The organism is Streptomyces sp. NPDC054813 (assembly GCF_053611365.1).
The window spans coordinates 150,969-196,670 of sequence record NZ_JBSHAF010000002.1 but is presented as its reverse complement, the minus strand read 5'-3'; the positions used below and the strand labels follow the sequence as shown (position 1 = coordinate 196,670).

The 45,702-nt window shown below is 71.6% G+C and carries 44 protein-coding genes, 1 tRNA gene and 2 pseudogenes (1 of these 47 cut by a window edge); 27 read left to right on the top strand and 20 right to left on the bottom strand.

Going from position 1 to position 45,702, the window contains the following annotated elements; all coding sequences use genetic code 11:
- Positions 1–426: 426 nt before the first annotated feature.
- The 7 genes and pseudogenes from ACWGJB_RS04270 (at position 427) to ACWGJB_RS04240 (ending at position 7,325) form a co-directional block, all read left to right on the top strand.
- Complete coding sequence (locus tag ACWGJB_RS04270; protein ID WP_360489590.1) at positions 427–1,221, top strand: MIP/aquaporin family protein; 795 nt, start codon at positions 427–429, stop codon at positions 1,219–1,221.
- Between the two features lie 81 nt (positions 1,222–1,302).
- A complete protein-coding gene (glpK, locus tag ACWGJB_RS04265) occupies positions 1,303–2,841 on the top strand; it encodes a glycerol kinase GlpK (RefSeq protein WP_453378742.1) in 1,539 nt (512 codons plus the stop codon).
- A 53-nt stretch (positions 2,842–2,894) separates the two neighbouring features.
- Positions 2,895–4,511 (top strand): FAD-dependent oxidoreductase, encoded by a 1,617-nt coding sequence (locus ACWGJB_RS04260; protein ID WP_453378741.1) that lies wholly within the window; start codon positions 2,895–2,897, stop codon positions 4,509–4,511.
- A 188-nt stretch (positions 4,512–4,699) separates the two neighbouring features.
- Complete coding sequence (locus ACWGJB_RS04255) at positions 4,700–4,984, top strand: hypothetical protein (protein ID WP_453378740.1); 285 nt, start codon at positions 4,700–4,702, stop codon at positions 4,982–4,984.
- 115 nt (positions 4,985–5,099) lie between these two features.
- Positions 5,100–5,246: pseudogene (locus ACWGJB_RS04250) on the top strand (purine-nucleoside phosphorylase); the annotation flags it as partial.
- A gap of 200 nt (positions 5,247–5,446) precedes the next feature.
- Positions 5,447–6,118 (top strand): FadR/GntR family transcriptional regulator, encoded by a 672-nt coding sequence (locus ACWGJB_RS04245; RefSeq protein ID WP_351700228.1) that lies wholly within the window; start codon positions 5,447–5,449, stop codon positions 6,116–6,118.
- A gap of 163 nt (positions 6,119–6,281) precedes the next feature.
- Positions 6,282–7,325, top strand: coding sequence for a PAC2 family protein (locus tag ACWGJB_RS04240; protein ID WP_453378739.1), 1,044 nt, complete (start codon positions 6,282–6,284; stop codon positions 7,323–7,325).
- Between the two features lie 401 nt (positions 7,326–7,726).
- Here ACWGJB_RS04240 and mshC read toward each other — a convergent pair whose 3' ends face one another.
- The 4 genes from mshC to ACWGJB_RS04220 all read right to left on the bottom strand — a co-directional run bounded on the left by mshC (position 7,727) and on the right by ACWGJB_RS04220 (position 11,225).
- Complete coding sequence (mshC, locus tag ACWGJB_RS04235) at positions 7,727–8,956, bottom strand: cysteine--1-D-myo-inosityl 2-amino-2-deoxy-alpha-D-glucopyranoside ligase (RefSeq protein ID WP_453378738.1); 1,230 nt, start codon at positions 8,954–8,956, stop codon at positions 7,727–7,729.
- Positions 8,957–9,059: 103 nt separating this feature from the next.
- On the bottom strand, positions 9,060–9,875 hold the full coding sequence (locus tag ACWGJB_RS04230; RefSeq protein WP_453378737.1) for an SCO1664 family protein: 816 nt from the start codon (positions 9,873–9,875) through the stop codon (positions 9,060–9,062).
- The gene (locus ACWGJB_RS04225; protein ID WP_360489597.1) at positions 9,839–10,429 is read right to left on the bottom strand and encodes a DUF3090 domain-containing protein; all 591 of its coding nucleotides are present in this window, start codon (positions 10,427–10,429) and stop codon (positions 9,839–9,841) included. Before ACWGJB_RS04225 ends, ACWGJB_RS04230 begins: the two co-directional genes overlap by 37 nt.
- A 109-nt stretch (positions 10,430–10,538) precedes the next feature.
- Complete coding sequence (locus ACWGJB_RS04220; RefSeq protein ID WP_453378736.1) at positions 10,539–11,225, bottom strand: histidine phosphatase family protein; 687 nt, start codon at positions 11,223–11,225, stop codon at positions 10,539–10,541.
- A 173-nt stretch (positions 11,226–11,398) separates the two neighbouring features.
- Between ACWGJB_RS04220 and corA the strand changes: the two genes are divergently transcribed.
- Positions 11,399–12,403 carry a magnesium/cobalt transporter CorA gene (gene corA, locus ACWGJB_RS04215; protein ID WP_453378735.1) on the top strand — a complete coding sequence of 335 codons (1,005 nt, stop codon included), beginning with the start codon at positions 11,399–11,401 and terminating at the stop codon, positions 12,401–12,403.
- A 31-nt stretch (positions 12,404–12,434) separates the two neighbouring features.
- Here the strand turns inward: corA and ACWGJB_RS04210 are convergent, their stop codons facing one another.
- Together ACWGJB_RS04210 and ACWGJB_RS04205 are read right to left on the bottom strand one after the other, a co-directional pair.
- Positions 12,435–13,223 (bottom strand): ferritin-like domain-containing protein, encoded by a 789-nt coding sequence (locus tag ACWGJB_RS04210; RefSeq protein ID WP_453378734.1) that lies wholly within the window; start codon positions 13,221–13,223, stop codon positions 12,435–12,437.
- A gap of 229 nt (positions 13,224–13,452) precedes the next feature.
- Positions 13,453–14,508 (bottom strand): LLM class F420-dependent oxidoreductase, encoded by a 1,056-nt coding sequence (locus ACWGJB_RS04205; protein ID WP_360489601.1) that lies wholly within the window; start codon positions 14,506–14,508, stop codon positions 13,453–13,455.
- A 219-nt stretch (positions 14,509–14,727) separates the two neighbouring features.
- On the opposite strand from ACWGJB_RS04205, the gene ACWGJB_RS04200 reads away from it, so the two are divergent.
- Together ACWGJB_RS04200 and ACWGJB_RS04195 are read left to right on the top strand one after the other, a co-directional pair.
- Complete coding sequence (locus ACWGJB_RS04200) at positions 14,728–15,711, top strand: aldo/keto reductase (RefSeq protein ID WP_453378733.1); 984 nt, start codon at positions 14,728–14,730, stop codon at positions 15,709–15,711.
- Positions 15,708–17,978 (top strand): helix-hairpin-helix domain-containing protein, encoded by a 2,271-nt coding sequence (locus ACWGJB_RS04195; protein ID WP_453378732.1) that lies wholly within the window; start codon positions 15,708–15,710, stop codon positions 17,976–17,978. Before ACWGJB_RS04200 ends, ACWGJB_RS04195 begins: the two co-directional genes overlap by 4 nt.
- Before the next feature lie 99 nt (positions 17,979–18,077).
- On the opposite strand, the gene ACWGJB_RS04190 is transcribed toward ACWGJB_RS04195, so the two are convergent.
- On the bottom strand, positions 18,078–18,806 hold the full coding sequence (locus tag ACWGJB_RS04190; protein WP_453378731.1) for a hypothetical protein: 729 nt from the start codon (positions 18,804–18,806) through the stop codon (positions 18,078–18,080).
- Between the two features lie 47 nt (positions 18,807–18,853).
- Here ACWGJB_RS04190 and ACWGJB_RS04185 point away from each other — a divergent pair, with 47 nt between their 5' ends.
- Complete coding sequence (locus ACWGJB_RS04185) at positions 18,854–19,042, top strand: DUF5703 family protein (protein ID WP_007380901.1); 189 nt, start codon at positions 18,854–18,856, stop codon at positions 19,040–19,042.
- 101 nt (positions 19,043–19,143) lie between these two features.
- Here the strand turns inward: ACWGJB_RS04185 and ACWGJB_RS04180 are convergent, their stop codons facing one another.
- From ACWGJB_RS04180 to ACWGJB_RS04170, 3 genes are all read right to left on the bottom strand, one after another.
- Positions 19,144–20,103 (bottom strand): chaplin, encoded by a 960-nt coding sequence (locus ACWGJB_RS04180; protein ID WP_453378730.1) that lies wholly within the window; start codon positions 20,101–20,103, stop codon positions 19,144–19,146.
- 135 nt (positions 20,104–20,238) lie between these two features.
- On the bottom strand, positions 20,239–20,472 hold the full coding sequence (gene chpH, locus ACWGJB_RS04175; protein ID WP_046732802.1) for a chaplin ChpH: 234 nt from the start codon (positions 20,470–20,472) through the stop codon (positions 20,239–20,241).
- 196 nt (positions 20,473–20,668) lie between these two features.
- Positions 20,669–21,994, bottom strand: a complete 1,326-nt coding sequence (locus ACWGJB_RS04170) for a M20/M25/M40 family metallo-hydrolase (protein WP_453378729.1) — start codon at positions 21,992–21,994, stop codon at positions 20,669–20,671.
- Between the two features lie 198 nt (positions 21,995–22,192).
- Here ACWGJB_RS04170 and ACWGJB_RS04165 point away from each other — a divergent pair.
- Positions 22,193–22,280, top strand: a tRNA-Leu gene (locus ACWGJB_RS04165).
- A 54-nt stretch (positions 22,281–22,334) separates the two neighbouring features.
- Here ACWGJB_RS04165 and ACWGJB_RS04160 read toward each other — a convergent pair.
- Positions 22,335–22,571, bottom strand: a complete 237-nt coding sequence (locus tag ACWGJB_RS04160) for a DUF397 domain-containing protein (RefSeq protein ID WP_450758750.1) — start codon at positions 22,569–22,571, stop codon at positions 22,335–22,337.
- A gap of 3 nt (positions 22,572–22,574) precedes the next feature.
- Positions 22,575–23,441 (bottom strand): helix-turn-helix domain-containing protein, encoded by an 867-nt coding sequence (locus tag ACWGJB_RS04155; protein WP_453378728.1) that lies wholly within the window; start codon positions 23,439–23,441, stop codon positions 22,575–22,577.
- A gap of 241 nt (positions 23,442–23,682) precedes the next feature.
- Between ACWGJB_RS04155 and ACWGJB_RS04150 the strand changes: the two genes are divergently transcribed.
- From ACWGJB_RS04150 to ACWGJB_RS04135, 4 genes are all read left to right on the top strand, one after another.
- Entirely contained in the window at positions 23,683–24,126 is a 444-nt protein-coding gene (locus tag ACWGJB_RS04150; protein ID WP_453378727.1) for an ATP-binding protein, read from the top strand.
- A 377-nt stretch (positions 24,127–24,503) separates the two neighbouring features.
- Positions 24,504–28,373 (top strand): Pls/PosA family non-ribosomal peptide synthetase, encoded by a 3,870-nt coding sequence (locus ACWGJB_RS04145; protein WP_453378726.1) that lies wholly within the window; start codon positions 24,504–24,506, stop codon positions 28,371–28,373.
- 77 nt (positions 28,374–28,450) lie between these two features.
- Positions 28,451–29,824 (top strand): M1 family metallopeptidase, encoded by a 1,374-nt coding sequence (locus ACWGJB_RS04140; protein WP_453378725.1) that lies wholly within the window; start codon positions 28,451–28,453, stop codon positions 29,822–29,824.
- Between the two features lie 12 nt (positions 29,825–29,836).
- Positions 29,837–30,235, top strand: a complete 399-nt coding sequence (locus tag ACWGJB_RS04135) for a YchJ family protein (RefSeq protein WP_453378724.1) — start codon at positions 29,837–29,839, stop codon at positions 30,233–30,235.
- A gap of 6 nt (positions 30,236–30,241) precedes the next feature.
- On the opposite strand, the gene ACWGJB_RS04130 is transcribed toward ACWGJB_RS04135, so the two are convergent.
- Positions 30,242–30,943, bottom strand: a complete 702-nt coding sequence (locus ACWGJB_RS04130; RefSeq protein WP_453378723.1) for a FadR/GntR family transcriptional regulator — start codon at positions 30,941–30,943, stop codon at positions 30,242–30,244.
- Positions 30,944–31,092: 149 nt separating this feature from the next.
- Here ACWGJB_RS04130 and ACWGJB_RS04125 point away from each other — a divergent pair, with 149 nt between their 5' ends.
- The 4 genes from ACWGJB_RS04125 to ACWGJB_RS04110 are packed head-to-tail and all read left to right on the top strand — an operon-like array spanning position 31,093 to position 34,847.
- Complete coding sequence (locus ACWGJB_RS04125) at positions 31,093–31,614, top strand: gluconokinase (protein WP_453378722.1); 522 nt, start codon at positions 31,093–31,095, stop codon at positions 31,612–31,614.
- A 35-nt stretch (positions 31,615–31,649) separates the two neighbouring features.
- Positions 31,650–33,047, top strand: a complete 1,398-nt coding sequence (locus ACWGJB_RS04120; RefSeq protein WP_453378721.1) for a GntT/GntP/DsdX family permease — start codon at positions 31,650–31,652, stop codon at positions 33,045–33,047.
- A 19-nt stretch (positions 33,048–33,066) separates the two neighbouring features.
- Positions 33,067–33,825: an SDR family oxidoreductase gene (locus tag ACWGJB_RS04115; protein WP_453378720.1), complete on the top strand. Its 759-nt coding sequence runs from the start codon at positions 33,067–33,069 to the stop codon at positions 33,823–33,825.
- Positions 33,826–33,839: 14 nt separating this feature from the next.
- Positions 33,840–34,847, top strand: coding sequence for an L-idonate 5-dehydrogenase (locus tag ACWGJB_RS04110; RefSeq protein WP_453378719.1), 1,008 nt, complete (start codon positions 33,840–33,842; stop codon positions 34,845–34,847).
- Between the two features lie 15 nt (positions 34,848–34,862).
- Here the strand turns inward: ACWGJB_RS04110 and ACWGJB_RS04105 are convergent, their stop codons facing one another.
- The 3 genes from ACWGJB_RS04105 to ACWGJB_RS04095 all read right to left on the bottom strand — a co-directional run bounded on the left by ACWGJB_RS04105 (position 34,863) and on the right by ACWGJB_RS04095 (position 37,251).
- On the bottom strand, positions 34,863–35,486 hold the full coding sequence (locus ACWGJB_RS04105; RefSeq protein WP_453378718.1) for a cytochrome b/b6 domain-containing protein: 624 nt from the start codon (positions 35,484–35,486) through the stop codon (positions 34,863–34,865).
- A complete protein-coding gene (locus ACWGJB_RS04100; protein WP_453378717.1) occupies positions 35,470–36,192 on the bottom strand; it encodes a molybdopterin-dependent oxidoreductase in 723 nt (240 codons plus the stop codon). Before ACWGJB_RS04100 ends, ACWGJB_RS04105 begins: the two co-directional genes overlap by 17 nt.
- Before the next feature lie 90 nt (positions 36,193–36,282).
- Positions 36,283–37,251 (bottom strand): hypothetical protein, encoded by a 969-nt coding sequence (locus ACWGJB_RS04095; RefSeq protein ID WP_453378716.1) that lies wholly within the window; start codon positions 37,249–37,251, stop codon positions 36,283–36,285.
- Positions 37,252–37,643: 392 nt separating this feature from the next.
- Between ACWGJB_RS04095 and ACWGJB_RS04090 the strand changes: the two genes are divergently transcribed.
- From ACWGJB_RS04090 to ACWGJB_RS04075, 4 genes are all read left to right on the top strand, one after another.
- Positions 37,644–38,537, top strand: coding sequence for a DMT family transporter (locus tag ACWGJB_RS04090; protein ID WP_453378715.1), 894 nt, complete (start codon positions 37,644–37,646; stop codon positions 38,535–38,537).
- A gap of 33 nt (positions 38,538–38,570) precedes the next feature.
- Positions 38,571–39,080: an NUDIX hydrolase gene (locus ACWGJB_RS04085; RefSeq protein WP_453378714.1), complete on the top strand. Its 510-nt coding sequence runs from the start codon at positions 38,571–38,573 to the stop codon at positions 39,078–39,080.
- Between the two features lie 205 nt (positions 39,081–39,285).
- Entirely contained in the window at positions 39,286–39,678 is a 393-nt protein-coding gene (locus tag ACWGJB_RS04080; RefSeq protein ID WP_453378713.1) for a YidH family protein, read from the top strand.
- Positions 39,675–39,989: a DUF202 domain-containing protein gene (locus ACWGJB_RS04075; RefSeq protein WP_453378712.1), complete on the top strand. Its 315-nt coding sequence runs from the start codon at positions 39,675–39,677 to the stop codon at positions 39,987–39,989. The genes ACWGJB_RS04080 and ACWGJB_RS04075 overlap by 4 nt, the downstream gene beginning before the upstream one ends.
- Here ACWGJB_RS04075 and ACWGJB_RS04070 read toward each other — a convergent pair.
- Positions 39,986–40,954, bottom strand: coding sequence for an NADP-dependent oxidoreductase (locus ACWGJB_RS04070; protein WP_453378711.1), 969 nt, complete (start codon positions 40,952–40,954; stop codon positions 39,986–39,988). The two genes, ACWGJB_RS04075 and ACWGJB_RS04070, sit on opposite strands and share 4 nt — an antisense overlap.
- Before the next feature lie 128 nt (positions 40,955–41,082).
- Between ACWGJB_RS04070 and ACWGJB_RS04065 the strand changes: the two genes are divergently transcribed.
- The 3 genes from ACWGJB_RS04065 (at position 41,083) to ACWGJB_RS04055 (ending at position 43,793) form a co-directional block, all read left to right on the top strand.
- Positions 41,083–41,379 carry a hypothetical protein gene (locus tag ACWGJB_RS04065; RefSeq protein WP_453378710.1) on the top strand — a complete coding sequence of 99 codons (297 nt, stop codon included), beginning with the start codon at positions 41,083–41,085 and terminating at the stop codon, positions 41,377–41,379.
- A 170-nt stretch (positions 41,380–41,549) separates the two neighbouring features.
- A complete protein-coding gene (locus tag ACWGJB_RS04060; RefSeq protein ID WP_453378709.1) occupies positions 41,550–42,572 on the top strand; it encodes a phosphotransferase family protein in 1,023 nt (340 codons plus the stop codon).
- A gap of 6 nt (positions 42,573–42,578) precedes the next feature.
- Positions 42,579–43,793: an acyl-CoA dehydrogenase family protein gene (locus ACWGJB_RS04055; protein ID WP_453378708.1), complete on the top strand. Its 1,215-nt coding sequence runs from the start codon at positions 42,579–42,581 to the stop codon at positions 43,791–43,793.
- A gap of 64 nt (positions 43,794–43,857) precedes the next feature.
- Here ACWGJB_RS04055 and ACWGJB_RS04050 read toward each other — a convergent pair whose 3' ends face one another.
- The 3 genes and pseudogenes from ACWGJB_RS04050 to ACWGJB_RS04040 form a co-directional block, all read right to left on the bottom strand.
- Positions 43,858–44,571: a methyltransferase domain-containing protein gene (locus tag ACWGJB_RS04050; RefSeq protein WP_453378707.1), complete on the bottom strand. Its 714-nt coding sequence runs from the start codon at positions 44,569–44,571 to the stop codon at positions 43,858–43,860.
- Positions 44,572–44,699: 128 nt separating this feature from the next.
- Positions 44,700–45,396, bottom strand: a pseudogene (locus ACWGJB_RS04045) (type 1 glutamine amidotransferase domain-containing protein).
- Between the two features lie 109 nt (positions 45,397–45,505).
- Positions 45,506–45,702 carry the end of a TetR/AcrR family transcriptional regulator gene (locus tag ACWGJB_RS04040; protein WP_453378706.1) on the bottom strand. 397 nt of this gene lie beyond the right edge of the window, so 197 of the gene's 594 nt are visible here — the last part of the coding sequence; its start codon lies beyond the right edge, outside the window — the gene reads right to left on this strand; its stop codon occupies positions 45,506–45,508.

Here is a 45,702-nt window from a genome sequence, read left to right as displayed (position 1 = left end):
GGCGGCCGCGGGCGGGGTGCGGCGCCTCGGGCGGGGTGTCTATCCCCCCCCCCCCCACACCCCCCCCCCCGGGCGGCGGCCCGGGGCGGGCGCCCCCGCGCCTCAGCCGTACCCTGATGTGGACAAAACAGAACAAAAGTGGAGTTCAGCGGGGCTACCGCGACACATCCGACCCACGATCCCGACAAAGATCGATAACCCACAGCAATCAATAACGATCGCACTTTCGATAACAGAACTCTTGACGCACACGTAACGCCGGGGCGAGACTCCCGTCCATCGGTCGGCATTGTCGAACACCTACCGGCAATACGCGCTAGAGTGTGACAACGCCAAAGGCCGAATTCGCTCTCACCCACGAGGGCGCCAACACCCCGACGGGACTCGGGGTTCGGCTTCCCTGGACGAAGGACAAAGGAGTCGCGGGTGTCCAGCTCCGACATCTTCATCGGCGAGACCATCGGTACCGCCGTACTCATCCTGCTCGGCGGCGGCGTGTGCGCCGCCGTCACGCTCAAGGCCTCCAAGGCCCGTAACGCCGGCTGGCTCGCCATCGCCTTCGGTTGGGGCTTCGCCGTCATGACGGCGGTCTACATCTCCGGACCGCTGTCCGGCGCCCACCTCAACCCGGCCGTCACAGTCGCCCTCGCGATCAAGAACGACGACTGGAGCAACGTTCCGGTCTACTTCGCCGGCCAGCTGCTCGGCGCGCTGATCGGCGCGACCCTGGTGTGGGTCGCCTACTACGGCCAGTTCCACGCCCACCTCACCGACAAGGAGATCGTCGGCGGTCCGGGCGCGCAGGCCACCAAGGTCAAGGCCGTCGAGGCGGAGGAGACGGGCGCCGGCCCGGTCCTCGGCATCTTCTCCACCGGCCCCGAGATCCGGAACGTGGTGCAGAACCTCGCCACGGAGATCATCGGCACCATCGTGCTGATCCTGGCGGTCCTCACGCAGGGCCTCAACGACAAGGGCAACGGCCTCGGTGTGCTGGGCGGCCTGATCACCGCGCTGGTGGTCGTCTCCATCGGTCTCTCGCTCGGCGGCCCGACGGGCTACGCCATCAACCCGGCCCGTGACCTCGGTCCGCGTATCGTGCACGCGCTGCTCCCCCTGCCCAACAAGGGCGGTTCCGACTGGAGCTACGCCTGGATCCCGGTGGTCGGTCCGCTGATCGGCGGAGCGATAGCCGCGGGCATCTACAACGTCGCTTTTGCTTAGAGGCAGACCTCCGCTACCGGCAGAACTCCGCTGAAGCAGCAGACGTACCGCCACACACCACGGATCTTCGAGGAGCACACAGTGACCGACGCCCACACCGCAGGCCCGTTCATCGCCGCGATCGACCAGGGCACGACCTCCAGCCGCTGCATCGTCTTCGACAAGGACGGCCGTATCGTCTCGGTCGACCAGAAGGAACACGAGCAGATCTTCCCCAAGCCGGGCTGGGTCGAACACAACGCCAACGAGATCTGGACCAACGTCCAGGAAGTCGTCGCCGGGGCCATCCAGAAGGCCGGCATCACCCGCGACGACATCAAGGCCATCGGCATCACCAACCAGCGCGAGACCACCGTGCTGTGGGACAAGAACACCGGTGAGCCCGTCTACAACGCCATCGTCTGGCAGGACACCCGCACCGACGCCCTCTGCCGGGAACTCGGCCGCAACGTCGGTCAGGACCGCTTCCGCCGCGAGACCGGCCTCCCGCTGGCCTCCTACTTCGCCGGCCCCAAGGCCCGCTGGCTGCTCGACAACGTCGACGGCCTCAAGGAGCGCGCCGAGGCGGGCGACATCCTCTTCGGCACCATGGACACCTGGGTCATCTGGAACCTGACCGGCGGTGTCAACGGCGGCAAGCACGTCACCGACGTCACCAACGCCTCCCGCACCCTTCTCATGAACCTGCACACCATGCAGTGGGACGACAAGATCGCGGAGTCCATCGGCGTCCCGCTCCAGATCCTCCCCGAGATCCGCTCCTCCGCCGAGGTCTACGGCGAGGTCACCGGCGGCAAGCTGGGGGACCTGCTCGGCGGCATCCCGGTCGCGTCCGCGCTCGGCGACCAGCAGGCGGCCCTGTTCGGCCAGACCTGCTTCGCCGAGGGCGAGGTCAAGTCGACCTACGGCACCGGCACCTTCATGGTGATGAACACCGGTGAAAAGATCATCAACTCGTACGCGGGCCTGCTGACCACGGTCGGCTACAAGATCGGCGACCAGCCGACGGTGTACGCGCTGGAGGGCTCGATCGCCGTCACCGGCTCGCTGGTGCAGTGGATGCGCGACCAGATGGGCCTGATCTCCACCGCCGCCGAGATCGAGACGCTCGCGCTCTCGGTCGAGGACAACGGCGGCGCCTACTTCGTGCCGGCCTTCTCCGGTCTGTTCGCCCCGCACTGGCGCTCCGACGCCCGCGGTGTGATCGCCGGCCTGACCCGGTACGTCACCAAGGCGCACCTGGCCCGCGCCGTCCTGGAGGCCACCGCCTGGCAGACCCGCGAGATCGCCGACGCCATGGTGAAGGACTCCGGCGACGAGCTGGTGGCCCTCAAGGTCGACGGTGGCATGACCGCCAACAACCTGCTGATGCAGCAGCTCGCCGACGTCCTCGACGCACCGGTGGTGCGCCCGATGGTCGCCGAGACCACCTGCCTCGGCGCCGCCTACGCCGCCGGCCTCGCCGTCGGCTTCTGGTCCAGCACCGACGAACTGCGCGCCAACTGGCGCCGGGCCGCCGAGTGGACCCCCCGCATGGACGCGGAGACCCGCGACCGTGAGTACAAGAACTGGCTCAAGGCCGTCGACCGGACCATGGGCTGGATCGACGACGAGAGCTGACGAGAGCGCGCACGCTCTCACGATCGAGCTCTGACGAGGAGTAAGAACCCGACATGACCAGTCAGTCCGCCCTGCAGTCCGTGCCTGCCCTGGGAACACACCCGGCCTCCGGCTCGCTTCCGAGCCGTGCCGAGACCAGGGAGCAGCTTTCCAAGGCGTCGTACGACCTTCTCGTGATCGGCGGCGGCATCCTGGGCATCTCCACCGCCTGGCACGCCGCGCAGTCCGGCCTCAGGGTGGCCCTGGTCGACGCCGGCGACTTCGCCGGTGCCACCTCCTCCGCCTCCTCCAAGCTCCTCCACGGCGGTCTGCGCTACCTGCAGACCGGCGCGGTGAAGCTGGTGGCGGAGAACCACTTCGAACGCCGTGCGGTCTCCCGCCAGGTGGCTCCCCACCTGGCGAACCCGCTCACGTTCTACCTCCCCGTGTACAAGGGCGGTCCGCACGGTGCGGCGAAGCTCGGAGCGGGCGTGTTCGCCTACTCCGCGCTCTCCGCGTTCGGTGACGGCGTCGGCCACCTCCTCTCCCCCTCGCGGGCGCAGCGGGACGTGCCGGAGCTGCGCACCGAGAACCTCAAGGCCGTGGCCGTGTACGGCGACGACCAGATGAACGACGCGCGCATGGCGCTGATGACGGTCCGCGCGGCCGTCGAGGCGGGCGCGGTAGTCCTCAACCACGCCCAGGTCAGCGGCCTGCGCTTCACCAAGGGCCGGGTGACCGGCGCCGACCTGAAGGACGCGGTCTCCGGCGAGGAGTTCGGCGTCAACGCCCGTCTGGTGCTCAACGCGACCGGCCCCTGGGTCGACCACCTGCGCCGGATGGAGGACCCGAACGCGGCCCCGTCCATCCGCCTGTCGAAGGGCGCGCACCTGGTCCTGAAGCGGACGGCCCCGTGGAAGGCCGCCCTCGCGACGCCCATCGACAAGTACCGGATCACCTTCGCCCTCCCCTGGGAGGACATGCTGCTGCTCGGCACCACCGACGAGGAGTACGAGGGCGACCCGGCGGACGTCTCCGTCACCGAGAAGGACATAGCCCAGATCCTGGACGAGGCCGCGTTCTCCGTCCGGGACCAGCAGCTCCAGCGCGATCTGATCACCTACGCCTTCGCGGGCCTGCGGGTGCTGCCGGGCGGTCCCGGCAGCACCGCCAAGGCCAAGCGGGAGACCGTGGTGACCGAGGGCAGGGGCGGCATGCTGTCCGTCGCGGGCGGCAAGTGGACCACTTTCCGGCACATCGGCCGTACGGTGATGGAGAAGCTGGAGGCGCTGCCGGGGCACCCGCTGGGCGACGACTTCGAACCGATCTCCTCGCTGCCGAAGAAGCTGCCGCTGCCCGGTGTCGCCAACCCCCGCGCGGTCGCCCACCGCCTGCTGGTGGACAACCCGGCTCCGGGCCCGCGCATGGCCGCCGACACGGCCAAGCACCTGGCCACCCACTACGGTTCGCTGGCGTTCGACATCGCCCGCCTCGCCAACGAGGACCGGCAGCTCGCCGAGCGCGTCCACCCGGACGCCCCGGAGATCTGGGCACAGGTCGTCTGGGCCCGCGACCACGAGTGGGCCGAGACCACGGACGACGTGCTGCGCCGCCGTACCACCCTGACGATCCGCGGCCTGGCCACGGACGACGTCAAGGCCAAGGTCCAGGACCTGCTCGACAAGAAGTGAGCCGGAAGTGAGCCGCCGAGAGGCGGACGAGACACGGGCGGTGCGCCGGGTCCCCTGACCGGTCCGGCGGCCGCCGGGCTCCCGGCCCCGCCGTACCGGGGCCGGGCCGGCGAGGGGGCGGCTCCTCTCCCCTAGGGAGCCGCCCCTTTCGCGCGCCCGTTGTCAGTGCCGGGTGCTTCCATGGGCGCATGAACATCGAACGGGCGGATCCGGCCGAACCGGCGGCTTCGCGTGAGGCGTTCGGCATGGACGCCGATGGCGCGTCGGCGCTCGGCTGGGGGTGCACGCGTTCGAGGCGGAACACGGGGTGGTGCTGCCGGAGCCGTACCGCACGTTCGCGGCGCATACCGCTGGTCACCGGTGAGGGCGCGATGCCGTTCGGCGCGGAGTTCGGGTTCGCCGCGGCCGCGCCCGGCTTCACCGTCCGGGTGCGGCACCGGGCGGCTGGCAGGGAGCGGTTCGACGCGGAGTGAGCCCGCCGCCCGGACGAGCGATGCCCCGCGCTTCAGGGGCTCCCCCGCCGGCACGCGGTTCCCGGGGCGTACGCGACACTCCTGATGTTCCGTTCGTTCTTGCTGGAGTCGCCGTATGACGCAGGACCTGCTGCCCATCACCCGGATACCGCGCTCGGGGCTGCCGGCCCACGCGATCGTGGTCGGGGACCCGGCGCGGGCGGCGGCGGTGGCCGCGCTGCTCGACGGCGCCGAGGAGGTGTCGTACCACGGCCACCGGCGGGAACAACCCGCACCGGGAGGTCGTCGCGGCCGGTGTCGAACGCGGCGCGGTGGTGTCCCTGGAGGCGCTGCGGCTGCTGGCGGCGGAGAGCGGAGCGCTCACCGGTCCCGGCCGGTGCCCGGCACCACGGTCCGCCCCGGCCTGACCAGGTCGCATAATGTGACTGAGACATCGGATGTCTCAGCCACAAGGAGGCCGGTATGGCAGTCACCGATGAGGCGATCGAGAAGATCAAGGACATGATCGTCTCCGGTGCGCTGCGCCCCGGTGACCGGTTGCCGAAGGAGAGCGAACTCGCCGCCGAACTCGGCCTGTCCCGTAATTCGTTGCGGGAGGCGGTGCGCGCCCTGTCGCTGATCCGGATCCTGGACGTACGGCAGGGCGACGGCACCTACGTCACCAGCCTGGACCCGCAACTGCTCCTGGAGGCGATGAGCTTCGTCGTCGACTTCCACCGCGACGACACGGTCCTGGAGTTCCTCGCGGTGCGCCGGATCCTGGAGCCGGCCGCCACCGCGATGGCCGCCTCCCGGATCAGCGAGCAGCAACTGGACGCGCTGGCCGCCCAGTTGGACGCCCTGGGCGCCGCGCCCTCGGTGGAGGAGCTGGTCGCCTGTGACCTGGAGTTCCACCGGGGCATCGTGCAGAGCTCCGGGAACTCGGTGCTCTGCTCGCTCCTTGACGGGCTGTCCGGGCCGACCACCCGGGCCCGGATCTGGCGCGGGCTGACCCAGGAGGACGCGGTCGCCCGGACCCTGCGCGAGCACCGCGCGATCCTGGCCGCGCTGCGCGACCGGGACGCGGAGGCGGCCCGGTCCTGGGCGACCGTGCACATCGCGAGCGTGGAGCAGTGGCTGCGCAGCAGTCTGTGAAGCGCTTACTACCCGTGAGCGGTTCCACGCCGGATCGGGGTGTTCGAGGGGGGTGAACGGGGCAGTGATCCGTTCACTCCCCCGTGCAAGGGGGCTGCGGGCGCCCCCGCCGGACGCCGTAAGGTTGGGGCGTACGCGAGGGTACGTCGGAAGGAGGCGCTGGGTGATCGAGCTGGAGGGGGTTCCCGAGCTGATCGACCCAGTCATGGTGGCCGCGTTCGAAGGCTGGAACGATGCCGGCGACGCCGCCTCCACCGCGGTCGCGCATCTGGAGCGGGAATGGAAGGGCGAGGTGTTCGCGGCCCTTGACGCGGAGGACTACTACGACTTCCAGGTCAACCGTCCCACGGTGTGGATGGACGCCGGCGTGCGCAAGATCACGTGGCCGACGACACGGCTGTCGGTGGTCCGGGTCGGCGGCGACAAGCCGCGCGATCTGGTGCTGGTGAGGGGCATCGAGCCGTCCATGCGCTGGCGCTCGTTCTGCAACGAGCTGCTCGGCTTCGCCCACGAACTGGGCGTGGAGCTGGTGGTCGTCCTGGGCGCCCTGCTGGGCGACACCCCGCACACGCGTCCGGTGCCGGTCAGCGGAGTCACCTCCGACCCGGACCTGGCCCAGCGGATGGACCTGGAGGAGACCAAGTACGAGGGTCCTACGGGCATCGTCGGCGTCCTCCAGGAGGCCTGCACGCACGCGGGCGTCCCGGCGGTCTCGCTCTGGGCGGCCGTCCCGCACTACGTCTCCCAGCCGCCCAACCCGAAGGCCACGCTGGCGCTGCTGAACCGCCTGGAGGACCTGCTCGACCTGCGGATCCCGCTGGGCGAGCTGCCCGAGGACGCGCGCGCCTGGCAGGTGGGCGTGGACCAGCTGGCCGCCGAGGACACCGAGGTCGCGGAGTACGTGCAGACGCTGGAGGAGGCCCGGGACACCGCCGAGCTGCCGGAGGCGTCGGGCGAGGCGATCGCCCGTGAGTTCGAGCGCTATCTGCGGCGCCGGGACGTGAATCCGCCGCCCGGCGGCCACGCCACGGCGGACGGCACCGACAGTGCCTCCTACCTGCGGGACAACCCCAGCGGCAAGACCCGGCCGCCGAGGCCGCCCAAGCCCGACACGCCCGGGAACACGGGGAATTCCGCGGACGCCGACGAGACCGCGGACTCCGGCGGGGACCCCGGCCCGGACGGCGAGGACACCTCCGAGGACTGATCGAGGGCGGTACGCGGTGCGCGTACCGCCCCTTTTCATGGCGTGTCTCAAGGTCCGCGGGCCTCAGGCGTCGACCGCGGTGACGGGGTACGCCGTGCCGGCCGACCCCGGCCTGGACATGGCGCCGTCGGCGAGGGAGCCGAGGTAGACGTAGGGGGCGGCGCCGATGGTGATGACCTCGGGTTGCCCGTCGTCCGGGAGAGGGAGCGAGACGGGCCGGGGTCACGCCTGTGTGGGTTCCTACGGCCAGGGCGCCGAGCGTTGCCGATGCCGAGTAGTCGGCGTCGGCTCAAGGGGTGGGCCACGGGGGCCGGGTGCGCGTCGGGTTGTTCCTGCGGGTGCGTCGTGGCTGAGCGCGCAGTTCCCCGCGCCCCTGACGGGGCGCGGGGATTGGCGTTTCCTTACAGGGCTACGCCGAGCAGGGCGTCCACCGCGCGCGACACGACCCCGGGCGCGCCCGTGTCCGTGCCGCCCTCGGTCTGCTGGAGTGCGGCCCAGCGGTCCACGGCCGCCAGTGCCGCCGGGGCGTCCAGGTCGTTGCTCAGGGCCTCGCGGATCTCCTCCACCAAGGCCTCGGCCGGCGGGCCGTCCGGGCGGGAGACCGCTGCTCGCCAGCGGTCGAGCCGGGTCACCGCGTCCGCCAGGACCTGGTCGGTCCACTCCCAGTCGGCGCGGTAGTGGTGGGAGAGCAGGGCGAGACGGATGGCTGCCGGGTCGACGCCGTCGCGGCGCAGCTGGGAGACGAAGACCAGGTTGCCCTTGGACTTGGACATCTTCTCTCCGTCGAGGCCGACCATGCCGGCGTGGACGTATGCCTTGGCCATCGGGAACTCGCCGGTGAGCACCTGGGCGTGCGACGCGCCCATCTCGTGGTGCGGGAAGGCGAGGTCGGAGCCGCCGCCCTGGACGTCGAAGGTCATGCCGAGGTGGTCGAGGGCGATGGCCACGCACTCGATGTGCCAGCCCGGGCGGCCGTGGCCGAGGGAGCCGCCGTCCCAGCTGGGTTCGCCCTCGCGGGCGGCCATCCACAGCATCGGGTCGAGGGGGTTCTTCTTGCCGGGGCGGTCGGGGTCGCCGCCGCGCTCGGCGGACAGCAGCCGCATGGCGGCGGCGTCGAGGCCCGAGACCTTGCCGAAGTTGGGGTCGGACTCGACGGAGAAGTAGATGTCGCCGTCGAGTTCGTAGGCGGCGCCGAGATCGCGCAGCCGCTCGACCAGCGGCACGATGCCGGGTATCGCCTCGACCGCGCCTATGTAGTGCTGCGGGGGCAGCATCCGCAGGGCGGTCATGTCCTCGCGGAAGAGGGTGGTCTCCTGCTCGGCGAGGGCGACCCAGTCGACGCCGTCGCGCTCGGCGCGCTCCAGGAGCGGGTCGTCGACGTCCGTGACGTTCTGGACGTAGTGCACCTGCCGCTTGGTGTCGAGCCACACGCGCTGGACCAGGTCGAACGCGTTGTAGGTCGCCGCGTGCCCCATGTGGGTCGCGTCGTACGGGGTGATGCCGCAGACATAGATACGGGCGACGGGACCGGGGTCGAGGGTGACCGGACCGCCGGTCGCGGTGTCGTGGATCCTCAGGTCGCGGCCCTGACCAGGCAGGGCGGGGACCTCGGAAGCGGGCCAGGCATGCATGTACATGAGCGTAACCGGACCCGAGTTCGGTATACGAACCGGACCAGGCCAGATGGCCGGGAAGGCGCTCTTGATCTTGCGTCCGCGATGTGCTGCGGACCGGTCACACGGGCGGCCAGGGGATGGCCGGCCACTCTCCGCTCGGTTCCGGGTGCTTTCCGGTGGTGAGCAGCGCGTCGACACGCGCGCGCGTGGCGTCGAGTTCGGCCGCGGTGATCAGCTCGGCCAGCCGGCCCCCCAGCGCCCCGCCGAGGGCCTCACGCAGCCCCTTGAGGGCCTCCACGGCCTCACCGGTGAGCGGCTCCCCCGCCCAGCCCCACAGCAGGGTGCGCAGCTTGTTCTCGGTGTTGAAGGTCACGCCGTGGTCGATGCCGTAGAGCCGTCCGTCAGTGGTGGGCAGCAGATGGCCGCCCTTGCGGTCGGCGTTGTTGATCACGGCGTCGAGGACGGCGAGCCGGCGCAGCCGTTCGTCGTCGGCGTGCACCAGCAGCGCGGTCTTGCCCTCGCCGACCTCGGCGAACCCGATCGCCTTCCAGCCCGGCTCCGGCTCCTCGGCGTCGACCAGGGCGAGCAGATCGGCGCTCTCGGGGTCGACGTCGATCCAGAGCTGGCACATGCCCTCGCCGTAGGGCCCATCGCGCAGCACGGTGGGCGGGACGAGGTCCCAGCCGGTGGCCGCGGCGACCTCGTAGGCGGCGACCTCGCGCTGGGCGAGGGTGCCGTCGGGGAAGTCCCACAGCGGGCGTTCCCCGGCGACCGGCTTGTAGACGCAGGACGCTTCCTCGCCGTCGTACGCGACCGTGCAGAACAGGGCCGCGTTGGAGGCGTCGCGGATGCGTCCGCGCACCTTCAGCTCACCCTGGGCGAGCAGTTCGGCGGCGGTCACGCTCCGCGGCGGTATCCGTTCTGGCGCGGACATACGTGTCCTTCCGGGTCGAGCGGGAGGCTGCACAGCGGGCACGGCGGCCGCCCGGCGTTGACGACGTCCAGGGCACGCTTGGCGAAGGCCCTGGCCTGCGCGCCGGTCAGCCGGACCCGCAGCATCGGGGGTCCGTTCTCCTCGTCCTGGAGGAGCCGCTCCTCGGCCTCGGCGAGGTCCTCCTCGGAGTCGGCGTCCAGTTCCACGAGCGCCTGCGCCTCGACGATCATGCGCTCTTCCTCGCCGTCCCAGGCGAGCGCCATGGTGCCGACGCGGAACTCCTCCTCGACGGGGGTGTCCAGCGGGGCGCTGTCGGCGATCTCGTTGGGTGCGACGGCGGGGACGGCCGCGTTGCCGCCGCTGCGCCGGACGACCTCGTCGAGGAGTTCGTCCATGCGTTCGGCGAGCGCGGCGACCTGGGTCTTCTCCAGGGCCACGCTGGTCGTCCGGGGGCCGGCCGTGGCCTGGAGGAAGAACGTACGGCGTCCGGGCAGTCCGACCGTGCCCGCGACGAAGCGGTCCGGCGGATCGTAGAGGAACACCTGACGGGACACGTCCTGTCTCCATGGGAATCGAGAGTGCGTGGGCTCGGAAGGGCGACTGACCGTGCGGGTTGGCCGGTCGGCGACTACGTGGATCGCTTCACCCTACTGCGGCTGACGATCACGGCGCGCCGGCACCGCCACCGACCGGGGCGTCTTCCCCGGGAGGTTCCTCGCGGGGGGCAAGGGAGGCGAAATCCCCGGTGTCCCCGAGACGAACGAGAAACGGCCGCAGCCGGGTGTAACGGATCGCGGTGATGGAACACGGTTCGACGGAGATCCGCTGGAAGAGGTCGAGATGCAGACCGAGCGCGTCCGCGACGAGCGACTTGATGATGTCGCCGTGCGAGCACATCAGGTAGACGGCGTCGGCGCCGTGGTCGCGCTCCACGCGCGCGTTCCACTCACGTACCGCCTCGGCGGCGCGGGTCTGCATGGCCCGCATGGACTCCCCGCCCGGGAAGGCGGCCGCCGACGGGTGCGCCTGCACGACCTCCATCAGCGGCTCGTCCGTGAGCTCGGCGAGCTTGCGGCCGGACCAGTCGCCGTAGTGGGCCTCCCCGATCCGCTCGTCGGTGTGGGCGGTGAGGCCGGGACGGGCGTCCAGCAGCGGGCGGATCGTCTCCTGGCAGCGCTGCAGGGGGCTGGCGACGACCTCCGAGATCGGCAGCCCGGCGAGCCGGCCGGGCAGCGCGGCGGCCTGGGCGGCGCCGCGCTCGTCGAGGGCGACCCCGGGCGTCCAGCCGGCGAGCAGCCCGGAGGTGTTGGCGGTGGACCGTCCGTGCCTTACGAGGATCAGCGTGGGCATGGGGCCCAGGGTAGGCGTTTGCCCGCCCAAGGGGTGCGCCGGTGTCGAGGGGCCGAATGCGGCCGCCGCTCCGGGTCTGCGCGCGTGCGGTCCCTCGACACCGCCCGGGGCGGCCCGGGGGAGAAAAACGTCACGGAATGCGGTGCGGGCCGGGCGACGGGAGAATACTCTCCGTGATCGTCGACTGTGCCATCTACCGGGACGGGCAGCGGACGGAGACCCCCCAGGACTTCTCCGACGCCCTCGCGGAGGCACGCACGCGTGGCGACAGTTTTCTCTGGATCGGCCTGTACGAGCCGACGGAGCACGAGTTCGACCTGGTCACCGACGAGTTCGGGTTGCATCCGCTGGCCGTCGAGGACGCCCTGACCGCCCACCAGCGCCCCAAGCTGGAGGTGTACGACGACTCGCTGTTCGTCGTCCTGAAGCCGGTGACGTACGAACCGAAGAGCGACACGGTGACCTCCGGCGAGCTGATGATCTTCATCGGGGACTCCTTCGTGGTGACTGTGCGCCACGGGACGCCCTCGCCGCTCGGGGACATCCGGCGGCACCTGGAGGAGCAGCACGAGCTGCTCAAGCACGGGCCGACGGGGGTGCTGTACTCGATCGCCGACGCGGTCGTCGACAACTACCTGGAGGTCGCGACCGAGCTGCAGACCGACTTGGAGGAGCTGGAGACCGAGGTGTTCTCGCCGAGCAGTGGCGGCTCCCGGCACACCGCGTCGCGGATCTACACCTTCAAGCGGCAGATCCTGGAGTTCCGCCGGGCCACCGTGCCGCTGGCCGTGCCCATGACCAAGCTGGCGGGAGTGGGCCCCTACGGCAGCGGCACGACGGTGCCCTTCTTGCGTGAGGACGCCCGCCCGTTCTTCCGGGACGTCAACGACCACCTGTTGCGGGTGAACGAGGGCGTGGAGGCCCTGGACCGGCTGGTGTCGGACGTCCTCAGCGCCCATCTCGCGCAGATGAGCGTGCGGCAGAACGACGACATGCGGAAGATCTCCGCGTGGGCGGCCATGGCGGCGGTCCCCACGCTGATCGCGGGGATCTACGGCATGAACTTCGACCACATGCCCGAGCTGCACTGGTTCTGGGGGTACCCGGCGGTGATCCTGGTCATGGCCTCCCTGGAGCTGGTGCTGTACCGGCTGTTCAAGCGCCGCGGCTGGATGTGAGGCGCGCGGCGGCCGGGCACCTCGCTCCTGCTCAGGCGAACTCGGGGGCGGAGGAGGCCGGGCCGCCCAGGGCGTTCCTGCGCTCCGGCATCCGCAGCGAGACCATCCGGTGCCAGCCGGCGGCGCGCTCGTAGGCGTAGACGGCGTGGACGCCGAACGCGAGGAGCGCGGACCTGCCCTTCGGCCAGCCGAGGATGCGGCCCATGCGGGCCATGACGGCGAGGCTGACGTCCCGGTGGATCCGGATCTCGGCGAGCGCGCACGCGCGCAGCATGCGCTGGATCGCGCGGCCGTGCCCGGCGGCGGCGTACCGCAGCAGTTCCTCGTGGCAGTAGGCGAGGTGGTTGTCCTCGTCGTCGGAGATCATCCGCACCGCGCGGCCGAGGTCCGGGTGGTCGGCGAAGTGCCTGCGCAGCAGCTCCATCTGCTCCGAGGCGCGCTGCTCGGTGACCCGGCTGTGGGCGAGGTAGGTGACGATGTCCTGCACGGTGAGCGGCCGGTCGGCCCGGAGCCTGTCGTGGGCGAGCCCGATGCCGTGCCGCTCCAGGAGCATCGTGTAGTCGGTGTCGGGCGGGACCGGGACGGGGGTGAGCCCGCGCTTCTTCATGAGGGAGTTGAAGATTCGCCCGTGCTTGTCCTCGTCGGCGCCGTGGCGGGTGATCTTGGGGGCGAGGTCGCGTTCGCTCTTCGGTACCAGTGCGGCGATCCGCGCGTTCTCCCAGCCGCCCTGCGACTCCCCGCTGGCCGCGATGGAACAGAAGAGCCGGAAGGACTCGTCGTTGTCGAGGATCTCCAGAAACAGGCTCTTGGCCGAAAGCATCGTGGGCACCCCTCCGGAGAACTCACCAGACCCGCAGAGAACGAGTCAAATGCCGCGTCCGGACGGCTGCAACAGCTGTGCGGACGAACTCGGCCGATAGGCGGAGCACCGGGGTCACACCCGGGGCGTAACCGGGCGGGCGCGGGCGCGTTGTTCTGCGTGACGGCCGTGGCGGGGAAGACCCCCCGAGCCCCCACCACGGCCGCGGACTTCTCTCTCGCCGGGGCGCTTACGCGAGTCCGGCACGCTCCAGGGCCTCGGCGCCGGCCCGCAGCGAGGCGAGCCGCTCGTCCAGGGCGAACCCGGCGGGCGCGAGCGACAGCGTGGTGACCCCGGCGGCCGCGTAGGCCTTCATCCGGTCCGCGATCCGGTCCACGGAACCGAGCAGCGTGGTCTGGTCGATCAGCTCCTGCGGAACGGCGGCAGCGGCCCCGTTCTTGTCCCCGGACAGGTACTTGTCCTGGATCTCGGCGGCCTCCTGCTCGTACCCCATGCGCTGGGCGAGCTGGTTGTAGAAGTTCTGCTTGCGGCTGCCCATGCCGCCGACGTACAGCGCGGTGTACGGCCGGAAGGTGTCGGCGAGCGTGGCCACGTCCTTGTCCTCGCCGACAGCGAGCGGCAGCGTCGGGCAGATGTCGAACCCGTCGAGGCTCTGGCCTGCCTTCTCCCGCCCCGCGCGCAGGTACTTGACGGCCGTCTCCTCCAGGTGGTCGGCGGAGGGGAAGATCAGCAGCGCACCGTCGGCGATCTCGCCGGTCTGCTCCAGGTTCTTCGGCCCGATGGCGGCGATGTAGACCGGGATGTGCTCGCGCTCCGGGTGCACGGTCAGCTTGATCGGCTTGCCGGGCCCGCCCGGCAGCGGCAGCGTCCAGTGCTCGCCCTCGTACGACAGCCGCTCGCGGCTCATCGCCCTTCGCACGATCTCCACGTACTCGCGGGTGCGGGAGAGCGGCTTGTCGAACTTGACGCCGTACCAGCCCTCGGAGACCTGCGGCCCGGAGACGCCGAGGCCGAGCCGGAAGCGGCCCTTGGAGAGCGAGTCGAGCGTCGCGGCGGTCATCGCGGTCATCGCGGGCTGCCGGGCCGGGATCTGGAAGATGGCCGAGCCGACGTCGATGCGCTCGGTCTGGGCGGCGACCCAGCTGAGTACGGTGGCGGCGTCGGAGCCGTAGGCCTCGGCGGCCCAGCAGACGGCGTACCCGAGCCGCTCGGCCTCCTGCGCCACGGCCAGATTGTCCCCGTCCATCCCGGCACCCCAGTAGCCGAGGTTGATCCCGAGCTTCATGGCCGATCCCCTTACCGATCAGTAACGTCGCTGTTGCGGAGACCTTAGCGCGACGGCGCCCCGGCGGCGCGCGAGGAACCGCGCGACCCACCCGCGCCGGCCCGTGGTCCAGCCACCGCCCGACCCCCGCGGCGAACCGGCCACCGACCTCCCGCTCCGGTGAAATCGGTTATCCACAGGCAACCCAACGCACCAGCTCTGGCCAGTAATCTCGCGGGCATGGAGCAGAGGCATCTCGGCCGTACCGGCCTGCGCGTGTCCCGCATCGGGCTCGGCACCCTCACCTGGGGCCGGGACGTCGACGAGCACGACGCCGCGGACATGCTGAAGGCGTTCTGGGAGGCCGGCGGAACCCTCGTCGACACCGCGGACGTGTACGGCGACGGAGAGGCCGAGTATCTGCTCGGGCAACTCATGGAAGGGCTGGTGCCGCGCCGGGACCTGGTCATCTCGACGAAGGCGGGCAGCGTCCCCGACCCCGACCGCCGTTTCAACGGCTCCCGCGGCCATCTGCTCGCCGCGCTCGACGCCTCCCTGGCCCGCCTCGGTACCGACTACGTCGACGTCTGGCACGTGCACGCCTACGACCCGGACACCCCGCTGGAGGAGACCCTCCAGGCCCTCGACCTGGCCGTGAGCAGCGGCCGCGCCCGGTACGCCGGGGTCTCCAACTTCTGCGGCTGGCAGATCGCGAAGGCGGCGACCTGGCAGCTCGCGGCGCCGGGTACCCGCACCCGGCTGGCCAGCACCCAGCTGGAGTACTCGCTGCTCCAGCGGGGCGTGGAGCGCGAGGTGCTGCCGGCCGCCCTCGACCTCGGCATCGGCCTGCTGCCGTCCTCCCCGCTGGGCCGGGGCGTACTGACCGCGAAGTACCGCCACTCCACTCCTCCGGACTCCAGAGGCGCCTCGGAGCATCTGGCGCCGTTCGTCGCGCCGTATCTCGACGACACCGCGACCCGGATCGTGGACGCGGTGCAGACGGCGGCGGACGGGCTCGCCGTGACACCGCTCCAGGTGGCGCTCGCCTGGGTGCGGGACCGGCCGGGCGTGGCCGCGCCGATCGTCGGCGCGCGCAACGCGCAGCAGCTCACGGGGGCATTGTCAGTGGAGGCGCTTAGTCTTCCTGACGAGATCTGCCGGGCGCTCGACGACGTGTCGGCGCCCGTGCACCGCTATCCCGATCACGACTGGAGCACGCTGTGAGCACGGAGCCGGGGCTGGGCGCCACGCCCGAGGCCGACGAGGGCACGACGTCCGGGGGCACGACGGAGGCCGACGACCTCGCCACCACCACCGCCGCGGCAGGCGACACGGCAAGCGACCCGCAACCCGGCGACTCCCGCGCGACCGGCCCGGGCGACACGGGCGACGGCAGAGACCGGGCCGAGGACGGCATCGCGGGCGCGGGCGGTGGCCCGGAGGGCGGCGCGGAGGTCGGGGACGGCGGCTCGGCGGGTGCCGCGCGGTTGTCCGAGGCCGAGGCCGAGCTGGCCGCCCAGCGGGTCGAGCGGGAGCGGATCGAGCGGCGGAAGGCCGAGAAGGCAGGGCCGGTCGAGGCCGGGGCAAAGCTCAGTGGCACGGCGGCCGACCTGCTCGCGGCGATCCGGGCGGTGGAGAGCGGCGAGAAGCCCACGGCCACCGTGTTCGCCGCCCCGGAGCCCGCCCCGCGGCGGGCGTCCGTACCGGAGCCGGTCCACCGGCCCCAGCCCGCACCTGTCGCCGCCGCGCCCGCGGCACCCGCCGCGCCCGCCGTGGAGACGGTCGCGGTGGTACGGGCGGTGCTGGCCGAGGGCGGTGCGCCCGAGTCGCTCGCCCCCCAGGTCGCCGCCGCCCTGGGTGAGGGCGCGGACACGCTGCTGCGGGAGGACCCCTGGCAGCTGCTCCGGGTCACCGGCGTACGGCCGGACCACGCGGACGGGTTCGCGCGGGCGCTGCTGGGCGCGGAGTGCGGTCCGGACGACGAGCGGCGCGGCCGGGCGGTGACCGGCTGGCTCCTGGAGCAGGCCGCCCTGGCCGGGCACACCGCGCTGGAGATGCCGGCGCTCACCGCCGCGCTGGCCCAGCGGGCGGTGCCCGACCCGGAGGCGGCCGTGCAGGACGCGCTCGCCGAGGGAGACGCGCTGGTCTTCCAGGACCTGCTGGATCCGGGAGCCCCCGAGCCCGAGGACGACGAGGAGGAGCGGCCGGTCCGGGTCCTGGTCGGTCTGGAGCGGTACGCGCTGGCCGAGGAGAGCCTCGCCGACGGACTGGCCCGGCTGGTCAACTCGCTGTCCAAGGACGCCTCGCAGCCCTGGGAGGCGGCCGCCGCGGCAACCTCCGGCGGTGCGGCCGAGCTGGCGGCGGCAGTCGCCGGACACGGCCTGGTGCTGCACACGGGCGGCGAGGCGGCCCGCGCCGAACCGGCGGCCCTGCTGACCGCCGCCCGGAGCGCCGGACTGCGCGCCTTCGCCGCCGTCCACACCCCGGAGGGACAGCGCCGCCTGGCCGCCCTGCCGACGGACGGCGAGGCGGCCGTCGCCACGGTCGCCGGTCTGCTCTCCGGCACCGAGGGGCCGGGCCGGGACGCGGAGGGTGCCCTGGACCTCGACCTGCTGATCGTGCTGGACGCACCCCAGCTGGACGTGGAGGGCGCTGCGATGCTCGTGGAGGCGCTGCCCGACGGGGCCCGGCTGGTGCTCAGCGGGGATCCGGCGGTGCTGTGGTCGGCGGGCCCCGGGCGGGTCTTCGCCGACCTGCTGGCGGCCCGGGTGTGCCCGCAGATCGCCTCGCGCACGCCCGACCCCGGTCCGCTCGGCGAACTGGTCTCCGGGATCGGTGCAGGTGAGCTCAGCCAGGTCGAGGCGCCCGGCAAGGAGATCGTGATCGTGCCGGTGCGGGACGCGGGCGAGGCCGTGCACCGGACGGTGCAGCTGGTCGCCGACTCCGTCCCGCGCGCCATCGGCGTCCCCGCCGAGCAGACCGTGGTGATCACCCCGGGCCATGGCGGCGCGGCCGGCACCCGTGCCCTCAACGCCGCCCTCAAGGAACGGCTCAACCCGGGCCCCGGCCGCTTCGGCGGCTTCGACCCGGGTGACCGGATCGCCTACTCCCCCGTCCCGGGCCGTACGGTCCCGGGCCAGGTGGTGAACGCCGACGCCGACGGGCTGCATCTGTCGTGCGCGGGCGCGCTCGTGGTCGTCCCGAAGGAGCAGGTGGAGCAGGCCGTACGGCACGGCTGGGCGCTGACCGCCCACCAGGCGGTCGGCGGCCGCTGGCCGGCGGCGGTCGTGGTGCTCCCCGGCGACGCGGCCCAGTCACTCAGCCGCCCCTGGGTGTACACGGCGTTCAGCCGGGCGGAGCGGCATCTGTCGGTGGTCCACGGCGTGGACCAGGCCCTGCCGAAGGCGGTGGCCGAGACCCTGCCGAAGCCCCGGACGACCCGCCTTCCGCTCCTGCTCAAGACACAGGTACCGCCGACGGCCGGGGCCTGACCCGGCTCCGCCTAGCTGCTCCGCTGTCTCCCTGTTTCCGCTGACCGGCGGTGCCGAACCGGCCGTAAGGCCCGCAAGCACCGCCGGGCGGCCGGAGGGTCAGCGCTCGGCGTCCAGCGGCTCCAAGTCCTCGTCCTCGTCGAGGTCGAGGTCGTCCAGCTCGTCCGCGTCCTCGCTGCGCACCGTGTCAGCGCCGTCCTCGTGGTCCTCGTGGTCCTCGTCGTCGAACACCGCGCTGACGTCGAACCGGCACACGACCCGCTGCGGATCGACCCCTTCGAACGGGGCCTCCAGCCACTCACCGGGCTCGGCCGGCTCGTCCGCCGCGGTCACCCACAGCGTGGAGTCGCCTTCCTCCAGGCCGAACTCCTTGTGCCGGGAGGCGATCTCGTCCGGCTCGAACTCGCCGAACAGGATCCCCAACGCCCCGTGGATCGTGCCGGCGGCGTCCTGGTCGGCGCCGGGGCCGTCGTCGTACTCTGCCGCCTCGACCCGCTGGGCCTGCGCCAGCAGCCGCTGAGGTTCCGCCACGGCGTAGTCGCGGCGGATCAGCACGCTGATCGCGTTCGGTTCCTCGGGCCCCGCGTACGGTGGCAGCGAGTCCTCGGTACCGGGGATCTCGAAGGGGGTGACCTCGTCATAGCGGTCGTAGAGCAGCTCGTCGTAGACCTCGGCGGCCGCGGCCAGCTGGTTGAACGCCTCGTAGACAGCCGGGTCGTCCTCCCCCGACCTGCGTTCGACCGCGGCCAGATGGCGGTCGAGCGCGGTCTTGACCGCCTCGGCGGCGGCGCGTACCTCGGCAGCGGTGGGCTGCGCAGCATCAGACATAGTGCAGACGCTATCCGTACCGGGCACCAGCCCGCACAATAGATGCGATGCCGGAATACGAATTTGTCGACGTGTATGTGCCTCGCGGGGTGTCCCGCAAGGACGCGACGCGTCTACTGACGGACCATGCCGAGTACGGACACTGGGAGTTGGACCGACTGAGCCTCATGCGCGACGGCAGCCGCAGGGTGCGGTTGCGCCGGCGGATCATCCGCCAGGTGCGTGCCACATGGTGAGACTCTCCGAATGACGGAAGGGGCCCCGCATCGACGGGGCCCGCTCCGTTCCACGCACCGCTGCCGGTGCGCCCCCGCTGGGGAGCGTCACCGCCCGTGCACTACGCCGAGGCGCGCGCCTTGCGGTACAGCACCGCGCCCGCGAGCAGCGCGCCGGCACCCGCCGGAAGCGCGAGGCCCAGCGGGAGATCACTGCCGGTGTGCGCGAGCTGCGCGGTGGCCGGGCCGGGCTGGGTCACCGACAGGCTGCCCAGCGGCTCGACGAGGCTGGAGCCGTGGTTACCGGTCGTGACGGTCCGTCCCCCGGAGTGACCGGGCGGCGTACCGGTGTGCTGCCCCGGGTTGCCCGGGTGTCCTGGGGTTCCGGGCTGCCCCGGAGTCCCGGGGTGTCCCGGCTGGCCCGGAGTCCCGGGGTGTCCCGGGTTGCCGCCGTGGCCACCGTGCCCCGGAGGCGTCCCGTGTCCGTGCCCTCCGTGCCCCGGAGGTGTGCCGTGCCCGTGCTCTCCGTGACCTCCGTGCCCCCCGTGTCCGGGCGGCTGCGTGCAGTGATCGCCACCGGAACCACCGGAATGTCCGGAACTCCCCCCGTTGGCGCACTCGTCGCCCACGGCGGTGTTGCCGATCCCGATGACGTTGACGCTGTTCCCGCACACGTTGACCGGAACGTCGATCGGCACCTGCACGGTGTTGCCCGAACCGACCCCGGGCGAGCCCCCGGTGTGTCCCCTGGCGTGCGAGCCGCCGTGGCTTCCGTGCCCACCACCGTGCCCCGCGTCTCCCCCATACCCGCCGTGGCCCGTGGAAGCACCGCCCCCACCGCCGTGGTTGGCACACTTGTTGCCCATCGACGGGTTGAGTGCGCCGACGACGTTCACGGTGTTGCCGCAGACGTTCACCGGCACGTGCACCGGCGCCTGCACCGTGTTGCCGGACAGCACTCCGGGTGAGTTGGTGGCGGAGCCGACGGCCCCCGAGTCGGCGTGGGCGTAGCCGCCCGCCGCGGCGATCACGCCGGTCGCCGCGGCCACTGTCATAAGGCCCTTACGGGTGCCCTGTCGCATTTCTGAATTCCCCCCTGCCTCGGATCCTGACCTTTGCATTTCTCGCGGAAAGAGCCCGCGGAAAAACCGGTCGGCCCCGGAGCGCGTGGCGCGCGCTCCGGGGCCGACGGAAAGACGCCCCTCAGGGAGCCGGCGTCACTTGTTGATGCAGGTGTTGCCGAAGGCGGGGTTCAGCAGCCCGATCACCGAGATCGTGTTGCCGCAGACGTTCACCGGGACGTGCACGGGAACCTGGATCACGTTGCCGGAGATGACACCCGGGGAACCCACGGCAGCGCCCTGAGCACCCGAATCGGCGACGGCCAGGCCCGCACCCGCGAGAACCAGACCACCAGTGGCAGCCGCAGCAGCGACGACCTTCTTGAGCATTATTCCTCCTTGTTGGCAATGCGGTCCCAAGTAGCGGATCGCATTAGATGTAACGAGGAGGAAGTAATGGAGCTACGAGCTTATCGTCGCATTCACTCTTCTCAGTCGATCTCGCACAGCCGCCCGATTACCTGAAGCCAGGACTTCACGACGCGTACCGCTTCACGACGCGTACCGCTTCACGACGCGTACCGCTTCACGACGCGTCGATGAACCGGTCCAGCACCCGCACGCCGAACTGCAGACCGTCCACCGGCACCCGCTCGTCCACGCCGTGGAACATGCCCGCGAAGTCCAGCTCCGGCGGCAGCTTCAGCGGTGCGAAGCCGAAGCCGCGGATGCCGAGGTCGTCGAAGGACTTGGCGTCGGTGCCGCCGGAGAGCATGTAGGGGATCGCCCTGGCGGTCGGGTCCTCGGCCAGCAGCGAGGACTGCATGGCCTCCACCAGCGCCCCGTCGAAGGAGGTCTCCAGCGCCTTGTCGGAGTGCACGTCCGCGCGGACCACGTGCGGGCCGAGGATGCGGTCGAGGTCGGCGAGAAACTCCTCCTCGTGGCCGGGCAGGAAACGGCCGTCCACGTGCGCGGTGGCCTCGCCGGGGATGACGTTGACCTTGTAACCGGCGTTCAGCTGGGTCGGGTTGGCGGTGTTGCTGAGCGTCGCGCCGATCAGCTTGGCGATGCCGCCGAGCCGGGCCAGCGTCGACTCCATGTCCTCCGGGTCCAGTTCGGTGCCGAGCGCATCACCCAGCTCGTCGAGGAAGGCCCGGGTGGTCTTGGTGACCCGTACCGGGAACTTGTGCCGGCCGAGCCGGGCGACGGCCTCGGACAGCTCGGTGATCGCGTTGTCGCGGTGGATCATCGAGCCGTGCCCGGCGGTACCGGCCACCTTCAGCTTCATCCAGTGCATGCCCTTCTCGGCCGTCTGGATCAGGTAGAGCCGGCGCTGCTCGTTCACCGTGAAGGAGAAGCCGCCGACCTCGCTGATCGCCTCGGTGACGCCCTCGAAGAGGTCCGGGTGGCGGTCGACGAGGTGCCGGGCGCCCCAGGTGCCGCCGGCCTCCTCGTCGGCGAGGAAGGCGAGCACGATGTCCCGGGGCGGCTTCCGGCCGCTGCGCAGCCGGTCGCGTACGACCGCCAGGGTCATCGCGTCCATGTCCTTCATGTCGACCGCGCCGCGGCCCCACACGCACCCGTCCGCGATCTCGCCGGAGAACGGGTGGTGGGTCCAGTCGTCGGCGTTGGCCGGTACGACGTCGAGGTGGCCGTGGATCAGCAGGGCGGGCCGGGTCGGGTCCGCGCCCTCGATGCGGGCCACCGTGGAGGCGCGGCCCGGGTGCGACTCGAAGATCTTCGACTCAAGGCCGACCTCGGCGAGCTTCTCGGCCACCCACTCGGCGGCCTTGCGCTCGCCGGGCCCGGAGTGGTCGCCGTAGTTGCTGGTGTCGAAGCGGATCAGCTCGCGGCAGAGGTCCACGACCTCGTCCTCACCGGTGACGCTCCTGGCCGTGTCCGTCTCGCTCACGCTGCTTCCTTCCGCTGTCACTACCGGCCGGTCCCTGTCATCCTCTCTCCCTTACCGCCCGAGCCCAAGACCGGTCCCGGTCCGTCACACGCCGTTCACGCCCGCCCGTACCCGGAACGGGGTGTGATCGGCCACCTCGGAAAGCCTGGTAATGTTTCCTTCGTCGCCGCGAGGGAGACCCCGCGCGACAGACACCTTGTCCGGGTGGCGGAATGGCAGACGCGCTAGCTTGAGGTGCTAGTGCCCTTTATCGGGCGTGGGGGTTCAAGTCCCCCCTCGGACACCACGAAGAAACCCCTGCTGAGCAGGGGTTTCTTGGTTTTCGGGGGAGGTGCGGGGGTCAGCCGAGGCGGCCTATTCGGCCGTTCCCGAGGTTTCCGTGGGGCACGGCCGAGGTGAACGCGGAGAGCGCCGCCCGGCCCAGCAGCAGCGCGGGCCCGCAGGGTCGCTTGCTGTCGCGGACGGCCACCGTCGCCTCGTCGACGATCCCGCATTCCACGCAGTCGGACTGTGATGCGGACGCCGAGGACTTCCACCAGGTCACCGGCAGAGTCGACGCGTCGTCAACGTGCTTCATTCGCTATTCGTTCTTCCTTATCTGGGTGATCAGTTCCACCGACGCCTCGACGGACTCGGCGGCAGACGTGAGGCGTTGCCACGCGGCCCGGTGCGTGGAGACCCGATCACGTTCCTCGATGTACAGGGCGGAGGTCAGCCCTTCCTGGTGGACGACGTCCAGGTCCGTGTGCGGACCGAAGCCCAGGATGCTGAAGGTGCCGGTCAGCCCGGCGTGGAGGGGGGCGTCCGAGCGCAACACCTGGATGTTGATGTTCGGACGCCGCCCCATCGTAAGCAGGCGCCCCAACTGCTCGTACATCAGGGCGGGATCCTCGGTGGTGCAGCGCAGGGCCTGTTCGGAGATGATCGCCCAGAGCGCCAGCGGGTCGCTGTCGCGGGTGAGCACGGCCTGACGTGCCAGCCGTACCTCGACCAGCGCGTCGACCCGTGCCTCGACCGCCTCGGACATGGCGGTCGCCCGGATGATCTCGCGGGCGTACTCGGCGGTCTGGAGCAGTCCGGGGACCATCCCCAACTGCCAGGTGGAGACCGTCTCTGCCTCGGCCTCCAGACTGATCAGGTCCTCGTACACCGGTGTGAGGACACCCCGGTACGAGTGCCACCAGTCGCGTCGGCCTGCGTCCTTGGTGAGTGTGATCAGGGCCGCGCGCAGTTCGTCGCTCACGTCGCGGCCGAGTGCGGTGTACAGATCGAGCAGCGCCTGGATGTCCGCTGCCTTGGGGGCGGTCTTGCCGGTCTCCATCCGGGACAGCTTCGAGGAGACGAACGCGCCTTCGGAGTGCTCCGCGACCTCGTCGAGGGTGAGTTCGCCGCGCAGTTCGCGCAACTTCGCACCGAGTCGTCGCCGGCGCACCGTGGGCGTGCTCACGGATTCCCCCTTCTGTCCGGTGAACTGCCCGACAGTCTGCCGTGCCGCCCCAACCCTCGCCACCGGCTGGCGGCTTGTGCCGCAAGTCTCCCGCAGAGGTGCGCAATTTTTCACATCTCGCGGGACGTATTGCGATCGACTGTGCTGTGAAGGCACCATGAATCCGGGAAATACGAAAGTGACCGCACTCGCATGGCGAACCACCGTGCCTGCGTTGGGACATGCCCGTGAGGGGATCTACATGATCGAACGCCAGCGGAGCACCACGACCGAAACCCGTGCACTGCAAGTCGCCCCGCCGCCGATCCTGTTACTGGCGAGCGAGCCCCAGTCGGCCAGGGCGGCACGGATGTTCGTGAGCGACTTCATCATCCATCACACCCCGGACGCCTCCCGTGACCACATCGAGGCCGTCGCGCTGGTCACCTGCGAACTGGTCACCAACTCCCTGCGTTACGAGACCGACCCGGACGACCCGGTCAGACTCCTCATCGACACCGACGGCTCCCGGACCCGGGTCGAGGTGCACGATCCCCTGAACCACCATCCCCGGCTGCGTCCCATCTCCGTCGAACGCGACCGCGGGCGCGGTCTGCTGATCCTGGACGCACTGTGCTCGGGCCGCTGGGGCGTGGGCAATCTGCCCTGGGGCAAGTCCATCTGGGCCGAGGTCACCGCCGCCTGATCCGCACTCCCCCCACGACGACGGCCGGTTCCGTGGCGTACTCCCCTCCCTGCCACGGCACCGGCCGTCGCCGCGCGCGCCCTCAGGCCCGCGGAGTCGGCCCGTCCCACGCCGCGTTGACGCTTCTTACACTGCGTTGGCCGGCCTCACGCTGTGTGTCCCATCTCTCGTCACACACGGAGAAGGCCTGGTCAGAGGTGCCTTAAAATTCAAGTGACTGCCCCGAACGGCGGCTTCCGAGTGGCCACAAGATGATCGGGAGCCTAGCGTCGTACTAATATTTCCGGCTTGTTACCCAGCCGGAGCCGGACAACCCCAGGCAGACCTGGGGACCCGCCGGCGCCCCGGATGTTCCGGGAACGAGACGCGAGGACCGGATGGCAGCGATTGACGAGAGCAGTGCTCTCGGCCTGCTCGACGAAGAGATCCGCGAGGAGTTCGGGGACACGGCACGCTTCTCGGCGGGAGCGGCGGCCTCGCCGCGCACGCTCGTGGACGTGTTCGAAGCAACGGTACGGACCCACCCCGACGAGCCCGCACTGGACGACGGCACCGCCCAGCTCACCTACCGCGCCCTCGCGGTCGAGGTCGAGCGGCTGCGGCGACGGCTCCACGAGGCCGGGGTCGGGCTCGGCGACCGCGTGGGCGTACGAGTGCCGTCCGGGACCAACGACCTGTACATCGCCGTGCTCGGCGTGCTCGCGGCCGGTGCCGCCTATGTCCCCGTGGACGCCGAGGATCCCGACGAGCGGGCCGCACTGGTGTTCGGGGAGGCGGAGGCCGCGGCCGTCCTCGGTGCCGGGCTGGTGATCGACGTACGGAACCCCGAGGCGCACAGCTCCGCCCGGCGGCCCGGCGTCGAGCACGACGCCTGGATCATCTTCACCTCCGGTTCCACCGGCAAGCCCAAGGGCGTCGCCGTCACCCACCGCAACGCCGCCGCCTTCGTGGACGCCGAGTCCGCGCTGTTCCTGACCGAGGACCCGATCGGCCCGGGCGACCGGGTCATGGCGGGCCTCTCGGTGGCCTTCGACGCCTCCTGCGAGGAGATGTGGCTGGCCTGGCGCTACGGGGCCTGCCTGGTGCCCGTGCCCCGCTCCCAGGTCCGCAGCGGCGCCGACCTCGGCCCCTGGCTGGTCGAGCAGGAGATCACCGTCGTCTCGACCGTGCCGACCCTGGCCGCGCTCTGGGAGCCTGAGACCCTCAACGACGTCCGCCTGCTGATCTTCGGCGGCGAGGCCTGCCCGCCCGAGCTGGCGCAGCGGCTGGTCACCGAGGGCCGCGAGGTCTGGAACACCTACGGGCCCACCGAGGCCACCGTCGTGGCCTGTGCGGCCCTGATGAGCGGCGAGGAGCCGATCCGCATCGGGCTGCCGCTGAACGGCTGGGAGCTCGCCGTCGTCGACGACGCGGGCGAGCCCGTGGCGATGGGCGAGAGCGGCCAGCTGGTGATCGGCGGGGTCGGTCTGGCCCGCTACCTCGACGCCGAGAAGGACGCGGAGAAGTACGCGCCGCTTCCGTCGCTGGGCTGGGACCGGGCGTACCGCAGCGGTGACCTGGTGCGCGCCGACCGTGAGGGACTGGTGTTCCTCGGGCGCGCGGACGAGCAGATCAAGCTCGGCGGCCGCCGTATCGAGCTGGGCGAGGTCGACGCGGCCCTCCAGGCGCTCCCGGGCGTCGCGGGCGCCGCGGCGGCCGTACGGACCGCGCGCAGCGGCAACCAGCTGCTCGTCGGCTATGTCGTCACCCAGGACGGCTGGGACCACGCGACCGCCGTCGAGAAGCTGCGCGCCGAGCTGCCCGCGGCCCTCGTCCCGTTGCTCGCGCCCGTCGGGGAGCTGCCCACCCGCACCTCCGGCAAGGTCGACCGCAACGCCCTGCCCTGGCCCCTGGAGGGCCTGGAGACGGCCGGCAAGGCCGAGCAGCTGTACGGCACCGAGGCCTGGCTCGCCGAGCAGTGGACCGAGGTCCTCGGCATCCCGGTGAGCAGCGCCTCCGACGACTTCTTCGCGATCGGCGGCGGCAGCCTGTCCGCCGCCCAGCTCACCACCCGGCTGCGCACCCGCTACCCGAGCGTGGCCGTCCTCGACATCTACCAGCAGCCGGTGCTGCGCAAGCTGGCCCGCCACCTGGAGGAGTCCGCGCAGGACGACAGCGCGCAGCGGACGATCGCGCCGGTGCCGCGCGCCGCCCAGCTGGTGCAGCTCATGGTGCTGTTCCCGCTGTTCACCCTGCTCGGGCTGCGCTGGACGGTCGTCCTGGCCGCGCTCGGCAACGTGCTCGGCGGCTACGGCTGGCTGCCCACCGCACCCTGGTGGCTGGTCGCTCTCGGGGCTCTGGTCCTGTACACCCCGCCCGGCCGGATCGCGCTCGCCGCCGGTGGGGCGCGGCTGCTGCTGCGGGGCGTGAAGCCCGGGCGCTACCCGCGCGGCGGCTCGGTCCATCTGCGGCTGTGGACGGCCGAGCGGCTGGCCGAGTTCACCGGGGCGACCGCGCTGACCGGGTCCTGGTTGGAGCGGTACGCGCGGGCGCTCGGCGCCAAGATCGGTCCTGAGGTGGACCTGCACTCGCTGCCGCCGGTCACCGGCCTGCTCAGGGTGGGACGCGGCGCGGCCGTGGAGTCCGAGGTGGACCTGTCCGGTCACTGGCTGGACGGCGACCGGCTGGTGATCGGTCCGGTCCGGATCGGCGCCCACGCGGTCGTCGGCACGCGCGGCATCCTCTTCCCGGGCGCCCGGGTCGGCAAGCGCGCCGAGGTGGCCCCCGGCTCGGCGGTCACCGGGCAGATCCCGACCGGCCAGCGCTGGGCCGGCGCCCCGGCGGTCAAGCTGGGCAAGGCCAAGCGGAACTGGCCCAAGCAGCGGCCGCAGCGCGGCACCTACTGGCGGGTGATGTACGGCCTGACGGGCGTCGGGCTCAGCGCGCTGCCCGTGCTGGCGGGTGCCGCCGCACTGCTGGTCGCCGGGCGTTTCGTGGCTCCCGGGGACGGCCTGGCCGAGGCCCTGCGGGGCGCGGCGGTCGCGCTGGTCCCGGCCACGCTGGCCTTCGGGCTGGTGTACGCGCTGCTGATCCTGGTCTCCGTACGGCTGCTGAGCCTGGGCCTGCGGGTCGGCACGCATCCGACGCACAGCCGGATCGGCTGGCAGGCCTGGACGGTCTCCCAGCTGATGGACCGCTCCCGGGACACCCTGTTCCCGTTGTACGCCGGTCTGGTCACGCCCGTGTGGCTGCGGCTGCTCGGGATGCGGATCGGGCGCGGTGCCGAGGTGTCGACCGTGCTCGCGCTGCCGAGCCTGACGACGGTCGGCGAGGGCGCGTTCCTGGCCGACGACACGCTGACCGCGCCCTACGAGCTCGGCGGCGGATATGTGCGGATCGGGCGCGCGGAGATCGGGCGGCGGGCGTTCCTCGGGAACTCCGGGATGACCGCGCCGGGCCGCAGCGTGCCGGACGGCGGTCTGGTGGGGGTGCTGTCGGCGACGCCGAAGAAGGCGAAGAAGGGCACGTCGTACCTGGGGCTGCCGCCGGTGAAGCTGCCGCGCAGCGCGTCGGACGGTGACCAGAGCCGGACCTACGAGCCGCCGGCGCGGCTGCTGTGGGCGCGCGGTCTGGTGGAGCTGTGCAGGATCGTGCCGGTGCTGTGCTCGGTGGCGCTGGCCGGGCTGACGGTCGCCGCGCTGGGCGCGCTGGGCGGCTGGGCGCCGGTGCTGTCGGGGCTGGTGCTGCTCGCTTCCGGTGCGGTCGCTGGAGGGGTGTCGGTGCTGGCCAAGTGGCTGCTGGTCGGGCGGCACCGCAGTGGGGAGCACCCGCTGTGGAGTTCGTTCGTGTGGCGCAACGAGCTGGCGGACACCTTCGTCGAGGTGCTGGCGGTGCCGTGGCTGGCCGGCTCGGTTCCGGGTACTCCGGTGATGACGGCCTGGTTGCGCGGCCTCGGCGCGCGGATCGGCAAGGGCGTCTGGGTGGAGAGCTACTGGCTGCCGGAGACGGATCTGGTGACCCTGGAGGACGCGGCCACCGTGAACCGCGGCTGTGTCCTGCAGACTCACCTCTTCCACGACCGGATCTTGCGGACGGATACTGTGGTTCTCCGTGAGGGCGCCACACTGGGTCCTGGCGGGATCGTGCTGCCCGGCAGCACGATCGGGGCCCGTACCACCCTGGGTCCCGCGTCGCTCGTCATGGCGGCGGAGTCGGTTCCCGACGACACCCGCTGGCTCGGCAACCCGATCGAGGCATGGCGTCCCTGAGCGCGGGCCGTTCGGTGGCCGCGGGCATCGGCGCGCCGAGAGACGGTTCGAGCACAGCGCAGGGAGCGAACGCGGAAGTGGCAGTGCAGCAGTCAGCGGGTCCGGACCCGTACTTCCCGGACAACGGCGATCCCCGGTACCGGGTGCATCGCTATGAGCTCACGCTGGACTACCGGCCCGGCCCCAACCGACTGGCCGGCTCGGTCCGGATCAACGCCATAGCGGGCCGGGCGCCGCTGCCCGAGTTCCAGCTGAACCTGGCCGACTTCAAGATCGGCCGGATCCGGGTGGACGGCCGCCAGCCGCACTGGACGCACCGCGGCGGCAGGCTGCGGGTCAAGCCCGCCAAGCCGCTGCGGGCCGGGGCCGCGTTCACCGTGGAGATCCACTGGTCGGGCAACCCCAGGCCGGTGAACAGCCCCTGGGGCGGGATCGGCTGGGAGGAGCTGACGGACGGCGCGCTGGTGGCGAGCCAGCCGGTCGGCGCGCCCTCCTGGTTCCCGTGCAACGACCGGCCGGCCGACAAGGCGTCCTACCTGATCTCGGTCACCTGCCCGTCTGCGTACTCGGTGGTGGCCGGCGGCCGGCTGCTGACCCGGACCACCAAGGCGTCCACGACGACCTGGGTGTACGAGCAGGCGGCGCCGACGTCGAGCTATCTGGTGGGCCTCGCGATCGGCAAGTTCCAGACGGTGATCCTCGGCGACCCGGGGTTCGGCGGGATACCGATGCACGGGCACATACCCGCGCATCTGCTGCCCGAGTTCTCGCGGGACTTCGCCCGGCAGCCCGCGATGATGGACCTGTTCCAACGGCTCTTCGGGCCCTACCCGTTCGAGGAGTACGCCGTCGTCGTCACTGACGAGGAGTTCGATGTCCCCGTCGAGGCACAGGGGTTGTCGCTGTTCGGCGTCAACCACGTGGACGGGGCCCGGGGTTCGGAGCGGCTGGTGGCGCACGAGCTGGCGCACCAGTGGTTCGGCAACAGCGTGTCCATCGCGGACTGGCGGCACATCTGGCTGAACGAGGGGCTCGCCAAGTACGCGGAGTGGCTGTGGTCGGAGCGGTCCGGTGGCCGCAGCGCCCAGCAACTGGCGGCCGTCGCACACCGGTTGCTGTCCGGGCTGCCGCAGGACATCCGGATCGCCAACCCGGGCCGCAAGGCGATGTTCGACGACCGGCTCTACGAGCGCGGCGGGATCACGATCCATGCGATCCGCTGCGCGCTCGGCGACGAGCGGTTCTTCCACATGCTGCGGGCGTGGGCGGGCCTGCACCGGGGTGGGGCCGTGACGACCCCGATGTTCACGGCCCACGTCAACCGGTTCGCGGACGAGCCGCTGGACGGTCTCATCGACGCCTGGGCGAACCGCACGGCGCTGCCCGCGCTGCCCGTGCTTGCCGTGCCGGTGCGTCCGGCGCAGCCGCCCACCAACGCCGAGTCGGCGTAGGGGGGCGGACTCTTGGCAGCGAAGCGATCCCGGCGACAGCCCGCCCCCGACTGCCCGTGCGGCCTGGCGGAGACGTACGAGAAGTGCTGCGGCCGGTTCCACCGCGGTGCGGCGGCGGCGCCCACCGCCGAGGCGCTGATGCGCTCGCGTTACAGCGCCTTCGTCAAGGGTGACGAGCCGTACCTGCTGCGCACCTGGCATCCCCGGACCCGCCCGGGCCGGCTCGACCTGGACCCTGGGATGCGGTGGACCGGTTTGGAGATCCTGGCGACGACCGACGGTACGGCCTTCCACGCCACCGGCACGGTGACCTTCCGCGCCTCCTTCAGGGGCGGGTCCCTGCACGAACTCAGCCGGTTCGAGCGGGTCGACGGCGCCTGGGTGTACCTGGACGGCGACTTCCCGGACTAGGGCGGACTAGGGCGCCAGGATGTCCAGCTCCTGGAGGGCACCCACCGTGATCTCGCGGGTCAGCTGCTCGGCGCGGACCGCGTCGCCCTCCCGTACCGCCTCGGCGACCTGGACGTGGAGGGTGACGGCGGCCGGGTCGGGGTCCTCGAACATCACCTCGTGGTGGGTGCGGCCCGCGAGGACCTCGGCCACGACGTCACCGAGCCGGGCGAACATCTCGTTTCCGGACGCGGTGAGGATCACCCGGTGGAACGCCATGTCGTGGACGAGGTACCGCTCCAGCTTGTGACCGCGCGAGTTGGCCACCATGCCGAGCGCGCACTCGGTGAGTTCGGCGCACTGATCCGCCGTCGCACTCCTGGCCGCCAGGCGCGCGGCCACCGGCTCGATCGCCGAGCGCAGCACGGTCAGCGAGCGCAGCTGGTGCGGGCGGTCGGCGCCGGCCAGCCGCCAGCGGATGACCTGCGGGTCGTAGACGTTCCACTCGGACTTCGGGCGGACCGTCACGCCCACCCGGCGGCGGGACTCGACCAGGTGCATGGATTCGAGGACCCGGACCGCCTCACGCATCACGGAGCGCGACACCTCGAAGTGCTGAGCCAGCTCGTCCGTGCGCAGGACGCTGCCCGGCGGGTACTCGCCAGCGGTGATCGCGGGGCCGAGGCTGTCCAGTACGCGGCCGTGCAGCCCCCGGCCCGATGTGCTCATGCACTCAGCGTACAGAGGGGATCACAGAGCCAAAAAGTCAGACTTATTTGTCACAGACTCTTGAATTCGTCGTACCTAATGGGTTTCAGTGTGGCCGACACCGGATGTCGTCTGCCGGTGTCTCTCGTCGAGGAAGACAGCGAGGCAGTATGCGCACCCCTCACGTCGTCGTGGTGATGGGCGTCGCCGGCACGGGCAAGACCACCATCGGTCCCCTGCTCGCCGCCCGGCTCGGCGTCCCGTACGCCGAGGGCGACGACTTCCACCCGCCGGCCAACATCGCCAAGATGTCGGCCGGGCACCCGCTCGAGGACACCGACCGGTGGCCGTGGCTGGACGCCATCGGCGGCTGGGCGCACGGGCGGGAAGGGCTGGGCGGGGTGGTCAGCAGCTCCGCGCTGAAGCGGTCGTACCGGGACCGGCTGCGCGCCGCGGCCCCGGGCATCGTCTTCGTCCACCTCACCGGCGACCGCCGGCTCATCGAGGACCGTATGTCGCATCGGCAGGGTCACTTCATGCCGACGGCACTGCTGGACTCCCAGTTCGCCACGCTCGAACCGCTGCAGGCGGACGAGCCGGGCGTCGCCGTGGACGTCACCGGCAGCCCCGAAGAGATCACCGCACGGGCCATGCGGGCGCTGGACGCAATTCCCGACCTGGCCGCGCAGTAACTCCCCCTACATCCCCGTATTCCCAAGGAACCCCCGTGCCCAGACTCAGCGTCGAGATGCTGGCAGCGGACGCCGTCGCGCCCATCACCTCGGCCGGACATGCCCGACTCGGCATCGCCGTCCTTGCGGGCTTCGCCGTCATCGTCCTGCTCATCACCAAGTTCAAGCTCCACGCCTTCCTGGCGCTGACCATCGGCTCGCTCGCGCTCGGCGCGTTCGCCGGGGCGCCGCTCGACAAGGTCATCACCAGCTTCACCACCGGCCTCGGCTCAACGGTCGCCGGCGTCGGCGTGCTGATCGCGCTCGGCGCGATCCTCGGCAAGCTACTCGCCGACTCCGGCGGCGCGGACCAGATCGTAGACACGATCCTCGCCAAGGCGGGCGGGCGCGCCATGCCGTGGGCGATGGTGCTGATCGCCTCCGTGGTCGGCCTGCCGCTGTTCTTCGAGGTCGGCATCGTGCTGCTGATCCCGGTGGTGCTGATGGTCGCCAAGCGCGGCAACTACTCCCTGATGCGCATCGGCATCCCGGCGCTGGCGGGCCTGTCCGTGATGCACGGCCTGGTGCCGCCGCACCCGGGGCCGCTGGTCGCGATCGACGCGGTAGGCGCCAACCTGGGCGTGACCCTGGCCCTCGGTGTCCTGGTCGCCATCCCGACCGTGATCATCGCCGGCCCGCTGTTCTCGAAGGTCGCGGCCCGCTGGGTGGACGTGCAGGCCCCTGACCGGATGCTCCCGCAGCGCCCGTCGGAGGAGCTGGAGAAGCGCCCCGGCTTCGGCGCCACGCTCGCCACGATCCTGCTCCCCGTCGTCCTGATGCTGGCCAAGGCGCTGGTGGACATCGTCGTCGACAACCCGGACCACACCGTCCAGCGCGTCTTCGACGTCGTCGGCTCCCCGCTGATCGCCCTGCTCGCGGCCGTGATCGTGGGCATGTTCACGCTGGGCCGCCCGGCCGGGTTCTCCAAGGAGCGGATCTCGCAGACCGTCGAGAAGGGGCTCATGCCCATCGCGGGCATCCTGCTGATCGTCGGCGCGGGCGGCGGCTTCAAGCAGACGCTGATCGACTGCGGTGTCGGCCAGATGATCCTGGAGATCTCCAAGGACTGGTCGATCCCGGCCCTGCTCCTTGCCTGGCTGATCGCGGTGGCGATCCGGCTGGCGACGGGCTCGGCCACGGTGGCCACGGTCTCGGCGGCCGGCCTGGTGGCCCCACTGGCGGCCGACATGTCCACGGCCCACACGGCCCTTCTGGTCCTGGCCATCGGCGCCGGCTCGCTCTTCTTCAGCCATGTCAACGACGCGGGTTTCTGGCTGGTGAAGGAGTACTTCGGCCTGAGCGTCGGCCAGACCCTCAAGACCTGGTCCGTCATGGAGACGATCATCTCGGTCGTCGCCGGCGGTCTGGTCCTGCTCCTCTCACTGATCATCTAGTGGCACCGGGAGTACGAGGATGAGCCACCCCCTCTTCGACATCAGCGGCCGCACGGCCCTGGTCACCGGCTCCAGCCGGGGCATCGGGCTCGCACTGGCCCGGGGCCTGGCGGAGGCCGGCTGCACGGTGGTCCTCAACGGCCGGGACGCGGACCGGCTGGCCAAGGCGGCTTCCGAAGTCCCCGGCGATGTCCGCACGGCCGTGTTCGACGTGACCGACGGGCCCTCGGTGGCCGCCGGCATGGCGGACGTCGAAGAGCGGGTGGGCCCGCTCGACATCCTGGTCAACAACGCGGGCACGCAGCTGCGCGCCCCACTCCTGGAGTTCACGGACGCGGACTGGCACCGCATCCTCAACACCAACCTGACCAGCGCGTTCCTGGTGGGCCGGGAAGCGGCCCGGTACATGACCGCCCGCGGCCGCGGAAAGATCGTCAACATCTGCTCGCTGCAGAGCGAGGTGGCCCGCCCCGGCATCGCACCGTACGCGGCGACCAAGGGCGCACTGAAGATGCTCACCAAGGGCATGTGCGCCGACTGGGGCCCGCACGGCGTCCAGGTCAACGGCCTCGGCCCCGGCTATATCGAGACCGAGCTGACCCGGCCGCTGGTCGACGACGAGGAGTTCAGCGCCTGGGTCCGCCGCCGCACCCCCGCCGGCCGCTGGGGCCGTACGGAGGACCTGGTGGGCGGGGTGCTGTTCCTGGCCTCCCCGGCCGCCGATTTCGTGAGCGGACAGGTGCTGTACGTCGACGGCGGCATGACGAGCGTGCTGTGAAAGGGGCTGCGGAGATGCTGGGTTGTGTGATCCACGGCCAGGGCGACCTGCGAGTGACGGAACTGCCGGACCGGGAACCCGGACCCGGCGAGGCGCTCGTCGCCGTCCGCTACGGCGGCGTCTGCGGCTCGGACCTGCACTACTGGCGGCACGGCGGGGTCGGGGACTTCCGGCTGCGGGAGCCGATGGTGCTGGGCCACGAGGTGGTGGGCACGGCCGTCACCGGGCCGTTCGCAGGTCAGCCGGTCGCGGTGCACCCGGCGACTCCGTGCGGGGTCTGCCCGGAGTGCGTGGCCGGGCGGGCGAACGTCTGCCGGGACACCCGCTACCTCGGCAGTGCGGCGCGTTTCCCGCATGTCCAGGGCGGCTTCGCGGCGCGCCTGGCGGTACCTGCGGAGCAGTTGCGGCCACTGCCGGAGGGGCTGCCGCTTCGCCGGGCGGCCCTGGCCGAGCCGCTGTCGGTGGCGCTGCACGCGGTACGGCGGGCCGGGGAGATCACCGGGAAGCATGTGCTGGTCACCGGAGCCGGGCCGATCGGGTGTCTGGTGGTGGCGGCACTGCGGGCGGCCGGGGCGGCCCGGATCACGGTCAGCGACCTGCTGCCGAAGGCGTTGCGCTACGCGACCGTCGCCGGTGCCGACACGGTCGTACGGGCCGACGATCCCGCCGGCTCCGGTTGGCCCGCCGAGGTGGACGTGGCCGTCGAGGCGTCGGGGGTGGCGGCGGGCCTGGACACGTGCCTGCGGCTGGTACGCCGCGGCGGTGTCGTCGTCCAGCTGGGCATGCTGCCGCCGGGGCAGTCGCCGTTCGCCGGGAACCTGGTGGTGAGCCGGGAGATCGAGCTGCGCGGCGCGTTCCGCTTCGACACGGAGTTCGACGAGGCGCTGGGACTGCTGGCCCGGGAGCCGGCGTTCGACGGGCTGATCAGCGCGGTCGTGCCGGTACGGGCGGCCGAGGAGGCGTTCGCACTGGCGGCGGACCGGAGCCGGTCCTGCAAGGTGCTGCTGGACTTCGAGGGTTAGAGCCCCTAGTGCCCCCTAGGGCCGCCACAGTGGATGCTCCCGCTTCGCCCACTCCTTGCTCACCTTCCCGGTGCGCAGCCCCTGCCTCGCCTCCGGGTCGGCCATGGCCATGCCGATATGGCCCGCCAGGACGACGCCGATCGTCAGGGACAGCCAGTCGTGGACGAAGGTGGCCGAGGTGCGCCACATCAGCGGGGTGAGGTGGGTGAACCACATCAGCAGGCCGGTGGCGAGCATGACCAGGGTGGCGCCGGCGATCCAGTTCGCGTAGATCTTCTGGCCGGCGTTGAACTTGCCCGCCGGGCGGGAGGACGGGCGCTTGTCGCGGCTCAGGGCGGCCCGCAGCCAGAGCCGGTCGTGGGGGCCGAAGCGGTTCAGGAAGCCGAGGTCCCTGCGGAAGGCGCGGGAGGCGAGGCCGAACAGGACCGGGACGGGCAGGGCCAGGCCGGCGCACTCGTGGATGCGGACGACCAGTTCGCGGCGGCCGACCAGGACCGCCAGCTGCGGGATGTAGAGGCAGGCGGCCGTCAGCACGCAGATGCCCATCAGCACCGCCGTCGTGCGGTGGATCCAGCGCTCGGCGGGAGTGAAGCGGTGCAGCCGCTCGGTGGCGGCCGGTGCTTCAGCTCGTAGGCTCATCGTCGCGTCCGTTCGAGCGGCCGACCCAGGCGTCGACGTCGTAACCGAGGTGTTCCCAGTATCCCGGCTGCACCTTGTCGGTCACCGTGATGCCGGAGAGCCACTTGGCCGATTTGTAGAAGTACATGGGGGCTACATAGAGGCGGACCGGGCCGCCGTGGTCGTGTCCGATGGCCTTGTCCTGCATGCGCAGCGCGACCAGGATGTCCGGCCGCCGCGCCTGGTCGAGGGTGAGGCTCTCGGTGTACGCGCCGTCGAAGCAGGTGAAGCGGATCGCCTTCGCGGTATCCCGCACTCCCGCCAGATCCAGCAGGTGCGAGAGGCGGACCCCCTCGAACGGGGTCTGCGGCACCCGCCACCCGGTCACGCACTGGACGTCCTTGACCAGCCGGGTCTGCGGCAGGCCGCGCAGGTCGGCCAGGCTGAAGGTGCGCGGCTTGTCGACCAGGCCGTCGATCTTCAGCTGGTAGTCCGCGGCGGTCCTGTTCGGCACCGACCCGGTCACCGAGTAGTAGCGGAAGCCGCCGCCGTTCGGGAGCAGGCCGGTCAGGCCCGTGGGGTCCTTGCCGGAGAAGGTGCCGAGGACCGACTCGGTGACGCGTTGCAGCACCGGCGCGGCCACGACACCGAGGGCACCCAGGCCCATGGTGCCGAGGAACACCCGGCGGCCGACCGGCCGGCCCTCCTCGGGTCGTTCAGAGTTCACGTACTCATTCGAACACCCTCGGGGCGGGCCCGGCCAGGAAATCCGGCCGCCGTAAGAAATCCACAACCTCTTCTCATCAACCACTTCTCGTCAACCGCCGAGCGCGCGCTCCCGGGCCGCCCGGAACGCCTCGCACGGGTCGCGGTCCGGGTAGGACCAGGGCGCCGGGGTGGCATGCCGGCCGATGCGCTGGAACAGGGCCGCGGCCTCGGCGTACAGGCCGGCGCCGGAGGTGGCGTGGGCGAGGTGGTTGAGGTCGACATGGCGGCGCGGGTGCTCCTCGATCCCCCACTCCAGCCACCAGTCGAAGGCCGCGCTCAGGGCGCGCCGGGCGGACGGCTCGGCCCAGTGGCCGGCCGCGGCCGGGTCGGCGGGCGCCCGGCCGGTGGCGGCGAGCACCCGGTGCCGCTCGGTGTAGGCGACGACGGGGAGGACGGCGAGCGGGGAGTCGGCCGGGGCCGCGGCTGCCGAGCGTTCCGCGAAGGCGCACAGTTCGTAGGTCCCCTCGGTCTCGGTCTCCGCGATACGGGCGGCCATCAGGTGGTGGGCATGGTGGTGCTCGGGATGGCGGTCGCGCACCTCGTGGAACATGCGGCGCGTCTCGTCGTCGGTGCCGAGGTGGCGGGCGAGCAGCAGGAGGCCGAGCCACGGGGTGGGGTCGGCGGGGGCGAGTGCGGCGGCACCGGAGCAGGCCTCGCGGGCCCGGTCGGGGGGCTCCTTGCCGCGCAGGGCACGCCGGACCAGGGTCAGGGCGTAGAGGGTGGCGGCACCCGCGGAGCCGGGCTCGGCGAGCAGCCACTCGCGGGCCCAGGCGATGGCGTAGGGCTCGCGGGCGAGGGCGGTGACCCGGTGGCCCCGGCGGTCCCAGTCGTCACCCGTGTGGAGCAGCAGGGAGCGGGCGGCCTGCCAGCGGCCCTGGGCCAACGCGGCTCGCGCGGAGATGAGTTCGGCGTCGTCGAGGGCGTCGTCGGGACAGCGTTCGCACCCGGCGTGCGCTGTCGCGCGGGGACCTGCGGCGACGGCCCGGCCTGGGCCTAAGAGGGGCGGGGTTGGGGGCACCGCGGAACTTCCTGGTTGTCGGGCTGCCATCGGCCGATCACGCACAGCAAACCCCCAGCCAAGACTTTGCGTCAAGCTGAACAGGGCTGGTGCCCCGTTCAACTACGCCGAGCGCAGCGGAACTTGACGCGCGCCGAGGTCCGTTGGGCGTACCGTGGCCGTGGGGCTCCGGGTTCCGGCTGTGGCGTACGCCATGGCGCGGGCCGCCCGGGCATCGGACCATGGCAGTACCGGTTCCGCCGCCGTCCTGATCCACCCGCCGTGTTCGGCTCGGGCATCGTGACCGAGTCAACCGCCCGGTTCCGGGTACTCCCGGGGCAACACCCATCCGCGAGCGCTACAGTCGGCCACTACGCATCCCGTAGCCCGGCCGCATGATCGAGGTACGCAGCGTGTCCGTTCTGGTTCTGATTCTCGCCGTGAGTGCGGCCTGTTGCCTCGGCTTCGGGTTCGTGCTCCAGCAGAACGTCGCCCAGAAGGCCCCGCTCAGCGACTTCCTCTCCTTCCGGCTGCTGCTCGACCTGATGAGGGTGCCGCGCTGGCTCGGCGGTATCGGCCTGATGGTGGCCGGCATGGTGCTCGGCGCGATCGCCCTCGGCAAGGGCGAGATCTCCCTGGTCGAACCGCTGCTGGCGACGAACCTGCTCTTCGCCCTCGCGCTCTCCCGGCACCAGACCAGGCATCCCCTGAGTCACCAGGGCTGGGCGGGCCTGATCCTGCTCGCGGGCGGCGTCACCACGTTCATCCTGGCGGGCGAGCCACGCGGCGGCCACGCCATCGCCAACCCGCTGCGCCACTGGCTGATCATCGGCGTGATGGTCGGCATCGCCCTGGTGCTCACCACGTACGCCAAGCGGTCCCGGCTCAGTGCGGGGCCGACCCTGCTCGCCCTCGCCGCCGGCCTGCTGTACGGCGTACAGGACGCGCTGACCCGGGTCACCAGCACCCGCTTCTCCGAGGGCGGCATCACCGAGGTACTGACCGGCTGGCAGCCGTACGGCGTGCTGGTCCTCGGGATCAGCGGGCTGATCCTCGTCCAGAGCGCGTTCGAGACGGCGGAGCTGCGCAACTCGCTGCCCGCGCTCACCGCCGCCCAGCCGCTCGCCGGGATCCTGTGCGGCGTCGGCTTCCTCGGGGACCGGCTGCGCACCGACACCGGGGCGCTGGCCTGGGAGGCGGCCGGGCTCGCGGCGATCGTGGCGGGCATCGTGCTGCTCGGGCTGCATCCCGCGATGCCGCGCGGTCCGGCGCAGAAGGAGCCCTCGCTGGACCTCCAGCCGCGCTGACGCCCCGGGGCTCCGGCCTGCTTGGATGGCGGCATGAAGCCTGCTGACGAAATCCTCGACATCGTCGACGAGCACGACCGGGTGATCGGACAGGCCCCCCGCGGTGAGGCGTACGCCCGGGGCCTGCGCCACCGCTGTGCCTTCATCCTGGCCCGCGACGCCGCGGGCCGTGTCTTCGTCCACCGCCGCACCGCGACCAAGCTGGTCTTCCCCTCCCTGTACGACATGTTCGTCGGCGGCGTGGTCGGCGCGGGCGAGTCCTACGACGACGCGGCGCTGCGGGAGGCGGAGGAGGAGCTGGGCGTGTCCGGGCTGCCCCGGCCGACGTACCTCTTCAAGTTCCGGTACGACGACGGCGCCGGCCTCAGCTGGTGGTCGGCGGTGTACGAGGTCCGCTGCGAGCTGCCGGTACGGCCGCAGGTGGAGGAGGTGGCCTGGCACGACTTCCTCACGGAGGAGGAACTGGCGGGGCGGCTCGGGGAGTGGGAGTGGGTACCGGACGGGCTGGCGGCGTGGGAGAAGCTGCGGGAGTGGCGGGGCTGAGGTGGGGTGGGATGCTTACCGGCGCTGGCAGGGTGCCGCTGCGCCCACCCGTGCCGCCCATGCGGCACGACTGCCCGCAGCTGCGTCAGCTGACAGGGCGGCCCGTGCCTGAGGCGCCCCTTCAGGGGCGCGGGGAACTGCGCGAGCAACCCCCACTCACCCGCAGCCGAACCCTCGGCCTCCCTCCCCGGTAGGCTTCCGGCACGTGATCGAATTCGCGCGGAACGTCCGTTTGTGGTTCGCCCCCGAAGTGGTGCGCGAAGAGGGCACGACCCCCGACTACCGCTTCTCCCTCGCCAACGAGCGGACCTTTCTGGCCTGGCTGCGCACCGCCCTCGCCCTGATCGGCGGCGGTTTCGCCGTGGACCAGTTCCTGCCCGACCTCCGCTGGGCCTGGCGGGTCGGCCTCGCGCTCGCACTCCTCGCCGCCGGCGTGCTGTGCTCGCTGCGGGCGGTGAACCACTGGGTGCGCTGCGAGCGGGCCATGCGGCGCGGCGAGGATCTGCCGGTCTCCCGGTTCCCGGCCCTGCTCAGCGTGGTCGTCGCCGTGGTCGCCGTCGTGATGGTCGTCGTGGTGCTCGTCGGGTGGGAAGGATGACCACGCCGGCCCGTGACCCGGGGCTCCAGCCGGAGCGGACCCGGCTGGCCTGGCGCCGTACGACACTGTCGGCGACCGTCGCCGCCGTACTCGCCGCGAAGACCGCGGTGCACGGCGGCACTTCGTCCGGCGGCGTGCTCGCCTGCGCGGCCTGCTGCGTCCTGTGGCTGGGCTTCCTTCTGGTCGCCAACCGCCGGATCCGCGCCCTGGCGGCCACCGACCGCCCCTCGGCACTGGCCCCGCGGCAGGCGACCGCGGCGGTGCTGTGCACGGTCGCCGTCGCACTGTGCGCCGCCGCGCTGGTCGTCTAGGCCTCGGGCCCGGCCCCGGCCTGGCCCTCCTCCTCCGGCCACTCCACCGTGACCACCAGCTTGCCGCGGGTGCGCCCCTCCTGGCTGCGCCGCTGCGCGTCGGCCGTCCGCTTCAGCGGAAACGTCTCGGCGACATGGACCTTCACCGCTCCCTGTTCCGCGAGTCCGGCGAGCCGTTTCAGGTCCTCGGCGTCAGGACGCGCCCAGCAGTAGCGGCCGCCGAAGTCGACGACGTCCGGGTCGGCGATCGAGGCCATCCGGCCCTCGGGGGCGAGCAGGTTCGCCGAGACGGTCAGCGCCTCCCCGCCGACGGTGTCGAAGACGGCGGCGACCCCCTCCGGGGCCAGTCCCCGGACACGTTCGGCCAGGCCCGGGCCGTAGGTCACCGGCTCGCCGCCGAGACCCCGGACGAAGTCGTGGTTGCGTTCGCTCGCCGTACCGATGACCCGGGCCCCGAGGTGGGCCGCGATCTGGACCGCGACGGAGCCGACACCGCCGGCGGCGGCGTGCACCAGGATCGTTTCGCCGCGCCTGACCTCCAGGGCGTGGACCAGCACCTGGTAGGCGGTGAGCCCGGCCAGCGGCAGCCCCGCGGCCTCCTCGAAGGAGAGGTTGCGCGGTTTGCGGGCGAGGGTGCGCACCGGGGCGGCGACGTACTCGGCAAAGGTGCCCCGGGACAGGAAGTCCTCCCGGACGTAGCCGATCACCTCGTCGCCGACCGCGAACTCGGTGACGGCCGGGCCCGGCTGAACGACCACGCCGGAGACGTCCCATCCGGGGATCACCGGGAAGACGGCGTCCATGATGCCGTGCAGATCACCCTCCCGGCACTTCCAGTCGACCGGGTTGACGGCCGCCGCCCGGACCTTCACCAGGACCGTGTCGGGGCCCACCTTCGGGTCCTTGACCTCGCCGTACTCCAGTACATCGGGTCCGCCGTACCGGCTGTAGCTGATGCCCTTCATGCAACCGACCCTCCGGGGTACTCCGACGCCACGCAACCGGGATGCCCGCATATGTGCCGTTCGCGTGGCAGCCTGTCCGTCGGCAGCACGCCACCCTCCCGACCCCCGTACCGCTGAAGGCGAACACCATGACCACCCTTCATCAGGAACACACCTCGCACGGCCACAGCCACGGACCGGACTGCGGGCACGACCAGGTGCCGCACGGCGACCACCTCGACTACGCGCACAACGGGCACCTGCACCGCGAACACGGCGGCCACTGGGACGAGTGCGAGCCCACCGGGCACGTCACCCACGAGGCCCACGACCACCGGCACGGTGACGGCTGCGGCCACACCGGCGTACTGCACGGCGACCACATCGACTATCTGCACGACGGCCACCGGCACGCCGAGCACAACGGCCACTGGGACGACCACTGAGACGGTCCCCGACCCGAACGACGGCTCCCTGCTCTGCGCGCGCGGGGAGCCGTCATCCCACGGCCGGATCGTAGGGTGGTCCCGGTCACGTTTGGCTCACCCGCTGGACGACATACCGACTGGTCGGCATCATGAGTTGGGTCCTGTTCACTCGTTCGTAGGAGCGATGCATGAGCCCCGACCACCCGCCCGGACTGGATCTCGACCGGCTGCGCGGACTGCTCGACCGAGAGCGCCCCGGCCTGGCGACCGGTCCACTGACCGGAAGGCTGATCGAGGGCGGACGGTCGAACCTCACCTACGCGGTCTCCGACTCCACCTCGAAGTGGGTCGTACGACGGCCGCCGCTGGGCCACGTCCTGGCCACCGCGCACGACATGAAGCGCGAGCACCGGGTGATCAGCGCGCTGTACCCGACCGAGGTGCCGGTGCCGCGGCCGGTGCTGCTGTGCGAGGACACGGAGGTCCTCGGGGCGCCGTTCTACGTGATGGAGTTCGTGGCGGGCACCCCGTACCGCACCTCCGACCAGCTCGTCCCGCTCGGCCCCGAACGCACCCGGAACGCCGTGCTCTCCCTCGTCGACACCCTCGTCGAGCTGCACGCCGTGGACCCGGAGGAGGTCGGCCTCGCCGACTTCGGCCGCCCGGAGGGCTTCCTGGACCGGCAGCTGCGCCGCTGGGGCAAGCAGCTGGACGCCTCCCGCAACCGTGAGCTGGCCGGCATCGACGAGCTGCACGCCACCCTGGGCCGCCGGCTGCCCGGCTCCCCCACGCCCACCGTGATCCACGGCGACTACCGCCTCGACAACGTGCTGATCGGCGAGGACGACACCATCAGGGCGATCCTCGACTGGGAGATGTCCACGCTCGGCGACCCGCTCACCGACCTGGGCCTGCTGGTCATGTACAGCCAGCCGCTGGGCACACCCGACTCGCCGGTGTCGACGACCGCCGAGGCGCCCGGCCACCCGGACCCGCGGGAGCTGGTCGAGCGCTACGCGGCCCGCTCGGGGCGGGACGTCTCGCAGATCGCCTGGTACACGGCGTTCGCCTGGTTCAAGCTCGCCGTGATCCTGGAGGGCATCCACTACCGGTACACGCAGGGCCAGACGCTCGGGCAGGGCTTCGACCGCATCGGCGAACTCGTGCCCGTCTTCATCGACCACGGACTGACCACTCTTCAGGAAGGCTGACCGGCCATGGACTTCGCGTTCGACGCCCGCACCGAGGAACTGCGCGCCAAGCTGCTCGCCTTCATGGACGAGTACGTCTACCCCGCCGAGGCGGTCGCCGAGGAGCAGCGCGCCGCGCTCGCCTCGCCGTGGGACACCCCGGCCGTGGTCGAGGAACTGAAGGCGGAGGCGCGCAGGCAGGGCCTGTGGAACCTCTTCCTCCCGGACGCCGAGTACGGCGCGGGGCTCACCAACCTCCAGTACGCGCCCCTCGCCGAGATCACCGGCCGCTCCCCGCACCTGGCGCCCACCGCGCTGAACTGCGCGGCCCCGGACACCGGCAACATGGAGGTGCTGGCCCAGTTCGCCGACGAGGCGCAGAAGAAGCAGTGGCTGGAGCCGCTCCTGGCCGGTGAGATCCGCTCCGCGTTCGCCATGACCGAGCCGGAGGTGGCCTCCTCCGATGCCACCAACATCACCACGCACATCGAGCGCGACGGCGACGACTACCTCGTCACCGGCCGCAAGTGGTACATCTCCGGGGCGATGAACCCGGACTGCAAGATCTTCATCGTGATGGGCAAGACCGACCCGGACGGCGCCGACATCCGGCGCCAGCAGTCCATGGTCCTGGTCCCGCGCGACACCCCGGGTGTCACCGTGAAGCGGGCGATGCAGGTCTTCGGGTACGAGGACCACTCGCACGGCGGTCATGCCGAGGTGATATTCGACCACGCGCGCGTGCCGGTGTCGAACCTGGTCGGCGAGGAGGGCGGCGGCTTCGCCATCGCCCAGGCCCGGCTCGGCCCCGGCCGTATCCACCACTGCATGCGGCTGATCGGCATGGCCGAGCGGGCGATCGAGCTGATGTGCCGGCGGGCCGTGTCCCGCACCGCCTTCGGCAAGGAGCTGGCGCGGCAGGGCGTGGTCCACAACTGGATCGCGGACGCCCGGGTGACCGTCGAACAGCTGCGGCTGCTGGTCCTGAAGACCGCCTGGCTGATGGACACCGTCGGCAACCGGGGCGCCCACACCGAGATCCAGTCCATCAAGATCGCCACGCCTCGCGCGGTCGTCGGCATCATCGACCGCGCGATCCAGCTGCACGGCGCGGGCGGCGTCAGCCAGGACTTCCCGCTGGCCGACCTGTACGCCGGGGCCCGGACGCTGATGATCGCCGACGGCCCGGACGAGGTGCACCAGCGGTCGCTGGCCCGGCGGGAGCTGAAGAAGTACATGTAGGCGACGCAAGGCCGGGGCCGGTGCGGGCATCTCCGATGCCGGCACCGGCCCCTCGCCGTCCGCCTCAGCCCGTCCGGCCCACCAGGAGCTGATAGAAGATCGGCTCGCCGGTCGTCGTCACCCGGTGCTGGAACCGGGTTCGTTCCAGCAGGGCAAGACTGCCGTCGGCCACCAGCCGCTCGACGGCGGCGCCGAACCCGTCCTGATCCGCTTCGTCCATCCACCGCTCGTCGATGGTGAAGGCTACGGGCGCGCCGGGGGGCAGCACCGCGAGCGCGTTGACCAGCGCCCGCGGTGTGGCGTGCGTGCCGCCGAACGCGCCGGCCGACACCAACCCGCCGAACGCATACGGGCGTAGTGCCGCACGGAGTCCGTCGCCGAGCTGGAAGTCGCCGACCACGTAGTCGGCGTAGACACCCGGCCGGTCGCGCAGACTCGCCTCCCGAGCCGCCGGCAGCGCGTCGACCCCGACGACCCGGGCCACGCCTCCGCGCCGCACGAGTTCACCGGCCAGTCCGGTGCCGGCGCCGACGTCGAGCACCGTCATCGATCCCGGCTCCAGCCCGAGGCTGGCGGCGGCGCGCAGGAATCCCTCCGCCGCGGCCTGCGGCGACCTGCACCGCAACCGTTCCTGGACGACATGCTCGTAGAGGCCGGGCACGGCGTAGATCCGCGTGTACTCGTGCAGGTGCACCGTCTCGTGCTCGCTCAACTCGATGTACTCGCCGTCGGTCACCGGCGGGCCGAGCAGCCGGACGCCCGCAAACGCATCTGCCATGCCGGCGACACTATGCGCACGTGCCCGTGCGCCGCCACCAGTGGCAGGGCCCGGGCGGCCTCCCGGGCGGTGGTCTTCCGGTACCGGTCGCCGCTGGTGCGCCGGTGCCCGCTACCGACCGCCGTCGCCTACTTGAGGATCTGGAGCAGATGGTCGGCCAGAATCGTCGCCGAATGCGGATTCTGACCGGTGACGAGATTGCGGTCCTCGACCATGTAGGGCTCCCACATCGGGCCGCGGCTGAAGCCGATGCCGACCTTCTCCTTCAGTTCCGTCTCCAGCAGCCACGGTGCCCGGGAGGCCAGGCCGACGGCTTCTTCTTCCTCGTCGGTGAAGCAGGTGATGCGGTATCCCTCGAAGGGCGACTTGCCGTGGATCCGGGTGGCGAGGATCGAGGCGGGGCCGTGGCACACGATCGCGAGCGGCCTGCCGGAGGCAAGCTGCGCGGTGAGCAGGCGGCCGACATCGGCGTCGAAGGCCAGGTCCGCCATGGGGCCGTGGCCGCCGGGAAGGTACACCGCGTCGTAGTCCTCCAGGCGGACGTCCGAGAGCTGGAGGGGCCGCCGCATCACCTCGGCGGAACGGATGATCTCCTCCAGTTCGAGGGCCATCTCCTCACCGCCGGCCATCGACGGACGCAGGCTCATCATGTCGACGTTGGGGGTCACGCCGCCGGGGGTCCCGACCACGACCTCGTGACCGGCTTCCGTGATCTTCTTGTAGGGCATGGCAAATTCTTCGGCCCAGTAGCCGGTGGCGTACCTGGTGCCGTCCTTGAGCACCCCAGTAAGTCGCCCCGCTGACGATGAAAAGGACTTTCGCCATCGCACTCGGTCTCCTTCCCCCCGAGTCGACCCGTGGAGGAATTCAGCCGTTTCAGCCTAGGCACACACAGGGACGGATGCATGTGCCCAGGTTCTCCAAGCCCTGCCGGTCAGGGGCGCAGGGCCCGCAGCAGCAGGTCGGCCAGTTGGTCGGCGACCTCCTGGGGGGTCATCGGGCCGTCCGGGCGGTACCAGGTGGACAGGTGGTGGACCGAGCCGAAGTGGTAGTCCACGACCAGGTCGGCCGGGGTCGCGGTGGAGAAGACGCCCTCGCGCTGGCCCTCCTCGATCAGCGCGCGGAAGCGTT

Excerpts from the sequence above, each read along its gene's own strand:
- ACWGJB_RS04130 (WP_453378723.1), bottom strand. The coding sequence starts at position 30,943 with ATGAGCACATCGGGCCGGGGGCTGCACGGCCGCGTACTGGACAGCCTC.
- ACWGJB_RS04085 (WP_453378714.1), top strand. The coding sequence starts at position 38,571 with ATGAAGCCTGCTGACGAAATCCTCGACATCGTCGACGAGCACGACCGG.
- ACWGJB_RS04245 (WP_351700228.1), top strand. The coding sequence starts at position 5,447 with ATGGCAGTCACCGATGAGGCGATCGAGAAGATCAAGGACATGATCGTC.
- ACWGJB_RS04180 (WP_453378730.1), bottom strand. The coding sequence starts at position 20,103 with ATGCGACAGGGCACCCGTAAGGGCCTTATGACAGTGGCCGCGGCGACC.
- ACWGJB_RS04185 (WP_007380901.1), top strand. The coding sequence starts at position 18,854 with ATGCCGGAATACGAATTTGTCGACGTGTATGTGCCTCGCGGGGTGTCC.
- ACWGJB_RS04260 (WP_453378741.1), top strand. The coding sequence starts at position 2,895 with ATGACCAGTCAGTCCGCCCTGCAGTCCGTGCCTGCCCTGGGAACACAC.
- ACWGJB_RS04065 (WP_453378710.1), top strand. The coding sequence starts at position 41,083 with ATGACCACCCTTCATCAGGAACACACCTCGCACGGCCACAGCCACGGA.
- ACWGJB_RS04145 (WP_453378726.1), top strand. The coding sequence starts at position 24,504 with ATGGCAGCGATTGACGAGAGCAGTGCTCTCGGCCTGCTCGACGAAGAG.
- ACWGJB_RS04050 (WP_453378707.1), bottom strand. The coding sequence starts at position 44,571 with ATGGCAGATGCGTTTGCGGGCGTCCGGCTGCTCGGCCCGCCGGTGACC.
- ACWGJB_RS04160 (WP_450758750.1), bottom strand. The coding sequence starts at position 22,571 with ATGAAGCACGTTGACGACGCGTCGACTCTGCCGGTGACCTGGTGGAAG.
- ACWGJB_RS04070 (WP_453378711.1), bottom strand. The coding sequence starts at position 40,954 with ATGAAGGGCATCAGCTACAGCCGGTACGGCGGACCCGATGTACTGGAG.
- ACWGJB_RS04200 (WP_453378733.1), top strand. The coding sequence starts at position 14,728 with ATGGAGCAGAGGCATCTCGGCCGTACCGGCCTGCGCGTGTCCCGCATC.
- ACWGJB_RS04210 (WP_453378734.1), bottom strand. The coding sequence starts at position 13,223 with ATGCTTTCGGCCAAGAGCCTGTTTCTGGAGATCCTCGACAACGACGAG.
- mshC (WP_453378738.1), bottom strand. The coding sequence starts at position 8,956 with ATGCATGCCTGGCCCGCTTCCGAGGTCCCCGCCCTGCCTGGTCAGGGC.
- ACWGJB_RS04125 (WP_453378722.1), top strand. The coding sequence starts at position 31,093 with ATGCGCACCCCTCACGTCGTCGTGGTGATGGGCGTCGCCGGCACGGGC.
- ACWGJB_RS04075 (WP_453378712.1), top strand. The coding sequence starts at position 39,675 with ATGACCACGCCGGCCCGTGACCCGGGGCTCCAGCCGGAGCGGACCCGG.
- ACWGJB_RS04150 (WP_453378727.1), top strand. The coding sequence starts at position 23,683 with ATGATCGAACGCCAGCGGAGCACCACGACCGAAACCCGTGCACTGCAA.
- ACWGJB_RS04205 (WP_360489601.1), bottom strand. The coding sequence starts at position 14,508 with ATGAAGCTCGGGATCAACCTCGGCTACTGGGGTGCCGGGATGGACGGG.
- ACWGJB_RS04105 (WP_453378718.1), bottom strand. The coding sequence starts at position 35,486 with ATGAGCCTACGAGCTGAAGCACCGGCCGCCACCGAGCGGCTGCACCGC.
- ACWGJB_RS04115 (WP_453378720.1), top strand. The coding sequence starts at position 33,067 with ATGAGCCACCCCCTCTTCGACATCAGCGGCCGCACGGCCCTGGTCACC.
- ACWGJB_RS04190 (WP_453378731.1), bottom strand. The coding sequence starts at position 18,806 with ATGTCTGATGCTGCGCAGCCCACCGCTGCCGAGGTACGCGCCGCCGCC.
- ACWGJB_RS04220 (WP_453378736.1), bottom strand. The coding sequence starts at position 11,225 with ATGCCCACGCTGATCCTCGTAAGGCACGGACGGTCCACCGCCAACACC.
- chpH (WP_046732802.1), bottom strand. The coding sequence starts at position 20,472 with ATGCTCAAGAAGGTCGTCGCTGCTGCGGCTGCCACTGGTGGTCTGGTT.
- ACWGJB_RS04230 (WP_453378737.1), bottom strand. The coding sequence starts at position 9,875 with ATGTCCGCGCCAGAACGGATACCGCCGCGGAGCGTGACCGCCGCCGAA.
- ACWGJB_RS04255 (WP_453378740.1), top strand. The coding sequence starts at position 4,700 with ATGAACATCGAACGGGCGGATCCGGCCGAACCGGCGGCTTCGCGTGAG.
- ACWGJB_RS04060 (WP_453378709.1), top strand. The coding sequence starts at position 41,550 with ATGAGCCCCGACCACCCGCCCGGACTGGATCTCGACCGGCTGCGCGGA.
- ACWGJB_RS04055 (WP_453378708.1), top strand. The coding sequence starts at position 42,579 with ATGGACTTCGCGTTCGACGCCCGCACCGAGGAACTGCGCGCCAAGCTG.
- ACWGJB_RS04110 (WP_453378719.1), top strand. The coding sequence starts at position 33,840 with ATGCTGGGTTGTGTGATCCACGGCCAGGGCGACCTGCGAGTGACGGAA.